Annotated in this window: 49 protein-coding genes and 2 pseudogenes; 25 read left to right on the top strand and 26 right to left on the bottom strand. The window is 68.2% G+C overall.

Annotated elements, in window-relative coordinates; translation table 11 throughout:
- Positions 1-144 precede the first annotated feature (144 nt).
- A complete protein-coding gene (locus ACFXAZ_RS20080; protein ID WP_384592683.1) occupies positions 145-1902 on the bottom strand; it encodes a (2,3-dihydroxybenzoyl)adenylate synthase in 1758 nt (585 codons plus the stop codon).
- 177 nt (positions 1903-2079) lie between these two features.
- On the bottom strand, positions 2080-2883 hold the full coding sequence (locus ACFXAZ_RS20075) for an SDR family oxidoreductase (protein WP_384592681.1): 804 nt from the start codon (positions 2881-2883) through the stop codon (positions 2080-2082).
- Positions 2884-2991: 108 nt separating this feature from the next.
- Between ACFXAZ_RS20075 and ACFXAZ_RS20070 the strand changes: the two genes are divergently transcribed.
- From ACFXAZ_RS20070 to ACFXAZ_RS20055, 4 genes are read left to right on the top strand one after another with little or no spacing between them, the layout of a single operon-like run.
- Positions 2992-3774, top strand: a complete 783-nt coding sequence (locus tag ACFXAZ_RS20070; protein ID WP_384592678.1) for an Asp/Glu racemase — start codon at positions 2992-2994, stop codon at positions 3772-3774.
- 43 nt (positions 3775-3817) lie between these two features.
- Positions 3818-4618: a VOC family protein gene (locus ACFXAZ_RS20065; RefSeq protein ID WP_384592675.1), complete on the top strand. Its 801-nt coding sequence runs from the start codon at positions 3818-3820 to the stop codon at positions 4616-4618.
- Complete coding sequence (locus ACFXAZ_RS20060; RefSeq protein WP_384592672.1) at positions 4615-4860, top strand: hypothetical protein; 246 nt, start codon at positions 4615-4617, stop codon at positions 4858-4860. Before ACFXAZ_RS20065 ends, ACFXAZ_RS20060 begins: the two co-directional genes overlap by 4 nt.
- Positions 4857-6119, top strand: coding sequence for a hypothetical protein (locus ACFXAZ_RS20055; protein ID WP_384592669.1), 1263 nt, complete (start codon positions 4857-4859; stop codon positions 6117-6119). The genes ACFXAZ_RS20060 and ACFXAZ_RS20055 overlap by 4 nt, the downstream gene beginning before the upstream one ends.
- A 142-nt stretch (positions 6120-6261) precedes the next feature.
- On the opposite strand, the gene ACFXAZ_RS20050 is transcribed toward ACFXAZ_RS20055, so the two are convergent.
- Positions 6262-7251: a helix-turn-helix transcriptional regulator gene (locus ACFXAZ_RS20050; protein ID WP_384592666.1), complete on the bottom strand. Its 990-nt coding sequence runs from the start codon at positions 7249-7251 to the stop codon at positions 6262-6264.
- A gap of 254 nt (positions 7252-7505) precedes the next feature.
- Here ACFXAZ_RS20050 and ACFXAZ_RS20045 point away from each other — a divergent pair, with 254 nt between their 5' ends.
- Complete coding sequence (locus ACFXAZ_RS20045; protein ID WP_384592663.1) at positions 7506-9137, top strand: GMC family oxidoreductase; 1632 nt, start codon at positions 7506-7508, stop codon at positions 9135-9137.
- A 111-nt stretch (positions 9138-9248) separates the two neighbouring features.
- Here ACFXAZ_RS20045 and ACFXAZ_RS20040 read toward each other — a convergent pair whose 3' ends face one another.
- On the bottom strand, positions 9249-9371 hold the full coding sequence (locus tag ACFXAZ_RS20040; protein ID WP_384592721.1) for a hypothetical protein: 123 nt from the start codon (positions 9369-9371) through the stop codon (positions 9249-9251).
- Positions 9363-10046 (bottom strand): annotated as a pseudogene (locus ACFXAZ_RS20035) (IS5 family transposase); the annotation flags it as partial. The pseudogene ACFXAZ_RS20035 and the gene ACFXAZ_RS20040, both read right to left, overlap by 9 nt.
- Positions 10047-10504: 458 nt before the next feature.
- On the opposite strand from ACFXAZ_RS20035, the gene ACFXAZ_RS20030 reads away from it, so the two are divergent.
- The 4 genes from ACFXAZ_RS20030 (at position 10505) to ACFXAZ_RS20015 (ending at position 13340) form a co-directional block, all read left to right on the top strand.
- The gene (locus ACFXAZ_RS20030; protein ID WP_384592661.1) at positions 10505-10873 is read left to right on the top strand and encodes a Scr1 family TA system antitoxin-like transcriptional regulator; all 369 of its coding nucleotides are present in this window, start codon (positions 10505-10507) and stop codon (positions 10871-10873) included.
- Between the two features lie 88 nt (positions 10874-10961).
- Entirely contained in the window at positions 10962-11123 is a 162-nt protein-coding gene (locus ACFXAZ_RS20025) for a DUF397 domain-containing protein (RefSeq protein WP_384592658.1), read from the top strand.
- Between the two features lie 504 nt (positions 11124-11627).
- Positions 11628-12410 (top strand): aminotransferase class IV family protein, encoded by a 783-nt coding sequence (locus ACFXAZ_RS20020; RefSeq protein WP_384592655.1) that lies wholly within the window; start codon positions 11628-11630, stop codon positions 12408-12410.
- A gap of 9 nt (positions 12411-12419) precedes the next feature.
- Positions 12420-13340, top strand: a complete 921-nt coding sequence (locus tag ACFXAZ_RS20015; RefSeq protein ID WP_384592652.1) for a formylglycine-generating enzyme family protein — start codon at positions 12420-12422, stop codon at positions 13338-13340.
- Positions 13341-14810: 1470 nt separating this feature from the next.
- Here the strand turns inward: ACFXAZ_RS20015 and ACFXAZ_RS20010 are convergent.
- The 6 genes and pseudogenes from ACFXAZ_RS20010 to ACFXAZ_RS19985 all read right to left on the bottom strand — a co-directional run bounded on the left by ACFXAZ_RS20010 (position 14811) and on the right by ACFXAZ_RS19985 (position 22414).
- Positions 14811-16190 (bottom strand): DHA2 family efflux MFS transporter permease subunit, encoded by a 1380-nt coding sequence (locus ACFXAZ_RS20010; protein WP_384592649.1) that lies wholly within the window; start codon positions 16188-16190, stop codon positions 14811-14813.
- A gap of 275 nt (positions 16191-16465) precedes the next feature.
- Positions 16466-17644 carry a 3-deoxy-7-phosphoheptulonate synthase gene (locus ACFXAZ_RS20005; RefSeq protein WP_384592715.1) on the bottom strand — a complete coding sequence of 393 codons (1179 nt, stop codon included), beginning with the start codon at positions 17642-17644 and terminating at the stop codon, positions 16466-16468.
- A pseudogene (locus tag ACFXAZ_RS20000) lies at positions 17529-18338 on the bottom strand (aminotransferase class IV); the annotation flags it as partial. The pseudogene ACFXAZ_RS20000 and the gene ACFXAZ_RS20005, both read right to left, overlap by 116 nt.
- 12 nt (positions 18339-18350) lie before the next feature.
- Entirely contained in the window at positions 18351-18524 is a 174-nt protein-coding gene (locus ACFXAZ_RS19995) for a hypothetical protein (protein WP_384592646.1), read from the bottom strand.
- A gap of 252 nt (positions 18525-18776) precedes the next feature.
- Complete coding sequence (gene pabB / locus ACFXAZ_RS19990) at positions 18777-20822, bottom strand: aminodeoxychorismate synthase component I (RefSeq protein ID WP_384592643.1); 2046 nt, start codon at positions 20820-20822, stop codon at positions 18777-18779.
- A gap of 65 nt (positions 20823-20887) precedes the next feature.
- Positions 20888-22414: a carboxylesterase/lipase family protein gene (locus tag ACFXAZ_RS19985; RefSeq protein WP_384592640.1), complete on the bottom strand. Its 1527-nt coding sequence runs from the start codon at positions 22412-22414 to the stop codon at positions 20888-20890.
- 435 nt (positions 22415-22849) lie between these two features.
- Here ACFXAZ_RS19985 and ACFXAZ_RS19980 point away from each other — a divergent pair, with 435 nt between their 5' ends.
- Genes ACFXAZ_RS19980 through ACFXAZ_RS19960 form a run of 5 tightly spaced genes read left to right on the top strand, consistent with a single transcriptional unit; the run spans position 22850 to position 27980 of the window.
- Positions 22850-23266, top strand: coding sequence for a holo-ACP synthase (locus tag ACFXAZ_RS19980; RefSeq protein WP_384592637.1), 417 nt, complete (start codon positions 22850-22852; stop codon positions 23264-23266).
- Complete coding sequence (locus ACFXAZ_RS19975; RefSeq protein WP_384592634.1) at positions 23263-23538, top strand: hypothetical protein; 276 nt, start codon at positions 23263-23265, stop codon at positions 23536-23538. Before ACFXAZ_RS19980 ends, ACFXAZ_RS19975 begins: the two co-directional genes overlap by 4 nt.
- Before the next feature lie 40 nt (positions 23539-23578).
- On the top strand, positions 23579-25162 hold the full coding sequence (locus tag ACFXAZ_RS19970) for a class I adenylate-forming enzyme family protein (RefSeq protein ID WP_384592631.1): 1584 nt from the start codon (positions 23579-23581) through the stop codon (positions 25160-25162).
- 47 nt (positions 25163-25209) lie between these two features.
- Entirely contained in the window at positions 25210-26457 is a 1248-nt protein-coding gene (hemA, locus tag ACFXAZ_RS19965) for a 5-aminolevulinate synthase (RefSeq protein WP_384592628.1), read from the top strand.
- The gene (locus tag ACFXAZ_RS19960; protein WP_384592625.1) at positions 26454-27980 is read left to right on the top strand and encodes a long-chain fatty acid--CoA ligase; all 1527 of its coding nucleotides are present in this window, start codon (positions 26454-26456) and stop codon (positions 27978-27980) included. The genes hemA and ACFXAZ_RS19960 overlap by 4 nt, the downstream gene beginning before the upstream one ends.
- A gap of 114 nt (positions 27981-28094) precedes the next feature.
- Here the strand turns inward: ACFXAZ_RS19960 and ACFXAZ_RS19955 are convergent, their stop codons facing one another.
- Positions 28095-28424, bottom strand: a complete 330-nt coding sequence (locus ACFXAZ_RS19955; protein WP_384592623.1) for an ArsR/SmtB family transcription factor — start codon at positions 28422-28424, stop codon at positions 28095-28097.
- Between the two features lie 352 nt (positions 28425-28776).
- Positions 28777-29385 carry a pyridoxamine 5'-phosphate oxidase family protein gene (locus tag ACFXAZ_RS19950; protein WP_384592620.1) on the bottom strand — a complete coding sequence of 203 codons (609 nt, stop codon included), beginning with the start codon at positions 29383-29385 and terminating at the stop codon, positions 28777-28779.
- A 392-nt stretch (positions 29386-29777) separates the two neighbouring features.
- Between ACFXAZ_RS19950 and ACFXAZ_RS19945 the strand changes: the two genes are divergently transcribed.
- The 4 genes from ACFXAZ_RS19945 to ACFXAZ_RS19930 are packed head-to-tail and all read left to right on the top strand — an operon-like array spanning position 29778 to position 32672.
- Positions 29778-30668 (top strand): diiron oxygenase, encoded by an 891-nt coding sequence (locus tag ACFXAZ_RS19945; RefSeq protein WP_384592617.1) that lies wholly within the window; start codon positions 29778-29780, stop codon positions 30666-30668.
- A complete protein-coding gene (locus ACFXAZ_RS19940) occupies positions 30665-31522 on the top strand; it encodes a hypothetical protein (RefSeq protein WP_384592614.1) in 858 nt (285 codons plus the stop codon). Before ACFXAZ_RS19945 ends, ACFXAZ_RS19940 begins: the two co-directional genes overlap by 4 nt.
- Positions 31523-31569: 47 nt before the next feature.
- The gene (locus ACFXAZ_RS19935; protein WP_384592612.1) at positions 31570-31803 is read left to right on the top strand and encodes an acyl carrier protein; all 234 of its coding nucleotides are present in this window, start codon (positions 31570-31572) and stop codon (positions 31801-31803) included.
- 41 nt (positions 31804-31844) lie between these two features.
- Positions 31845-32672, top strand: a complete 828-nt coding sequence (locus tag ACFXAZ_RS19930; protein WP_384592609.1) for a class I SAM-dependent methyltransferase — start codon at positions 31845-31847, stop codon at positions 32670-32672.
- A 51-nt stretch (positions 32673-32723) separates the two neighbouring features.
- Here the strand turns inward: ACFXAZ_RS19930 and ACFXAZ_RS19925 are convergent, their stop codons facing one another.
- The 6 genes from ACFXAZ_RS19925 to ACFXAZ_RS19900 form a co-directional block, all read right to left on the bottom strand.
- The gene (locus ACFXAZ_RS19925) at positions 32724-33050 is read right to left on the bottom strand and encodes an ArsR/SmtB family transcription factor (protein WP_384592606.1); all 327 of its coding nucleotides are present in this window, start codon (positions 33048-33050) and stop codon (positions 32724-32726) included.
- A 185-nt stretch (positions 33051-33235) separates the two neighbouring features.
- Positions 33236-34258, bottom strand: a complete 1023-nt coding sequence (locus ACFXAZ_RS19920; protein ID WP_384592603.1) for a LuxR C-terminal-related transcriptional regulator — start codon at positions 34256-34258, stop codon at positions 33236-33238.
- A 121-nt stretch (positions 34259-34379) separates the two neighbouring features.
- Entirely contained in the window at positions 34380-35402 is a 1023-nt protein-coding gene (locus ACFXAZ_RS19915) for an aldo/keto reductase (RefSeq protein WP_384592600.1), read from the bottom strand.
- Positions 35403-35500: 98 nt separating this feature from the next.
- Positions 35501-36241, bottom strand: coding sequence for an HAD family hydrolase (locus tag ACFXAZ_RS19910; protein WP_384592597.1), 741 nt, complete (start codon positions 36239-36241; stop codon positions 35501-35503).
- Positions 36238-37299 (bottom strand): oxidoreductase, encoded by a 1062-nt coding sequence (locus ACFXAZ_RS19905; protein WP_384592594.1) that lies wholly within the window; start codon positions 37297-37299, stop codon positions 36238-36240. The genes ACFXAZ_RS19910 and ACFXAZ_RS19905 overlap by 4 nt, the downstream gene beginning before the upstream one ends.
- A 71-nt stretch (positions 37300-37370) precedes the next feature.
- Positions 37371-38405: a ScbA/BarX family gamma-butyrolactone biosynthesis protein gene (locus ACFXAZ_RS19900; protein WP_384592591.1), complete on the bottom strand. Its 1035-nt coding sequence runs from the start codon at positions 38403-38405 to the stop codon at positions 37371-37373.
- On the opposite strand from ACFXAZ_RS19900, the gene ACFXAZ_RS19895 reads away from it, so the two are divergent.
- The 4 genes from ACFXAZ_RS19895 to ACFXAZ_RS19880 all read left to right on the top strand — a co-directional run bounded on the left by ACFXAZ_RS19895 (position 38404) and on the right by ACFXAZ_RS19880 (position 43732).
- Positions 38404-39219: a ScbR family autoregulator-binding transcription factor gene (locus ACFXAZ_RS19895; RefSeq protein ID WP_384592588.1), complete on the top strand. Its 816-nt coding sequence runs from the start codon at positions 38404-38406 to the stop codon at positions 39217-39219. The two genes, ACFXAZ_RS19900 and ACFXAZ_RS19895, sit on opposite strands and share 2 nt — an antisense overlap.
- Before the next feature lie 760 nt (positions 39220-39979).
- A complete protein-coding gene (locus ACFXAZ_RS19890; RefSeq protein WP_384592585.1) occupies positions 39980-40504 on the top strand; it encodes a transposase domain-containing protein in 525 nt (174 codons plus the stop codon).
- 85 nt (positions 40505-40589) lie between these two features.
- The gene (locus tag ACFXAZ_RS19885) at positions 40590-41126 is read left to right on the top strand and encodes a hypothetical protein (protein WP_384592582.1); all 537 of its coding nucleotides are present in this window, start codon (positions 40590-40592) and stop codon (positions 41124-41126) included.
- 389 nt (positions 41127-41515) lie between these two features.
- Positions 41516-43732, top strand: coding sequence for a sigma-70 family RNA polymerase sigma factor (locus tag ACFXAZ_RS19880; RefSeq protein WP_384592579.1), 2217 nt, complete (start codon positions 41516-41518; stop codon positions 43730-43732).
- 534 nt (positions 43733-44266) lie between these two features.
- On the opposite strand, the gene ACFXAZ_RS19875 is transcribed toward ACFXAZ_RS19880, so the two are convergent.
- From ACFXAZ_RS19875 to ACFXAZ_RS19855, 5 genes are all read right to left on the bottom strand, one after another.
- Positions 44267-44398 (bottom strand): hypothetical protein, encoded by a 132-nt coding sequence (locus tag ACFXAZ_RS19875; RefSeq protein ID WP_384592576.1) that lies wholly within the window; start codon positions 44396-44398, stop codon positions 44267-44269.
- Positions 44399-44516: 118 nt separating this feature from the next.
- The gene (locus tag ACFXAZ_RS19870) at positions 44517-45755 is read right to left on the bottom strand and encodes a cytochrome P450 (protein WP_384592573.1); all 1239 of its coding nucleotides are present in this window, start codon (positions 45753-45755) and stop codon (positions 44517-44519) included.
- A gap of 433 nt (positions 45756-46188) precedes the next feature.
- Entirely contained in the window at positions 46189-47049 is an 861-nt protein-coding gene (locus ACFXAZ_RS19865) for a chitinase C-terminal domain-containing protein (protein WP_384592570.1), read from the bottom strand.
- Positions 47050-47076: 27 nt separating this feature from the next.
- On the bottom strand, positions 47077-47445 hold the full coding sequence (locus ACFXAZ_RS19860) for a glycosyl hydrolase family 18 protein (RefSeq protein WP_384592567.1): 369 nt from the start codon (positions 47443-47445) through the stop codon (positions 47077-47079).
- Positions 47384-48166 carry a glycosyl hydrolase family 18 protein gene (locus ACFXAZ_RS19855; protein ID WP_384592565.1) on the bottom strand — a complete coding sequence of 261 codons (783 nt, stop codon included), beginning with the start codon at positions 48164-48166 and terminating at the stop codon, positions 47384-47386. The genes ACFXAZ_RS19860 and ACFXAZ_RS19855 overlap by 62 nt, the downstream gene beginning before the upstream one ends.
- 106 nt (positions 48167-48272) lie before the next feature.
- On the opposite strand from ACFXAZ_RS19855, the gene ACFXAZ_RS19850 reads away from it, so the two are divergent.
- On the top strand, positions 48273-48500 hold the full coding sequence (locus ACFXAZ_RS19850) for a hypothetical protein (RefSeq protein WP_384592562.1): 228 nt from the start codon (positions 48273-48275) through the stop codon (positions 48498-48500).
- Positions 48501-48523: 23 nt separating this feature from the next.
- On the opposite strand, the gene ACFXAZ_RS19845 is transcribed toward ACFXAZ_RS19850, so the two are convergent.
- On the bottom strand, positions 48524-48781 hold the full coding sequence (locus tag ACFXAZ_RS19845) for a hypothetical protein (protein ID WP_384592559.1): 258 nt from the start codon (positions 48779-48781) through the stop codon (positions 48524-48526).
- A 337-nt stretch (positions 48782-49118) separates the two neighbouring features.
- Between ACFXAZ_RS19845 and ACFXAZ_RS19840 the strand changes: the two genes are divergently transcribed.
- Positions 49119-49262 carry a hypothetical protein gene (locus tag ACFXAZ_RS19840; RefSeq protein ID WP_384592556.1) on the top strand — a complete coding sequence of 48 codons (144 nt, stop codon included), beginning with the start codon at positions 49119-49121 and terminating at the stop codon, positions 49260-49262.
- A gap of 265 nt (positions 49263-49527) precedes the next feature.
- Here the strand turns inward: ACFXAZ_RS19840 and ACFXAZ_RS19835 are convergent, their stop codons facing one another.
- Positions 49528-49989 carry a hypothetical protein gene (locus ACFXAZ_RS19835; RefSeq protein ID WP_384592553.1) on the bottom strand — a complete coding sequence of 154 codons (462 nt, stop codon included), beginning with the start codon at positions 49987-49989 and terminating at the stop codon, positions 49528-49530.
- A gap of 33 nt (positions 49990-50022) precedes the next feature.
- Between ACFXAZ_RS19835 and ACFXAZ_RS19830 the strand changes: the two genes are divergently transcribed.
- Positions 50023-50436, top strand: a complete 414-nt coding sequence (locus tag ACFXAZ_RS19830; RefSeq protein ID WP_384592550.1) for a hypothetical protein — start codon at positions 50023-50025, stop codon at positions 50434-50436.
- The last annotated feature ends 131 nt before the right edge of the window (positions 50437-50567 follow it).

Here is a 50567-nt window from a genome sequence, read left to right as displayed (position 1 = left end):
TCTCGCCCCCCCCTCGCCCCCACCCGCGCCCGCCCCGCCGGCCGCGGGCGCGCCTCCCACACCCCCCCCCCCCGGTTCCGGACTCGGAAGCCAGGGGGCCGCGAAGTCCAGGAAGGCTGTGAAGTCTGTGGAGCCCGGTCCGCGTCAAACCGTCTCCGCCGCCAGCTTGGTCTCGATGTCCTGGCGCAGTTCCTTCTTGGAGACCTTGCCGACATTCGACAGGGGCAGCGCGTCGACGCTCTCCACCCGCTCCGGCAGCTTGTACCTGGCCAGCCCCTCGCCCAGCAGGAACGCGCCGAGCGTGGCCACGGTCAGGGGCGCCCGCCCCGGCTCCATGACGAGATAGGCGCAGGCCCGCTCGCCCAGCACCGGATCGGGCATGGCGACCAGCGCCACATGTGCGACGTCCGGATGGCGCATCACCAGGTCCTCGACCTCGTCGGCGTGGATCTTCTCCACACCCCGGTTGATGACGTCCTTGATCCGTCCGTCGATGGAGTAGCAGGGGGCGCCGCCGAGCCGATGGCGGCGGGCCAGATCCCCGGTGCGGTAGAAGCCGTCCAGGGTGAACGCCGACGCGTTGTGGCGCTCGGCGCGGTAGTAACCACGGATGGTGTACGGCCCTCTGACGCACAGTTCGCCGATCTCTCCGTCCGGCACCTCGTCCTCGGTACCGGGCCGCAGGATCCGGATCTCGTCCAGCGGGGACAGCGGGGTGCCGACGGTGTGGTGCCTGATCCACTCGCCGGCGCCGGACGGGGTGAGCAGGAACATGCCCTCGGCCATCCCGAACTTCTGCCGCACGGCGATCCCCAGCTCGTCCCGGAGCCGCTCGGCGACCTCCAGGGGGAGCTTCTGCCCGCCCACGATGAAGTCCGTCAGGCAGGAGAGGTCCGTGCGGTGGCTGCGGGGTTCCTCCAGGAGCCGGATGGCCAGCGCGGGCGGCACCAGCGGCAGCACCTGCGGCCGGGTCCGCTCGATCAGATCGAGCAGGGTGCCGATGTCGGCCGAGGGCGCGAGCACCAGGGCCGCCCCGCTCAGCAGCGCGGGCTGAAGGGCCAGGGAGACCCCGGCGTTGTGCATGATCGGCAGCGGATACAGCACGACCGTGCCTTCGCCCCAGCCCAGGGTGCGGCCCCACAGGGCGCCGTTGTAGGCGTACTCCTCGTGCTGGCGGGGGGCGATCTTGGGCAGCCCGGTGGTGCCGCCGGAGAGCTGGAAGACGGCCACGCCCTCCGGGGGCCGTGAGTGGTAGGGGAGCGTGCCGGGGTCGTTGCCAGTACCGGCCCGCAGCAGTTCGCCGTAGCCGACCGCTTTCCCGAAGACCTCGCCCCGGACGACGACGGCCTCTTCGATGACCCCCTCCGCGAGGAGGGCGCGGGCCTGCTCCGGCAGCTGTCCGCGCCCGAAGTCGGCCTGGAGCACCAGCCCCCGGGCGCCGAGGTGCCGGGCCAGTACCGCGACCTCCCGAGTTCCGTGCTGCGGAAGGGTGCAGACGGGCCGTATCCCCGCCAGCAGACAGCCCAGATACGTCACCACCGTCTCGGCGACATTGCCCATCTGGAACATCACCGCGTCCCCGGGCCGCAGCCGGGTGCGGGCCAGCAGCCCGGCGGCGAACCGCTCGGCGGTGGCGGACAGTTCGGCGTAGCTCCAGCGGACCTCGGGGGTGATCAGGGCGGTGCGGTCGCCATGGGCGCGGGCCGCGGCCATCAGCTCCGCGGGCAGCGAATGCCCGCGCCACAGCCCGGCGGCGCGATAGCGGGCCGCGACCTCCGCCGGGTACGGGACCAGCCCGGTCGAGTCCGGTTCCGGGTTCGGTCCTGGGGGCGGAGCCGGTTGCGGAGCCGGGTTCCGACCCGGGGGCGCGGTCCGGGCGGTGCCGCCTCGGGGGGAACTCATCGTCGACTTCTCCCTCTGGTCATCCCTGTGCTGCTCCTCTGGTCATCCCGGTGGCGCTCGTCGTTCTCGGCGCCTTTCGGGGTGCTCATCGTGCGTGTGGTGCGCGGGGCGTTCGGGGCGCTCGTCGTACTGGTTGCACTGGTCGCACTGGTCGTCGAGCCGCGTCGGTGGGTCGGTCTACCAGGTGGCGTCGCCGCGGAGGACGACGTCCGCGCCGCCGTCGAGGAAGATGGTCTGTCCGGTCATATGACCATTCTTCTCGCTGCTGAGCCAGGCCAGCAGCTCCGCCACGTCCTCGGGCTCGTAGGGGCCGCCGAGCGGCATCGGGCTGCCGGCCTGGATGCGGCGCTCGGTCTCCGGGTCCTCGAAGAGCCGCTTGAGCAGCTCGGTCCGTACGAGTCCGGGGGCGACGGCGTTGAGCGGGATGCCGGCGCCCGCCCACTCCTCGGCGACGGCCCGGCGGCGGATCCAGCGGGACAGGGCTCGCTTGGTGGTCGCGTAGACCTGGGGCGCCTCGGCCGCTCTGGCGAGGGCGTCCTCCTCCTTGCCGTCCAGCAGCAGATCGAGCAGCTCCTGGTCGAACGGGTGGACCGAGGTGATCGACGAGACGGCCACCACGCGGGGCGTGGGTGACCCCTTCAGCAGGGGGCGCAGCCCGTCCATGGTGGCGAGGGCCCCGTAGTAGTTGATCGAGGCGGTCGGCGGGCCGGCGATGTCCACCCCGGCGACGGCGAGGATCGCGTCGATCCGTCCGCCGCTCAGCTCGGTGACCCGCTCGATCAGGGTGCGCCGTCCGTCCTGGGTGGCGAGGTCGGCGATGACCTCGGCGTCCCGGAGGTCGGCGCCGATCACGCGGTGGCCCCCGGCCTCCAGGCGGGCCCTGGTCGCGAGCCCGATACCGGAGGCGGAGCCGGTGACTACGTAGGTCCGCAGCGCACCAGTGGCGGCGCTGCCCTCGTTGCCGCTCTCACCTGTCGTCATAGCTGTAAAAGTATCGACGTGGATGTCGAAGGTCAAGGGCTCCAGTGGTTGACATGTGTACTTGAGTGTCGAAAAATAGTCATGAGAGTCAACAGTGAGGAGCGGACCATGACGTCGACCCCCTTCCGGATCGGGCTGGTCGTCCCCAGTTCGAACATCACGGTCGAGACCGAGATGCCGCGCATCCTGGGTCGCCACCCCGGCGCCGCGTTCTCGTTCCACGCCAGCCGGATGCGGATGCACACGGTGTCCCCGGAACAGCTCAGAGCGATGAACGCGCAGCGTGAGCGCTGTGTGCTGGAGCTGGGCGACGCCGGTGTCGACGCTCTGCTGTACGCGTGTCTGGTCGCCGTGATGGTCGGCGGCCCCGGTGAGCACGACCGGGTGGAGGCAGCCATCAGAGAACAGCTCTCGACCGGTGGTGCCGACGCCGCGGTCATCTCCAGCGCGGGCGCCCTGAGCGAGGGACTGCGCGCCCTGGACGCCCACCGAATCGCCCTGGTCACCCCGTACAGACGTCCGCTGGCCGAGCAGGTGGTGGCCTATCTGCGCGCCGAGGGCTTCGACGTCGCCGACTGGCGCGCCCTGGAGGTCGAGGACAACGGCGAGGTGGGGCGTATCCCCGGCGAGCGGGTCATGGCCGCGGCCCGCGAACTGGAGCTGACCGGGGTGGACGCCCTGGTGCTGTCGGCCTGTGTGCAGATGCCGTCGCTCGATCTGATCCAGGGCGCCGAGGACGAGTTCGGGGTGCCGGTGCTCAGCGCGGCCACCGCGGGGGCCTACGCCCTGCTGCGCAGATTCCGGCTGCCCGTCGACCTCCCCGGCGCGGGACGCCTGCTGCGAGCGGACGTCCCGGTCGCCCGACACACCGGCCCGCCCCCGGGACCGTGACCACCACACCCCAACAGCCCCCGAAATTGCAGGAGACCGAGTCATGACCCTGCCTGTTCACCGGGTGCGTGGCGTCGACCATGCCGCGTTCCCGACCTTCGACCCCGTCGCCACCGTGCGTTTCTACCGGGATGTCCTGCGCTTCCCGGTGGTGCACTCCATCTGCGCGGCGGGCTGGGGCCCGCAGAAGCACCCCGACTTCATCCACTTCTTCTTCGACATCGGCTCCGGCGACCGGATCGCGTTCTTCTACTACTTCGGCTTCGCACCCCCGACGAGCGACCTCACCGCGGGCGACGCCTACGCCCGTTTCGCCGACGACGTGCCCGAGTTCTTCGTCAACTCCCGGCATCTGGCCATCCATGTCGACAGCGAGCGGGACCTGCTGGAGTACCGGCGCCGCCTCGACGCCTCCGCATGGCCCGTGGAGATGCAGGTGATGCACGAGACGATCGAGTCCATCTACACCCACGACCCCAACGGCTACATGCTGGAGATCACCCGTGCCCTGCGCCCGGTGACCCCGCAGGAGGACCTGGACGCCGCCCTCACCGTCGACGCCCTGGTGGAGGTCGCCTCGGGCCCCGACCCGTCCATGGACAAACTCCTCACCCGCAAGGCCGAACTGATCCTCCAGCGCGCCCAGAGCTGGCAGGACACCCACGACGCCGGTACGGACGACACCCCCGACCGGGCACCCGCCGATGCGGGGAGGGCGGGGGAAGCGGACCGGGCACCTGCCGAGTCGGGGAAGGCCGGGGAAGCGGACCGCGTGCCCGCCGAGGTCGGGAGGACGGCGGAAACGGACCGCGTACCCGCCGAGGCCGGGAGGGCCGGCGCATGAGCACCTTCTTCGTCCTCGACGTCCCGGAGAACATCACCCTGCCCGAGGTCGCCGCACAGGACCCGCGGGTGTGGATCGAGCGGATCGGCCCCTACTTCCGGATCAGTTCACCCGGCGCGATCGTGGTCGACCGCCGGGCCACCGGATGCCGCCACGCCGTCTGGTACAGCGCGGTGGCCGGTCTGCTCGACTCCCGGATCACCCAGCACGACAAGAACGCCCTGCGCGTGGAGTCCCGATGACCCGCCGGGGAGGGCCGGAGCAGCCGCCCGCGCGGCTGGGCGCCGGCCGGCACATCACCGCACGGGAGATTCCCGACCGCACCGTCTCCACCCTCCATGAGCTGACCACCTCGGACGGCGCCAAGGTCGCCGGAGTGCTGCGGGTCGTCCCGGGAGCCCGGACCGTGGTCGTCCTGATGCACCCCCGGCAGGACTTCACCCACCATGTGATGGTCCCGGAACTGCTCGCGCGGGGCGCCGCCGTGTGGACCCAGGGATCCCGCTCCGTCAACAACGATCTGAATCTGCTGCACGAACAGACCGTGCTCGACCTGGGCGCCGGCCTGGTGTTCCTGCGGGACGCCGGATTCGACCAGGTGGTCACCCTCGGCCACTCCGGCGGCGGCACCCTCACCGCGCTCTACCACCAGCAGGCCGGACTGCCCCCCGCCGAACGCATCTCCCGCACGCCGGGCGGCCGTCCCGTCGATCTCGGCGGCGCCCCGCTGCCCCTGCCCGACGCGGCCGTGTTCCTGGCGCCGCACCCCGGCCAAGGGGCGCTGCTGGCCCGGCTGATCGACCCCTCGGTCACCGACGAGTCCGATCCCCTGTCCATCGACCCGGACCTCGACCCGTACGCCCCGGCCAACGGCTTCGCCGAGCCACCCGCGCCCTCGTCCTACGCCCCAGGTTTCGTCACCCGCTACCGGGCCGCCCAGCGGGAGCGGCTGGCCCGTATCGACGCCAGGGCCCGGGAACTGGTGGCGGAGGCGGACGCGGCCCGCCGCAGTCACCGGCGCTCGGGCAGCGCGGCCGACCGCAGGCGGTCCCTGGCCCCCAGGATCATCACCGTCCACCGCACGGACGCCGACCTGCGCGGCGTCGACCCGACGCTGGATCCCAACGAGCGGCCCTACGGTTCACTCTTCGGCTCGCGGCCCGATCTCATCAACTACGGCCTGGTCGGCTTCGGCCGCCTTTCCACCCCGCAGGCCTGGCTGTCCACCTGGTCGGGCATCTCCACCCACGCCGACCTCCTGCGCTGCGCCCCCGGGGTCACCGCGCCGACCCTGCTCGTCGAACTCACCGGTGACCAGGCGTCGTTCCCCGCCGAGGCCCGCGCGATGACGGACGCCCTGGGCGCCACGGACCGCACCCACAGACGGGTACGGGGCCTGCACTTCGGCGGCCCCATCGGCGCGGGTGAACCCACGGGCAGCGGCCTCGCCGCCGAGGTCATCGGGGCGTGGCTGAAGGAGAGATTTCCGCTGGCGGACTGACGGGAGGTGGGGTGCTCTGGGTGACCGAAGCCTCGTGACGGACCTCTGGGCAGACCTCTGGGCAGACCTCTGGGTGGCACCGTCCGGGCCCCGGACACCGGGCTCGGACGGCCGTCGCCCCGGCCCGCCGCTCCGGACGCCCTCAGGCCCCCGTTGCCTTCCTTGCGTTCCTCGCCTCCCCTTCCGCCCGGGACTCCCTTGCCTCCGGCGTCGTGGAGTCCGCCCACGCCACCCGACGCCCGGTCGCCGGGGAGCCGGACCCCCCGCTCGCCGTCCAGCTCGCCAGCAGGCCCAGGGCCTCGGCCGACGGGGAGCCCTCGGCGGCGGTGTACACCACGATCTTCTGGTCCTGGCCGCCATGGATGTCGAGGGCCTCGTAGTCCAGGTCGATCCGGCCCACGTCCTCGTGCCGCAGCCGCATATGGCCGCTGAGACAGGCCGAGACCTTGTGGGCGGACCAGATGGTGCGGAAGGCGTCGCTCTGGACGGCCAGTTCGCCGATCAGTTCGTTGAGCGCGGGGTCCTCGGGGTGGGCGCCGGTGTCGGCGCGCAGCACGGCCGCGTAGTCGAGCGCGTGCTGCTCCCAGTCGAGATGCAGTTCCCTCGCCCGGGGGTCGAGGTAGAGCCACTTCGCCAGATTGCGGTCCTTGACCGGGACCTGGACCGGGTCGAAGAAGAGGGAGCGGGCGAGCTGGTTGGCGGCCAGGACGGTCAGTCCCCGGCCCAGGACCTGGGCGGGGGAGCCGAACTGCGCCAGCATCCGGTGGATCACCGGCCGCACCCGCTGGGCCGGGGGCCGCTCGGTGTGACGGGCGGCGCTTCTGGTCTGCCGGGCGACCAGGGAGAAGAAGTACTCCCGCTCGGTCGGGTTCATCCGCAGGGTGTCGGCGACGGCCGTCAGGATCGCCTCCGACACCTGTCGGGTGCGGCCCTGTTCGAGCCGGGCGTAGTAGTCGACGCTCACCCCGGCGAGCTGGGCCACCTCCTCCCGGCGCAGTCCGGGCACCCGTCGGGAGCGGGCGGCCTCGGAGTACCGGGGCGGGGCGAGGCCCACGTCCTGCGGTCGCAGCCGGGCTCGGCTCGCCCGCAGGAATTCGCGCAGCTCCGCAGGGGAGTCCATGGGGGAGTCCATGCCCCTATGGTCCCCGACGCGGCGGCGAAGGCGGCGGGTGAAGGGGGCACTGGCAGACCTAGGCAGAGCTGTGCGTGCCAGCGGACCCCACACGGAGGTAGTTCAGCGTTCAATCAAGTGGAAGGCGAGGCCAGCAGGCCCAGTAACTCAAGCAGGGCCCGCAAGGTCAGCGACCCCGAGCAACCCGATCAAGCAACCCGATCAAGCAATCCAAGCAACCCGAGAAACCCCGAGTAACAGAGAGTGTGAGAGACATGACCAGCGCCGAGCACACCACCAAGGGCACCACGAGCAGCAGCACAGGCCGCACAGGCAAGGGCCGCACAGGCACCGCGGACGCCGACGGCCCGACCGGCGACCCGGCCGGCGGGGCGGCCGACCGCTTCGACGTCGTCATCGTCGGCGGCGGATCCGCCGGGGCGGTGCTCGCCAACCGGCTCAGCGCAGACCCGGACCGCCGCGTCCTCCTCCTCGAAGCCGGACAGGCCTACGCCCCCACCGACTACCCGGAGGTGCTGACCGACCCGGCGCGGGTCGCGGGCGACGCCGACCACGACTGGGGCTACACCGCCCGCACCGGGCTGACCGACCAGGACCAGCCCGCCCCGCGCGGCAAGGCCCTCGGCGGCAGCTCCGCCGTCAACGCGGCCGTCGCCCTGCGCGCCCCGGCCGACGACTTCGCCCGCTGGACCGAGCGCCACGGCCTGACCGGCTGGACCTACCCGGAGGTCCTGGAGTCGTACAAGCGGCTGGAGAACACCCCCACCGGCAGCGACGCGTACCACGGCCGCACCGGTCCCTTCCCCATCCGGCAACGCACGTACGACGAGCTGACCCCCTCGCTGAAGGCGTTCATCGACGCCGCAGCGGCGCTCGGTCACGCCCGGGTCGACGACCTCAACGGGGCCGAGCAGAAGGGCGTCGCGGGCTACCCGGTGAACGTGGTGTCGGGGGTCCGGATCAACTCGGCCCTCGCCTATCTGACCCCCGAGGTGCGTGAGCGCCCGAACCTGGTGATCGCCGGGGACACCGAGGTCGACCAGATCCTCTTCGACGGCACCACCGCCACGGGCGTGGTGACGGTCGACGGCACCACGTACGGGGCAGGCGAGGTCGTGCTCTCGGCCGGCTCCTACGGCAGCCCGGCGATCCTGCTGCGCTCCGGTGTCGGGCCCGCCGACGATCTTCGGGAGCTGGGGATCCCGGTGGTGGCGGACCTGCCGGTCGGCCGCCGCCTCCAGGACCAGCCGTTCTACTACAACGTGTACGCCCTCACCGAGGAGGCCGGGGCGATGACCCCGGTCTCCGGGGCGCTGCTGTGGACCGCCTCCAGCGAGGCCCGCGGCGATGAACTGGACGTCCATGTCTCGGCGACCCATCTCTTCGACCCGGCCGCCAGCCCCACGGGCGGCGCGATCGTGCTGGCGGTCTCGGTGGTCCGCCCCGACTCCGTCGGCACCTTCCGGCTGCGCAGTCGCAACCCCAAGGACGCCCCGCTGATCGACTACAACTTCCTGGCCGAGGCCCGGGACGAGCGCCGGATGGTGGAGGCGGTCCGCCGTACCAGGGAACTGGCCCGGCACACCCCCTTCGCCGAACTCGTCCACTCGGAGCTGGCACCCGGCGACGCAGTGCAGGACGACACGCAGCTCACCGCCGCCGTCAAGGAGCAGCTCGCGGCGTATCTCCACCCCACCTCGACCGTGCCGATGGGCGGGGACGACGACCGCTGGGCGGTGGTGGACAGCCTGGGCGCGGTGCGCGGCGTGACCGGGCTGCGGGTGGTGGACGCCTCGATCTTCCCGGACGTGCCGGGCACGGCCACCAACGTCACCACGATCATGGCGGCCGAGCACATCGCCGCGAAGGTCTACCGGGGTGAGTGACCCCGGGTGCGCGGGGCCGCCTTCCCGGCCGGGAGGACGGCCCCGCCTCGGACCTGATGTCGTACGGACCCCCGCGCCCCGCCCCTGACCCCTGCCTCGCCCCCATCCTCGCTAGACGGTGTGCTGGTCCAGGAAGTCCTGGATGTGCCCCATCGTCTCCTCGGTCGACCAGGGTTTGGCGGCATCTGCGGTGGGCGAGGCGTCCGGGGCGGCGTCGGAGATCGCCTCCGCCACCCAGGGGTGGCGGCCCAGGCGCTGGGAGGACTCGACGCCCTTGCGGGCGATGCGGTGGCGGATGCCTCTGCCGCGGAGCCATCGGCGCAGATGGGCGTAGTTGTAACCCTTGTCGCCGTGGAGCTAGGCCGGACGGCGCGGACGCGGTCCGCGTCGGGAGCGGATGGGCGGGATGCCGCGCACGAGGGGCTGAAGGCCGAGGCTGTCGTGCATGTTGGCGCCGGAGATCCCGAGCGACAGCGGCAGCCCGTCCCGGTCGGTGATCAGGTGGATCTTCGATCCGCTTTTTCCGCGGTCGGTCGGATTCGGTCCGGTCAGCGGCCCCCTTATGCTGCCCTCACGCTCACGGAGCCGATCGCGCACCGCGACCAGTCCAGCTCTCCCCGGACGCCGAGTTCGTCCAGGATCACGCGGTGGAACCGGGCCCGGACACGGTCCCGGCTCCACTGGGCGAAGCGGCGGTACACCGGCTGCCGGCACGGACCGAACACCGGCGGGAGCTGCCGCCAGGTGCAGCCGGAGGTGGCCACGAACACGATCGCGGCCAGGGCCTCCCGATCACCCGCCCGCCGCTTGCCCCCCACCCCGCGGACGCCTGTTCTCCGTCGGCGGCACCACCCGCCGAAACAACACCCACAACTCATCCGGCACCAACCACCCAACCAGATCCGTCATGCACCGCTCAACGAACGATCAACCCACAGAAGCGATGTCTAAGGAAAGGGAGACCGTGAGGTGGGGTGCACCGTTGGGCTCGGGCCGGTCGGAGTCCGAGCCGTCGGTAGATGGCCGTCGGTAGGGGCGCCGAGGGTCCACTTCTCCAGCGCACGCCTACGAGGCGCTTGGGTGCGGGGGAATTTGTTGCTCCGCGGCGGCTTGTGTCTCACGTTCCCCCTTTCTCTTCTGCAGAATTGAAAGTGCTGTCCCGTTACGGTCTTGACTCCGTCCGAGATGTTCGAGTGGTGGAGCATCACCTGGAGTGCCTTGCGATTGGTGAACCGAGGTAAGGGTTCCAGATCCGCCGTTTCGCGCGTGTTCGGTGTTGGCGTCTCGAAGCTCGTTCTGATAGGCAGTTAGGGGCCTTTTCGACAGATCAGGATCCTGGATCCTGCCTGAGTGGCGATTTTCTCTGAATGCTGCGCGCCAGTTCGCCGCCCGCCCCTGCGACGGAGATCGACCGGCCGACCGAATTCCATCTGGCACGGCAGAACCAGAACCTGCTGCAACCGGACACCCCGGTCGAGTTGATCGCCGTCATGGACGAGGCGAGCCTGCGGCGGGAGGTCGGCAGCCACAACGTGCTGCGAGCCCAGCTGGAACGCTTGCTGCTGCACTCGGAATCACCCAGCGTTACGGTGCAGATCCTGCCCTTCGACAAGGGCGCGCACGGAGCACTCAACGGCTCGTTTACGATCTTGGAATTCCCCGATCCGTCCGATCCGTCGTGGCCTACGTCGACAGCCCCGCCGGAAACCTCTACCTGCAGAAGTCGGAGGACATGAGGCGCTTCGAGAGGGTGCACGCGGCTCCGCCCTCGACGGCCCGGAATCCCAGCGATGGCTGCACAACACCCTCAAAGAGATGTGAGCTATGCCAGCCCCCGATCTGAGCACCGCCCTGTGGTGCAAGTCCAACGCCTCGGAGACCGCCCCGGGCTGCGGCGAAGTCGCCAGCCTGGATGGCGGCTTCGTGGCCGTGCGTGACAGCAAGGACACGGCCAGGACCCCGTCCGTCTACCCGGCCGCCGACTGACAGCACCTCATCGCCCACCTGCGGGGTAACGCCCCGCGGCAGGCCGCATCGTGGTGTCGGAGGCCCCCAGCGGGGTCACGCTCAGCGACAGCCGGGACCCGGCCGTCCGCCCGCACGAGTACACGCATCACGAATGGAACTGCTTCCTCGACCGTGTCCGCAACCGCGGGCCGCAGCTGATCGCAGCCTGAACCCGTGTCAGGAAGGGAGTCGGCGGGGCCACGCCGGCTCCCTTCCCGCGCCACCGGCCGCTCCCGCGGCGCTGCGGGATCCGGCGCCAACCGCGCCGGCGGAAGCGTCCGGGCCGCCATCGCCACGCCGGAAACCCCAGCCGGGCGCAGCGCTCCTCGTCGCGACGACCGCGCAGATCACCGTTCGTGTGTGCACAGTGACAGGGGAACACCGTACGGCCACGGCCTGGGAATGACCTCCAGATGACGTTGACCCGTCAGTAACCAGGAATCCAGTGCCACCGGGCCCGCGGCTGCTGCCATGCTGGCGGGCATGGCAACTCTCGATGGAAAGCCTGCCTCCGCGGACGACGTGCTCGTCCTGGCCCTCACCAACGTCGGGCACTTCACGTCCATGCGCGTCTCCGGCGACGGCACCATCCGCGGCCTGTCCCTGCACATGAACCGTCTCGCCCGCGACTGCAGGACGGTGTGGAACGCCCACCTGGACACCGGTCGTGTCCGCGAGCACGTCCGACAAGCACTGAACGGGCGGCAGAAGCCGTGCGTTGTCCGCGTCACGGTCTACGACCCCAGCGCGACCTTGAGCCGGCCGGCCGGCGCCGGCGAGCCGCACACCCTGGTCACGGTACGCGAGGCCGGCGCTCTGCCCGAGCCGCCGCTGCGCGCGAAGAGCATTACCTACGAACGCGACCTGCCCGAGGTGAAACACACCGGCCTGTTCGGTGCCCTGCAAGCCCGCGCAACCGTCCAGCGCCAGGGCTTCGACGACGCCCTGCTGGTCGGCCGGGACGGACTCGTGTCCGAAGGCGTCAGCTGGAACGTCGCGTTCGTCGACCAGCAGGGCACGGTCGTATGGCCGCAGGCGCCCGTGCTGCCGGGCGTCACCATGGCCCTCCTCCAGCAGCACACCGACCACAAGGCCGCCACCGTCACACTCGACCAGGCCCGTGGCATGGCCGCAGCCTTCGCCACGAACACCTCGATCGGCGTCCGCCCCCTCGCCGCGATCGACGACACCGAACTCCCCGTGGAACACCCTGTGCTCAGACACCTCCAGGACGCCTATCTGTCCGTGCCGGGCGAGACCCTCTAGGACACAGCCATGACCGGGGTGAGCAGATGGACCGGCCGGGAAGCCGAACTCCTGCGCTTGGCCATGCGCCGGACGGCCAGGGACTTCGCCGCTCTGATCGGCGTCAACCCCCGCCAGATCCCCCGGTGGAGAGGCCGGGGCGAAACCATCACCCTCGAACTCGGCAACCAGGCGGCCCTCGACACGCTCCTCGCCCAGGCCGGAGCCGAGATCCAGCACCGGTTCGCCGCACTGCTGACCGAACGGGCCGCCGCAGGAGCCGACCAACGCGCCGAGGAACTGCTGCGCACCGTCCCGCGCGCCCTCCGCCATCCTGGCGACGCGAAGCTGATGACCCTGGTCGAGGAAGGCATCTACCTCTCCGGCCCCGGCAACCGCTCGGTATGGCTCGACTCGTTCCTCATCGACGTGCACCCGACGACCAACGACGACTACGCGCGCTTCGTGCGCGAGATCGGACACCCGCCTCCGAATCACTGGCCGAACGGCCGTTGCCCCGCGGCGCTGGCCGGCCATCCGGTGGTCTGGGTGACATGGCACGACGCAACGGCGTACGCACGCTGGGCCGGCAAGACCCTGCCCACCGAACAGCAGTGGGAGAAGGCCGCCCGCGGCCCGAGCGGCCGCATCTACCCCTGGGGCAACGAACCGACAGCCGCCAAGGCCAACACGGCCGAAGCCGGCATCGGCACCACCACACCCGTCACCCGCTACCAGTCCGGCGTGAGCCCCTACGGCACCTTCGACATGTGCGGCAACGTATGGGAATGGTGCAGCACCCGGGAAGAAGCATCCAGCGCCCGACACCACCTGAAAGGATCGGCTTTCACTTCCCCGTTCGAACGCGCCGCACCCTCCCTGCACAACACCGCGAACGCGACCATGCAGGACAACGACACGGGATTCCGCTGCGCCGCCGCTGCCCCATAGCCGGGCTTCGAAGAGGAGTGCCTGAGCGGAGCCTCGGCCTGCTGTCGCGACGACGGCGGCCGATCACCGACCCGCGCCCGCACGTCCGCCACCGAAACCGGCGGACGGCCGAACCTGCGAAGGGGAACCGTGGCCGACGCCGCCGAGACCCACCCCATCGCGCCACCGTCGTCGGCGGCCATACCCAGGTCGGCGACGACTACCAGGGGGTGTCGAGTCCGTCATCCGCCTGCGCACCACCTACTGAGGGCCCCCGAGACCTCCGGACAGGGCTCTGGCTATCCATCGCACGCGACGATTCGCAACTTCTCGTACTCGGCATGGGCTTCGCGCGGAGGCCGATAACCCACCGCCGAGTGGGAGCGATTGTGATCGCACTGTCCAACTCGGGGCCGGCGGCGTAGCCCCAGCGCAGCAGCTGGGGCGCGCACACGCCGATGCCCGAAGGTGCCGTCGGACATCTCGAACGCTCTCTTGATGAGCAGCCGCAGTTCCCCGCGCCGCTGGCCGGTTGCGGAATCGGGCCTGCTTCTCCAGTCGTAGCAGCGGGACTTGGACACACCGAGTTTCTGCACATGAACTCGACGGAGTGCACGCACTCCGCGCGACCGGCTTGCTGGATTTCAACGCCAGTTGGACCGCTACTTCTCGGAACTCCGGCGAGTACGGACTTGGACGTGCCACTTGCTGTTTCCCTTGATTCTGTACTTCTACGGTCTCCCAGCCCAGGACAACCCGCATGTGGAAGACGTGGCCGTCTCGGCTCTCCTCCAGTTCGGTCACGGCTTCCCAGAGGCGCCGAATGGAGGGGTCCTTCTCTATGTCCGCGATCAGTTGCTCCAGTTCAGCATCGGATCCGGCTGCTCCCAGGTGGTCTGGGCGAAAATCTTGATCTTCACGTACGCCGCGACATGCATGTCCCAGTCTTCGAACTGGTCGCGGGCGGCGTGATCACAGAGTGCCAGCGGAGCAGGTTCGCCCAGGATCCATAACCCACGGCCACCACTCGGCCATGGCCTCGTTGTAACTCGCGATGTCCAGTTGCGATCCGCCAGATAGGACGTACCCGGCAACTGTCGGTCGATGAGGAGCTGCAGAGCTTCCAGGTGCGCTCGCTCATGCCGAGCGCCTTTGCCTCCACAGGCTGCGTGACTCCTGCGTTCTTGCGCCACAGGCGCAGCAGATGACCGAAGCTCATGTAGCGACCGCAAGTTGCCCCGAGGGAAACTCCGCGCCGGGGCCTGAGGCACCGTTAGCCGTCGTAGCCACTGACATCGATTCAGGCCTCGAAAAGGAGTTCTTTGAATTCCTTTTCGCGATAGGCACCTGTTGACGCCGGGTCCCCGAGGCCGGTTGGACGCGGCGACGGCAGAGACGGCGACCTTCGGGTCGGAAGGTCCGCCGCGACTGCCGTTCCACCGGGCGACCGGATCGAGGGGGTGAGCGTCCGGTCGGCGGTCCGTCTGCCGATCAGTCGACCGTCTGCACCTGTCGACGTGGCTCCGGTCCGACGCTCTCCGCCGGCTTGGCCTTCACCAGCCACAGGCCGGTGAAGACGGCGGTGACCAAGGAGGCTGCGCCGGCGACCATGAAGACGGTGTTGAGGCTGGCCCCGAAGGACGCGCCGCCGGCTTCCCGGGTGGTGACGATGGCGCCGAGGACCGCGACGCCCAGCACCGCGCCGATCTGCCGCGTGGTGCTGCTGATACCCGACGCGAGCCCACTCTCCTGAGGGCTGACGGATTGGATGGCCGCGCCGGTCAGCGGTGACATGGTCAGCGCGAAACCGACACCGGTGACCGCCAGCCGCCACCACACGTTCGCGTAGCCGGTGTCCGAGTGCACGAAGCCGAACGCCAGCAACCCGAGCCCGGCCACCGCCAGACCGACGGTGACCACGATCCGGAAGCCGTAGCGCGCGGCCAGTCGGCCCGCGTACGGGCTGGCGATCGCCATGGCGAGCGAGATGGGCAGCGTCTCCAGGCCCGAGTTGAGGATGGAGGCGCCCTGCACGTGGACGAAGAACTGCGAGAGGAAGAAGACCGACCCCATGAGCGAGAAACCGACCATGACCATGGCCGTGTTGGACACCGTGAACAACGCGCTCCGGAACAGTCTCAGCGGCATCATCGGCGTCGCCGAACGTGCCTCCACGGTGACGAAGACGGCGATGAACACCACAGCCAGGATGAAGCTGCCCAGGATGACCGGTGAGGTCCAGCCGCGGGCGCCACCCTCGATCAGTCCGTAGGTCAGCGTGCCGACAGCCAGGATGGACAGGATCGTTCCCGGGATGTCGATGGCTGGCGCGTTCGGGTTGCGGGACTCGCGCAGGATGGGCAGAGCGGCCAGCAGCAGGATCACGCCGATGGGTACGTTGACGAAGAAGATGGCGCGCCAGTCGAAGGCCTCCACCAAGATGCCACCGGCCAGCGGCCCGGCGGCCAGACCGATACCGCTGAAGCCGGCCCATAGTCCGATCGCCTTGACGCGTTCCTGCGGGACGGGGTAGGCGGCGGCCAGCAGCGCCAGCGAGCCGGGGCTCATCGCCGCGGCGCCGATGCCCTGAAGCACGCGTCCGGTGATCAGCCAGTTGAGCGAGGGGGCCAAGGCGCACACCACGGACGCGAGGGTGAACACCACCGCGCCGGAGAGGAAGACGCGCTTACGGCCGAAGCGGTCGGCGAAGACACCACCGGTCAGCAACAGCATGGCGACCAGCAGGACGTACGCGTTGACTATCCACTGGAGGCCGGTCATCTCGGTGTGCAGCCGTGCCTGCATATCAGGGAGCGCGGCGCCGACGATGGTGCTGTCGAGCAGCACCATGAACTGCCCCAGACAGGCCATGGCGAGCACTGTCGTTCGGTTTGATCGGACTTTTGTGGACACAAAGGACCCCTTTAGCTACTACCGATCTCGATGCGTCCCGCAACGAGCGGTGATGTGCCTTTCGGCGCTAGTGCCGCGACCGGCTGGGTTTGCCCGTCGAGGAGCGGCGTTCGGTGCGTGTGATCGCAAGGCGGCCGGAAGTTCTGGTGGCGGAGCTACCTGGGCTATGGGCCAACGCCGCGAGCGCGTGTGCTGGGGTGGTCGCGACGGGGCGAACGTTGCCGGGAGGGGCACTAGCGGTTTGACATTGCCAGTACCGTCTGCGAGCTGATGTCCCGGTGCGCAGCCAGCAATTCACCCGCAACCTGCGCGAGATACGAAGCCTGAATCGGGTTCAGCCGGGGATCGCAGGCCGTGCGGTAATTCCTCGAAAGATATGTGTCGCTGATCTGCGTCGTGACACATTCACTGACATCGTCACCGGACAGTTCCAGGTGAACTCCCCCTGGAGTGACGCCCAGGTCACTGCAGGCGCCGAAGAATGCGCGCAGTTCCGCCTCGATCTCATGGACGACACGTGTCTTCACCCCTGCCGGGCTGGCGACCGTGTTGCCGTGCATCGGGTCGCACACAACCCGGTCCACCCAGCCCTCCGCCACGACTCGGCTCAACATGGCGTAGACGAGGTCGTACGCCCGCTCGTACCCCATCCGGAAGATGAAGGCCAGTCGGCCCGGAATGTTGTCCGGATTGAGCACGACGTGCAGCGCCACCAGGTCTGCCGGGGTGGCGCTCGGCCCGATCTTCACCGCGATCGGATTGGCGATCTCGGCGGCGAAGGCGATGTGGGGCCCGGGCACCGAGCGCGTACGCTCGCCGATCCAGAGCAGATGGGCCGACTGGTCGTACAGTCGTCCGTCGATGGCGCTGCGACGGGTCTGCGGCCGCTCGTAGTCGAGCAGCAACGCTTCGTGGGACGTGAACACGCCCGATCTCTCCAGGTAGGAGAGAGTCTTTCGGGACTCTTCGTAGGCGCGAACCAGGTTGCGGGGGTCCGGCGTTCGCTTCTCGTCGGAGAATTCCACCTCGTTGACCGCGTCACCCAAGTAGGACGGCAGGGTGAGCCCCGCGTGGCGCTCCGTCGGTGCCGAGCGCGGCTTCGCGTACTGGCCGGCGATCCGGCCGACAGTCACGACCGAGTGACCACTCTGTAATTCGACAGCGGCGGACATGTCCCGCAGGAGCGATACCCGGTTCGCCACTGACGGCCGCGTGTTGTCGCGGAAGGTCTCGGCGCAGTCGCCCGCGTGCAGCAGAAACGCGGGCTGTGCCAGCCTGGCCGTCAGCCGCCGGATGTCAGAGGCGGGTACCAAGGGTGTCGCCCGGCTTAATTCGGCACGGGCACGGCTCACTTCTGATTCCACTGGCCAATCCGGCTGATGGTCGCGCTGGGACGTGATCGTTGATTCGATGCAATCCATGAGGCACCTCGTGAAGCCCTGGAGAAGGGATGCGGCCCCGGCCTTGCCGGCACAGCGCCACCCTTAAGGTGTTGCGCTGTGTGGGTAATTGCGATCTCTCAGGTGCTGGATCGCATCGTGCAGGGCCGGAAATCGATCGTTCGGATTTGCCGTGCGCAGCCAAGTCAGCGTCGTTTTCGGCACGTTCAACCCCTCGATCACACAGGGCGTCCCGGGCTCGGGAAGCAATCGCATGACCGCGACGGTACCATATAGTTCGAGAATCCGGGACTGTCGGATTGTCCGTCCCGGGAGCTACGTCGCCGCACTGCGACCGGCTCGTCAGGTGATCGACTCCAGGCGCCGGCCGGATGCCGACGCGAGCAGCCGCACCTGCCAGGCCCGCGCGCGGGGCCGGTCCGGCCACCGTCGGGGACCCGAGCCCTTCGTGTACCGGCCGGATGCCGTGCAGCGCGTTGACCGCCCAAGTCTCCAGGCATGCCAGGTCCGACGGGCGGGGGCACTCGTAGGAGACGCGGGTCCCGTGGACGGCCGCCATGCGCAGGAGGGCCATCCAGGTGACGCTCGGCAGCAGCTTCGGGCGGTCCGCGTCGGGCGCGTCAAAGGTGGCCCCGCGCCACCAGATCCGGCTGGTCGTCGTCCTTTCGACCAGCCTGTCGTCCTTGGAGAGAATGACCACCTCATCGGCGCCCCGGCGCTAGGCCTCGGCACGCACACCGGAGAGCCACTCCAGATCGGGGCCCTTCACCAATGGATGCCGCCGCTGGTCCTCGACACCGTCGTACACCCAGGCGCGGACGCTCTCGCCGCGGGGCGGCGCGGGCCGTACCCACAGGTGGAATCTCGGCTCGCCGTCGAGGACTTTGACCACCCACCCCGCGGGAACCGGCGGCCTGAGGAGGGGATGCGCCGGGCCGCGGCGCGCACAAAACTGGCCGTGCGCCCCCACGGCTGAGAACACTGCGCGGCACACGCGGCGGCGAAGCGCTCGGTGTGCACCTTGAGGACATCCTCTTACCATTTGCGACGAGCCAGGAGCCGATGACGTCCACGCGTCCGCCCGGCGGCACCGCTATGAGTGTGCGGTCGGACTCGCACCAGCGCCAGCGTCGGCTCGCGACGGTCACAGGCCGGCACGCGACGGCAGCGCCCTCAGGGGCGCCTTGGCCTTGAGCAGCATCTCGTCGAGTTCGTCCTCAGGGCCGGAGTCGAGGACGATGGCGCCGCCGGCGCCGATGGTCAGCTCGTCACGGTGACGGACGGCCGTGCGGATCACGATGTTGAGATCGGCCGTGCCGGTCAGCCCGAGGTACCCGAGCGCTCCCGAATAGATCCCACGGGCCTCTGTCTCAAGCCCGTCGATGATCTCCATCGTGCGCAACTTCGGCGCACCGGTCATCGATCCGCCGGGGAAGCAGTGACGTACGCAGTCCACCACGCTCACTTCCCGGCGCAGAACTCCCCTGACCGTGGAGACCAGTTGATGGACCGTGGCGTAGGACTCCACCGCCATGAAGCTCGGGACCACGACGCTTCCGATGTCACAGACGCGGCCCAGGTCGTTGCGGAGCAGATCGACGATCATGAGGTTCTCGGCCCGTGTCTTGTTGCTCCCCGCGAGCTCCGCCGCCAGTGCCGCGTCACGGTGCGGATCGGTGCTGCGGGGCGCCGTCCCCTTGATGGGCTTCGTCTCCACCACGCGATCGGCGCCGATCTTGAGGAACCGCTCGGGGGACGAGCTGAAGACCGTGACCTCACCGAGCCGCAGCAGTGCCGCGTAGGGTGCCGGGTTGGACGCGCGCAGCCTGCGGTAGTACTCCAGATCGTCGCCGTCGAACGGGATCCTGACCTTGTTCGTCAGGCATATCTCGTAGCTCTCACCGGCGATGAGCTCGCGCTGGCTCGCTTCGATGTCATCGACGTAGCCCTCCGCGTCCCGCACCAGCAACGGGCGCGGGTCGGCGGTGTCGTCGGCCACGACGCCACCGTCGTCACTGCGCTGCGCGGCGCCGGGCGGCTCGGGGAGCGCGGCGACCAGGGTGGCGGTGGTGGCATCGATCCACTCCTGCGCGGACTTGTTGCTCTCCGGGTCGCCGCGGTGCAGCGCGACCACGTAGGTGAGGTCCTGTTCGTGGTCGACGGCAATCAGCCGGTCGGCGAAGATCCATGCCGCATCGGGTGTTTCGGCCTTGTGCCGGTTGTCGGAGCCAAGGTCGCCCTTCAACTCGTAGCCGAAATAGCCGACATAGCCGGTCGTGAAGTCGAATGGCAGCCCGGGGTCGGGCAAGCGACGCTCGGAAAGACGACGGCCCAGGACGTCGAAGACGGTGCCACTCTCCGTGTGCACTCCCGTCGCGTCTCGCACCCGCACGGCCTGATCGGCGAGTTGATAGGTCAGCACCTCGCTCAGCGGTCCCGCCGCGTCACCGAGGAAGGAGAACCGGGACAGCCCCGGTTCGACCCGGCTGCTGTCGAGCCAGAAGGCGTACGCCGAGTGGCCGAACAACTCCGTGTACGCCGCCTCGGTGTCCACGGCGCTCGGGATGGTGGCTTCAAGGAGCTGATAGACGTCGCCGCCCGTCCGCCCGGTGCTGTCGGCGGTGAGTTTCCTGAAGTTGGCGAAGATCTCACGGCCGTATTCCGATGCGATGGACTCGGGATGGAACTGCACTCCCCACTGGGGGCGGGTGCGGTGCCGGATGGCCATGACGACACCGTCCTCGGCCCATGCCGTGGCCTCAAGTACTTCGGGCAGCGGCTCGTCGACGCACAGCGAGTGATAGCGAACGGCCGTGAAGTCCTGCGGGATGCCGCGGAACAGGTCGTCGCCCGAGTGCCGGACCTGGGTGAGGTGACCATGCCGCGGCTGGGGAGCGGGGCCGACCGCCACTCCGGCGGCATGGGCGATCGCCTGATGTCCGAGGCAGACGCCGAGCACAGGGACTTCCGCCCTGGCGAGGACGACCTGGACGTATCCCATATCGCGCGAGGTCCCCGGATTCCCCGGCCCGGGCGAGATCACGATGTTGTCGAATCCTGCCAGGTCGATCGTCGTCAGCGCCGGATCGTCGTTCTTCAGGACGGTCGGATCACACCCGTTCACCTCGGCGATCAGCTGAAAGAGGTTGAAGGTGTACGAGTCGTAGTTGTCGATGATGAGGCTATGCATCGGCATACCTCCAGAGGTGATGTCGGAATTCGGTGTCGGCTTGACGCCCATGGAGGGAGGCGCTTCTACGATGCGGTGCCCGCGAATTGGGCGTCCCAGGCGGCACGGTGGAGCTCTCGGGGATCTGACTCGACTCGGCAGGAGGAGTCGAACAGCATGACCGAACGGCTCTCCTCGTCGTAGCCGGCCCAGCCCGGGTCGCCTGTCTTGGCGAATTGGATCCAGCTGCTCCGCATAGCGGCGCCCAGCTCGGCAGGTGCGTCGGGGCCGACCTGGGGTGCGAAGGCGGGGTCGTCGAGCTGGTCGAAGAGGAAGGGGACCTCAAGGAAATGAGCCGCGCCGTATCGACCGGCAAAAGCGGGGGACTTGTCCCACGTGAATTCATATGCGTAGGAGTTTCCGCCGGCCTTGGTGTGCAGCCTGGTGAGTTCGACGGCGGGACCACGCCAGATCCAGTTGGTGACCGTTTCGGCGAGCTGCTCCCCGGGCGGCAGGTGTCCGTACAGGGACTTGGCGGCGATACGGCACTCGTCGGGCACACCGTAGGCGTTCTGAGCGTCGACGAGGTCCTTCTCCTGTGCGGAGTGGAACTTTCCGTCGCGCATCAAGAAGTAGTGGGACTCCTGGCGGTTGGTACCGATGAGCAGGTCGACGGAGGGCGGAAAGAGGTTGCCCAGTGCGGGATCGGTGAACAGGGTGTCGTCCACGACCGGAATGTAGGGGCTGTACCAATACGTGTACGGGTTCCAGAGATCGGCGTCGCGGAAGCGGACATCGAGGCCGCGCTGACGGCGGCCCAGCAGCTCCTTGAGCGGGACGTCGCGGACGTCGGACCCCACCTTCAGATCGGCCAGAACGTGTTCGGCGAGGGCGCGCCCCTCCTCGGCCGTTGCGACCAGCGTCGGGCAGGGGCTCTGCAGCACGGCCCGACGCATGAGTCCTTCATCGGTGACCGTGCGGGCGATCGCCGCGATGATGCTGCTGCCTGAGGAGTTGCCGAAGGCGGTGACGGCCTCCGGATCTCCGCCGAAGGCCTCGATGTTGTCACGAACCCAGCGCAGAGCGGCGGCGACATCGTGCATCCCCGCATTCGGGGTGCCTCCCGGCACGGACAGGAATCCATCCACGCCGAGTCGGTAGTTCATCGCGACCACGACGACACCCTCGCGCGCGAAGATCGAACCGTCCGCACGGGGGGTGGCGGCGCTGCCGGAGATGTAACCGCCGGCGTGGACCCAGACCATGACCGGCAGTCGGGCGGCCTTGCCGAGATCCGGGGTGTAGACGTTGAGACTCAGGCAGTCGGTGTCCCACGGGTACAGGGGCGTGGCGTCCACGAGCGAGTAGCTCGGGGGCTGCGGTGCGGCCCCGCCGAACTCGAACGCCTCCCGTACCCCGTCCCATGGCTGCGGGGGCTGTGGCAGCTTGAATCGGTTCTCGCCGTAAGGCGACGCCGCGAACGGAATCCCTTTGAACGATATGACGCCATCACTGGCATTCCCTGCGACAACCCCCGCAGTCGTGGTCGCCAGAACCGGATTCGTCGCATTCTTGCCTGGGGTCACTACTGGATCCTCTCCGGATACGGTCACTTGGCGCCGGCTCGTCCATCAGAAGGTAAAGAGGGCACGTTGGCCATCGCAATTGCCAGAAGCGGCTGGCCTCATGCGGCCACCACACGTATACGGCCACATCCGCTCCACCAGCGCCCTGGCTGGCACCAGCTGAGGAGGGGCACCTCGCGCCCGTCCTGGCGAACCGGACGGTGACCACAACCGGCCACCCTCTTCCGGTTATTGCGGAATGCTGCTCCATTGTCTAGCGTTTTCGGGGTCAGAATGTAAGACACCTATCCGAGACGAGGATTCGGTGATACAGGAAAGGGTGCAGGCGCTAGTATTCGGCGGCAGACACGAAGGCGGCACGGCCGTAGGAACTGAGAAATCCGACAAACATGTGAATTGCCCGCGGCCCGGCCTGTCGCACGCCACCTCTTTCGGCGCGGTGGACGCCACCGAGCGGCTCCGGTGACCGTGGCCGGACGGGTCGGCATCGATATGGTCCCCTTCGACCGCGTGCGGGACCTTGTGCGCGACGAACCGCTGCTGGCCAAGCTGCTCTCCGACGAAGAGATCCGGCTCTCGCACGGCGACAACGGACCGGATATCACGGGCATAGCGGGCCGATTGGCCGCCAAAGAAGCGGTGTTCAAGCTGTTCCACGCGCCCGGCCAGACCGTGCCGTGGCGGGGCATCGAGATCCTCACCGCCGACGGTGGCTGGCCGGTGGTCCGGCTGGCCGGCCGGGCCCGCGAACTGGCCAGGACCGCCCGCATCGAGCACATAGCGGTGAGCATCACCCACGACACCCCTTTCGCCATGGCGGTGGCCTTCACGGCCTGTGTCCAGGACGAGAGGAGTGCACACGGCAACCCGCAGCATTGACGACGTCCGCGACTGGATCCTGCGGCGGCATCCGGGTCGGCACCATCGATGCCAAGGAGAACCCGATCCGGACCCGGCCGGTCGACTCGCCGACAGGCGGGGAACTGGTCCACGCGATCGGGAGCACCGCCGATGTGGAGATCGATTGCGACCCGATCGGCATCCAGGACTTCCGGATCCCGGCCGCCATCGAGAAGGCGTCCTTCGCCCCGGTCCGGCCCGCGCCGGGAGGCGTGCGGGAGCAAGGCACTGAGGCCACGAGGCAGCCATGAGTCCGCCCACGAGAGATCACGGTCAGAGGGAGAGAACAGCATGGCGAACGACAGCGGGGAATGGTGGGCAGCGGCAGGCGGCTACGTCGCCGAACTGCTGTCCACCCTCGCGAAGGAACCGGACAAGCCGGTGCTGCACTTTCGCGGTTCCCGGATCACCGGGGGCGCCCATCTGCGCTCGGTGACCGGGATCCACCGAACCCTGCTCGACTGCGAAGTGGGGCACGGCACGGTGGTCGGCGTACTGGCCGCGCCGAACAGCCCGGAGATCCTCGCGGTACGGCACGCGGCCCATCTGCTGAGGGCGGCGGTCGGACATCTGCGGTCGACGAACCCGGGATCGAGTGCCGCGATGCTGTCCGTCGACGACCAGTTGGACATCCTGCGCAGCACCGGGGCAGCGGTGCTGTACGCCGACGTGGAAACCACCGACCGCGCGGTCGAGCTCGCACGACGGGCCCGCATCCCGCTGATCGGCCCGGGCATGCACGGTGCGCGGAAGGTCGTGCCCGGAGGCGCCCCGGGGCCCGCCGTGCCCGTGCCGTGGTCACCGCGGGATCTGGCGGCCATCGCGTTCACCAGCGGCAGTACCGGACGGCCCAAAGGGATCAGGAAGTCACGCCGGTCCTGGGACAGCGTGGTGTACGGCACGATCGCGCAGGGCCGGGAGGCCGAGCGGATCACGGCGCTGGTCGGGACCCCGCTGAGCCAGACGGTCGCGCAACTCGCCGACGCCGCTCTGATCGACGGGGGCAGCCTCGTGCTCCTGGAGGAGTTCGGTCCGGACGCCTGGATCCAGGCGGTGAACGAGCATGCGGTGACCCGGTCGTTCATGGCCACGAGTCACCTGTACCTGCTGCTCGACCGGTTGGAGGAACGGGGGTTGCGCGATGCGGAGGCGGCCGGGCTGACCAGCCTGTGTCGCCTCGACTACGCCGGCAGCCCGGCCGCGCCCGCCCGAATCGCCGAGGCCGTGCAGATGTTCGGGCCGATCCTCTTCCAGCAGTACGGCACCTCCGAGACCGCCAGGATCAGTTTCCTCGCCCCGAAGGATCACACGGACGACGCGTCGGTGGCGACGGTGGGTCGCCCGTATCCCGGGGTCGAGATCGGCATCTGTGACCTTGAGTCCGGCTCCGCACTCGGCGACGGGGAGGTCGGAGAGGTGCGGGTCCGGTCCCCGCACGTCATGGACGGCTACCTCGATGAAGTGCTCACGTCGCGGGTACTGCGCGACGGCTGGTACCACACCGGCGACATCGGATATCGCGATGAACGCGGCTATCTGCATCTCCTCGACCGGATGGCCGACATGGTCAAGATCGACGGGGTCAAGGTGTACCCCACGGTGGTCGAACGCGCGATGCTGACGCTTCCGGGCATCACCCAGGCGGTCGTGTACGGCCTTCTGGGCAAGGACGGACTGGAACACCTGCACGCGTCGATCACCCTGCGCCCCGGCGCCTCCGTGAGCATCGACGAGGTGCGCGGACACCTCGGCGACATCCTCACGCCGACGCACGTCCCGGATCAGGTGCTCATCCTCGACGAGGTACCCCTGAACGCCGCTGGAAAGCCCGACAAACCACGTCTGCGGCTTCAGCACACGCCGCACGGTTCCTGACAAGAACCAGAACCCGCACTCGATAGCCACCCGCGAATTGGAGAGCCATGCCCACACACCTGGACTACTTCACGACCGAATCGGCATCGGCACAGCCGCCCGCTCGCGAGTTCCTTGAGATCGGCAGGCGGGCGGGACACTTCCCGAGTGCCATAGCGCGTGTCCCCGGCGGCGACACCGAGGTGAGCGTGTGGTGCAGCAACGACTACCTCGGCATGGGCCAGCACCCGCTCGTGCTGGCGGCCGTGCACGACGCGGTGGCCAAGTTCGGCGCGGGGGCGGGAGGTTCACGCAACATCGGTGGCACGAACCACCGGCACGTCGAGTTGGAGAGTGAGTTGGCGGACTGGCACGGCAAGGACCTGGCACTGTTGTTCGCCTCCGGATACACCGCCAACGACGGTGCCCTGACGGTGCTCGCGGGAACCCCGGCCGACACCGTCGTGTTCTCCGACGAACTGAACCACGCCTCGATCATCGACGGGCTGCGGCACAGCGGTGCCGCCAAGCGAATATTCCGGCACAACGACGTTGAGCACCTGGCGCGGCTGCTCGCCGAGACCGACCCCGACCTGCCGAAACTGATCGTCCTCGAATCGCTCTACTCGATGTCGGGCGATGTCGCCCCGCTCGCCGAGATCGCCGACCTGGCGGAGCGCTTCGGTGCGACCACGTTCCTCGACGAGGTACACGCGATCGGCATGTACGGGCCCCAGGGCGCGGGCATCGCGGCACGCGAGGGCATCGCCGACCGGTTCGACATCATCATGGGCACGCTCGCCAAGGGACTTGGCACGGTGGGCGGTTACGTCGCCGGTCCGCGCGATGTCATCAACCACATCAGGAGCGTCTCCCGGGCATTCGTCTTCACCACTTCGCTGCCGCCGGCCACCACGGCGGGTGCTCTCTCCGCGGTGCGCCACCTGCGGGTGTCCGAGGTGGAACGGCAACGGCTCGCCGAGAACGCCCAGTTGCTGCACCGACTTCTCGACGAGGCCGACATTCCGTTCAAGTCCTCCGATTCCCATATCATCTCGGCGCTGGTCGGCGACGATGCCCTGTGCAAGCAGGCCTCGGCGCAACTGCTCGACCAGCACCGCATCTACGTGCAGGCCATCAACGCCCCCAGCGTGCGTACCGGTGAGGAACTGCTGCGGGTCGCACCGTCGGCGACCCACACCACGGCGGATGTGGAGAAGTTCGCGCAGGCCCTCGCGGGGATCTGGCTCACTCTGGGCATTCCGACGGCCTCCGAGCGGAAAGAGGCGTCCTCGACCGTCAAGAGGACGGTATGACCCGGCCGCTGGCCGCCGTTCTCGCCGACACGGCGGCACGGCGGCCGGACGAGGTGGCGGTGGTCTTCGAATCCACTTCCATCACCTACCGGTCGCTGTGGGAGCGGGCCCGGTCCTGCGCCGCCGAGCTACGTCGGCACGGGATTCGGCCGGGCGACCGGGTGGCACTGCTGCTGCCCAACACTCCGGACTTTCCCGTCATTTATTACGGCACGCTCGCGCTGGGGGCCACCGTGGTCCCGTTGAACACGCAACTGCGCGCCGGAGAGGTCGAGTTCGTCCTTCGCGACAGTTGCGCGCGCGCTCTGATCTGCGCCGGGCCGACCACGGACGAGGGAGCGAAGGCGGCGGCCGCAGCCGGGGTCGGACTGTTCACCGTCGGGGGTGAGCATCCTGACGGGGTACGGCTGGATCCACCCGAGCCGGCCGCTCCTGTCGAGGGATGCTTCCCCGGATCCCCCGACGACATCGCCGCGATCCTGTACACCTCGGGCACCACCGGCCGCCCCAAGGGGGCCTTGCTCACCCACCACAACATCGTCACCAACATCGAGGTGACGGCCGTTTCGCCCTTCGACGTGCGGCCTGATGACGTGCTGCTGTGCAGCCTCCCGCTGTCCCACACCTTCGGCCAGACCTGCGTCATGGGAGTGGCCTTCCACGCGGGTGCGACCGTGGTGCTGATGCCCAGGTTCGACGCGGCCGCTGCGCTCGATCTGATGCGCCGGTACGGCCGCACGGTGTTCATGGGCGTACCGACGATGTACCACGCCCTGCTGGAGGAGGTGGCGAACGGTGCGCCGGTACCGCGGCTGCGCCGGGCGTACAGCGGCGGTTCAGCGCTGGCGGTGCCGGTCCTGCGACAGATCGAGGAGACCTTCGGCTGCGAGGTGTACGAAGGGTACGGGCTGACCGAGACCTCTCCCTGTGTCGCCTACAACCGGCCGGGGGCCGTCACCCGCCCCGGCACGGTCGGGACGCCGATCGCCGGGGTCGAGGTCGGCATCGCCCGTGCCTGTCTGGAGGGCCGCGTCGAGCTGCTCCCCCCGGGCTCCGTAGGCGAGATCGTGATCCGGGGGCACAACGTGATGGCCGGATATCTCGGCCTACCCGGCGAGACGGCTGCCGTCCTCGTGGACGGCTGGTTCCGCTCGGGCGATCTGGGTGTGCTTGAGGCGGACGGATGGCTGCGGCTGGTGGACCGGAAGAAGGACGTCGTTCTGCGCGGTGGTTACAACGTCTATCCCCGCGAGGTCGAGGAGACGCTGCTACGGCATCCCGCCGTCGCGCAGACCGCCGTGATCGGAATCCCGGACGGCCGTCTGGGCGAGGAGATCTGCGCGGTCGTCGTCACGCGGCAGGAGGTCGAGAATGACCCGGCGCTGGCCACCGACATCATCGCGTGGAGCCGAGAGCGGCTGGCCGGTTACAAGTACCCGCGCCGTGTCGAATTCGCGGAGTCTCTGCCAATCGGACCCGGCGGCAAGGTGCTCAAGCGCTCCCTGATACAGCTCTATTCATGACACCGCGGCGCGCTCATGCGCCGCCCACCGGCCCCTGTCGGCCTGTGAAGGGGGACAGGGGCCGACCGGCCCTCCCGGGGGATGCAGAGGCCCGGCCGGAGTCGGTTGAATGGTTCACGGCATCGCGCTGTACGACCGCTCGTGATCACTCAACTGCAGGACCGCGTCGAGCAGGCCCGGGAACCGGCCGTTCAAATCGTCCTCACGCAGCCAGGTCCGCCGGTATCTGCCGTCCGCCGCCATCCTGACGACCCCAGCCTCACGCAGGATGCGCCAGTGATTGGTCAGCGTCGATTTCGGTACGTTCAGTCCCTCGACCGCGCAGGGCGCCCCGGGCTCGGAGCTGGCTCGTCGCACCAGTTCCAAACGCACCGGATCCCCGAATGCGTAGAGCACCGACGCGAGCGTCAGCGCCTCGGGTGTCGGCTCGGGAAGCAGTCGCATATCGATGAGGCTACCATACAGTTCGAGATTCCGGAACTATCGGACCGTTCGCTCCGTCTGGTCGGCGGACTCCTCGGGCGCGAAGGCTCGGCCGGGCCCGCGTCGCCCAGCGGGGCGTCTCGTCGCGGGCACAGCCGGGCATGAGCCCCTGGTCGCGGCGCCCTGTTCCCCGGGGTGTGACGCTCCCGGAGATGTCGGTGTCGGCGGACTCGGGAGAGGAGCGGCGGCGAGTCCCGCCCTTCGGGCGCGTGGCGCGGGCTTCCTCGCCGCGGTGTCGAAGCCGGGGACCATCAAGGTGTCGTCGCGAACGCGGGTGCGCACGCCGGCGACGAACGACGGCGCCCGGCGCCGCTCAGCTCTCGCGAGCCAGTTGGCTGCGCAATCGCCGGTTCTCTTCCTCCAGTTCGGCCAAGCGAACATGGGTGGCACTGAGGTACTGGCTGATCTCGGCCTCGGTGAAGCGGGGCGTGATGTGCTGGTGGCAGTTCCAGTTGAAGCCTTCGACCTGGACGGTGATCACTCGCTCCACGACTCCCTCCGTGCGCGGGCCGTCACCGTCGGCTTCGATCGGGTCGCCGACCGTTGCCCGGCCGAAGAGTTTCAGGCGGCTGCGGCTCGCGTAGTCCATGAAGAACAGCGACACCCGGTCGTTGCGCATGAGGTTGCCAACGCTGATGTACTGCCTGTTGCCCCGTACGTCGGCGAAGGACAGCGTGCCTCCGTCCTGTGCCCGCACGAATCCGGGCGGGCCGCCCCTGTACTGGATGTACGGCCAGCCGCTGTCGCTCGCGCTCGCCAGGTAGAAGCCGTCACTGGACGTGATGAACTCCACCTCGCGGGGCCCAAGTTGATCCCGCTCGGGTACGTCGTCCAGCATCCGTGCCGTGGCTCGCGCGCTTCCCTGCTCCTTCTGGACGCGGCGTACCGATTCTGTGAACGCGATCTCCGCGTACCGGCTCATCGCTGAATCCCCCTGAGGCGAAGCACGGTCATCACCACTCCTAGCCGCTACGACAGTCATCGACTGTTCCGAAGTGTATCCACTATTTCGATGGCCATCGTAACAGCGCAGGGTCTTGAGGGAAGGCTCACCGGCGCCCTGGCCCACTCCCGCGCCTAGGTCGCGGAATCCACACACGGGGCACGATGCTCCCGAGGAATCCCGCCCACAAAGCTCCAGGCCCAAGAATGGCGCGACATTCATCGCTCTGTCACTACAAGCTAGGACCATCGAGTCGCCGAGAGGTATGGCGACTTCCTGTCCACTACCGGACAGGCCACTGGCGGGCATTGAACGAATCCGGTCCTGTCCATAGCGTGGTGCTGCCATCAAGCTGGGGAGGAACATTTCACATGGTGAGCCAACTCATCGACACTAACGAGCGATTCGTTGGAATCCTCGAAAGGCTCTCGGCGAAGGCGATCGACGACTACTACAACCCGTACCAGATGTTCGAGTGGCCGGACGAGCTGCCCGAAGACATGTGGTGGATGAGCCCGGAACTCACCACCACGCACGGGACGGAGATAGCCGAGCGACTGACCGAGCAGCAGTTGCATACACTATCCAAGTACGAAAGCGTCAACTTCTACAGCCTGAACGTCCACGGAATCCGTGAACTCCTCATCGAGGTGGTAAAGCGAATCCACACGTCCGGGTTCCGCACGCCGTCCGAGTTCTTCCACCACTTCGTGGGTGAGGAGAACGAACACATGTGGTTCTTCGCCGAGTTCTGCAATCGCTATGGGAAGAAGATCTACAAGCAGATGCCCGGCGGAGCGGCCTCCCTCGCCAACAGTCAGGCGGAGAGCCTCGTCGTCTTCCTGCGGATCCTGATCTTCGAGGAGCTGGTGGACCACTTCAACTCCCTGATGGGGGCCGACGCGCGTCTGCACGAGACGATCCGCTCCATCAACCGGATCCATCACCAGGACGAGTCGCGGCACATCGCCTTCGGTCGTGAACTGGTGGGTGTCCTCTACGAGGATCTCAAGCGTACGGCGACCCCCACGGAGCTGAGCGACCTGGACGCCTACGTGCGGCGTTACATGACGTACAGCTTCGAGACGCTCTACAACCCCCAGGTCTACCGGGATGCCGGGATCGAGAACCCGCAGCGCGTGCGCAGCGAGCTGCTGGCCGGCGCGGCACGCGCCGACCTGGAGCACCAGGTGTTCCGCAAGACGCGCAAGTTCCTGGAGAAGAGCGGGATCATCTCGCAGGTCGAGGGGGCCGGACGGTGACCGCGCCCGCCACGACGTCGACGACTGCTCCCGCGTCCTTGGGCGGCGTGGCCATCCTGGGACCGGAACAAACCGCCCTGCTCAAGGAGTTGGACGGCGTCTTCTCCGGTTGGGCGGTGTCGGACGGCGCGCGGGAGGTCATCGCCCCGCCGTTGTACCCGGTGTCCGACCTGGAGAAATTCGACGTCTACAAGAACTTCCCGCACCTGGCGCTCACCGCGAGCCCCATCGACGTGGCGCACCTGGGCGACGGGCCGGTCGCGAGCCGGTTCGCGTCGGGGCAGCTCCAGGGGGCGCGGTACGGTCTGCCGCACGCCGCCTGCTACGGCGCGTATCTCTTTCACGAGGGCAGCCGGCTCGACGCGGATGTGCTGGTGACACTCGTCAACCGGTGCTTCCGCAACGAGACGCACTACGACGGACTGCGCCGGCTGATGAGCTTCCAGATGCGCGAAGCCGTCGCCATCGGGGCCTTCGACCACACCCAGCAGACGCTGGAACGCTTCGCGGAGCGGATCGCCGCCTTCTCGGACGCCCTCGGCCTCGGTCTCGAAAAGGTCCCGGCCACCGACCCGTTCTTCGAGAACACCGGGGCGCGTGCTCTGTTGGCGAAGCTCTCCCCGGTCAAGTACGAGTTCCAGTACGGAGACCTCGCCATCGCGTCGGTCAACACGCACCGTAACTTCTTCGGCGAGCGCTGCCGGATCACCCTTCCCGGAAGCGATGAAACGGCCTTCACCAGTTGCGCGGCCTTCGGCCTCGAACGCTGGGTCGCGGTCCTGGACGAGCAGTACGGCGGTGATCTGGGCAAGGCCCTCGACGCCGTACGCGGCACGGCACGGCAGATCGGCTGACAGCGGCCCTGCAAGATCGTCAACACGAACCAATAAGGAGAAGACCCATGGCATCGCGGGGTATCGAGGAAATACGCGACTGGGTTCTGGCACGCAATAAACACCGGGATGCGCTCGGACCGGACGAGGAGCTGATCGCAAGCCGTCTCGTGGACTCATTGTCATTCGTGGAGCTGGTGTACACGATCGAGGCGGCCGCGGACGTCGAGATCGATTTCGAAACCATCGATATCCGGGACTTCCAGACCATTTCGGCGATCGAGAAGGCCTTCTTCGCGTAGTCGGCGCACCTCAGACCGCACACCCAGCAGGGAGATGACAGATGGAAGCTGTGTCGTACACCGCGCAATGGACCGCGGCGGCGCGAGCGGTCGAATCCGAGCGGACGGAAGGAGCGATGTTCACCGACGACCTCGCCCGCCCGCTCGCTGCTCCGCGCGGTTTCGAGCTGCTGGACAAGTACGGCGGCGGCGGCCTGCTGCCGTACATCGCCATCCGGACCAAGTACCTCGACGACAGCATCGAGGCCGTCCTTGCCGAGGGCGACATCCGCCAGGTCGTGTTCGTGGCGGCCGGTATGGACACCCGCGCCCACCGGCTGACCTGGCCTGAGGGCACGTTCGTCTACGAGGTGGACCACGCCGGGCTGATCGAGGAGAAGGCCGCGCGGCTGAACACGCTGGGGGCGCAGGCGCGCGTCGAGCGCAGGCCGGTCCCCGCCGACCTGGCCGGTGACTGGCTGCCCCTGCTGGCGCAAGCGGGGCACGCCAGTGACGCGCCTACCCTGTGGGTTGTGGAGGGATTGTTCTTCTTCCTCACCGAGGAGCAGGCGAAGCACGTCCTGCACACCCTGGGCCGGGTCTCCGCGCCGGGCAGCCGGCTGGCCACCGACATGGTGAACAAGCAGATGCTGCGCAGCCCGTTCAACCAGACCTTTCTCAGGGCCCTGCGTGAGGACGGCACCCCGTGGGTGTTCGGCACCGACGAACCCGAGGAGTTCCTCTCGGCCGGGGGCTGGCAGAGTCTGGAGGTCAAGCAGCCCGGCGATCCGGGCGCCGGTGAGCATCGCTGGCCGTACGCGGTGCAGCCCAGGGACCGGCGCGGAGTCCCCCGCAGCTGGCTCATTCGAGCCGAGCGGGTCAACAGCTGACCCGTCCGGAGCCGGATCGGCCCGCGGCTGCGCCCGCCTCGTACGGCGATGTCACACGCCGACGGGCGCAGCCTCCAGCACGGCCTTGAGCAGACCGGGGAAGCGTTGTTCCAGGTCATCGTGGCGCAGTCGGCTGTAGCGGGCGTTTCCGTCGACCCGCGTGGCGACGACACCGCTCTCCCGCAGGATCCGCAGATGGTGGGAGACGGTAGAGCGCTTCACCGGCAGGTCGAGCGTGGTGCACGAGCCCTCGCCACCGGCATCCAGCAGCCGGACGATCTGCAACCGGACCGGGTCGGCCAATGCCTGCAGCACCACACCGATCTCGACTCCGGTGAGATCGGGCTTGGGCATCCAGGTGAATTCTTCGCCGGCCACAGCAACCTCCGATGGTGATCGGACGTGAGCATACTCGCCATACCTGCCCACGCATTCGAGCACTATCGACTCTTTGGGTGGTCCTCGGAACCCTGCCGCAGTCGCGAGCAGGCCGCTTGCCGATGCACGATCGGGGTGGCGCGCCGCAGGGCGCCCCACCCGGGTACGGCACTTGTGGCACGTCGTCAATCCACCGACACGAGGCCCGTGCGAGCGGCGGAGACACCGGCCTGGAAGCGGCTCTGTACGCCGAGCCGGTCCATGATCGCCGCGACATGCCTGCGGAACGTCCGCTCGGACATACCGAGGCGGCGGGCGATGACCTCGTCCTTGAGACCCGTGGCCAGAAGCCCGAGAATGGCGTTCTGCACGGCGCCGAACGCCTCGCCGTACCCTGCCGAGCCGCTGTCGAAGTCGATGCCGGAATCCCAGGTGTGGGCGTACAGCCGACTCAGGATGTCCACGGCCGCGGCGTCGAAGACGACGGTCATCTCTTGGGTGGCCGAGGTCTGCGCGTCCATGGGAGACCGCGGCGAGTCGATCCCTCCAGGTGAGAAGGCGAACGCCGTGCTCCCGTCGAAGATCAGCAGGCTGTCCGGTGGATCCTCCGACGTCCGGACGTGAGCCCCGGCCGCCGCGATTCCGCTGAGCAGCGTGCGCACCTGTGCGTGGGCGCGTGCGGTGTGCGGCGCGATGAGGCGTACGTCGATTCCTCGTCGCAGCAGGGAGGTGAGAAAGGGCTCCGCCACGCGCAACAGGCACTCGTCGCCGACCTCGCCTGACTGCATGAGGAAGGCCTCGGTCGAGCAGTGGGCCGCGGCGTCGGCCAGCCGCCACTGAATCTGGGCCGGGTCCATGGTGGTGATGGACGTCTCGCTGTGCAGTCCGGAACGCAGTACTGAGTCAAAGACATCAGCGAAACGTTTCAGCCTTCCTCGGATCCCGGTCAATGTGTAGTGCTTGTCGGATATCTCCTGTTCGATCGGGGCGACCAGCTCCATGTGCGCCTTGCTCGTGCTGATGCCGAAAAATCGGCTCCGGTCTTCCTCAAGGAACGTGACGAGCTTGAGGTCGGCCAGAAAACGCAGCGCGTCTTCGACGCCGAGGGGCGAGGCGCCGAACGCCTCCTGGATTTCCTCCGCGGAGGTCGAGGGCCGCTGCAACACCCAGGCGTAGACGTCGGCGAAGAACTTCTCGTCAGCGATCATGAAGCACTCACTTCGGGTGTTGGGATGACGGACTGAGACATCAGAGAACTGACGCGTGCGCCAGAACCTCGGCAAATGGCGCCGCGATACTCTGTGAACTATTGCTGGAACCGTTCGTGAGTCATTCGCGCCCGGCCGACGTGGTGCTCATGTCCGGATAGCGGACACCCGCCACCTGACCGGCGATGGGCTCCAGCAAGGCGCACTCTTCGGGCGTCAAGCGTATGCGTGTGGCAGAGAGGTTCTCCTCAAGACGGTTGCGTCTGCGGGTGCCCGGGATCGGCACGACGGCCAGGCCGTGGGCCTCGGCGCGCAGGTGGACCCAGGCCAAGGCCACCTGAGCGAGCGTGATTCCACGCGCGCGGGCGACGGTGCGCAGAGGATCGAGAAGAGCGGCGTTGCTGGTCGCGTTGCCGCCGTTGAAGCGAGGCAGGATGCGACGCATGTCGTCCTTGGCGAGTTCCTTGGACGCGTCGGTGAAGCCGCCGGCCAGGAAGCCGCGCCCGAGCGGGGAGTAGGGCACGAAGGAGACGCCCAGTTCACTGGCGGCCGGGACGACCCCGGCCTCCACATCGCGGCTGAAGAGGGACCACTCGGACTGCACGGCGGCGATGGGATGCACGGCGTGGGCGGCCCGCAATTCCGCACCGGTGACCTCGCTGAGGCCCAAGTGGGACACCATGCCTTCGTCGACGAGTTCGGCCATCGCGGCGACGGTCTCTTCGATCGGGGCGGCAGGATCCTTGCGGTGCATGTAGTAGAGGTCGATGTGGTCGAGGCCGAGGCGACGCAGGCTGCCCTCGACGCAGGAACGCAGGTAGGCGCGGTCGTTGCGAATCGTGCGCCTGGTGGGATCAGCGGGGTCGGCGCTGATGCCGAATTTGGTCGCCAGCACGATGTCGTCCCGATGAGCGCGCAGGAACGGAGCAAGGAAGCGTTCGTTGTCGCCGGAACCGTACATGTCGGCGGTGTCGAACAGGGTGACGCCCCGGGCCAGAGCATGCTCCAGGACCAGCCGGGCCTCACCCAGGTCGGTGGACCCGTAGGCGAAGCTGATTCCCATACAGCCGAGCCCTTGCAGACCGACGATCGGTCCAGCGGCGCCCAGTTGTACCTCTGTGATCTTCTCTGGCTGGAAAGGCACCAGTCACCTTCTGATGGAGTGCGGATTTCACGCTCGCCCTGCTCCAGGCGAAGAAGGGCGGCCGGTCAGTTGATGAACTGCGATCAGAAAAACGGAAGTTACTCCGTACAGGGCGCCAATGATGCTTCACGGGGCAGTCGATGCCAGACGAACTCCTGCGCCGCCGCAGCGAGTTCGGGATCGTCGCCGACGACATAGGCAACCCTGGCGCTGCGCAACAGGGGTAGATCGGTGGCGTGATCCCCGTACGCCGTGGCGTTCCGCCAGGTCAGCCCCAAGGACCGCAACAAGGCGTGGGCGGCGTCGGACTTGGCCTGACCGATCATGGGCGTGACGATCTCGCCGGTCAGGATGCCCTGCGGGGACACGTGCTGCGCGGTGCAGAGCACGAGGTGGGCGCCGAGTTCGCGGGCCATCGGGTCGAGGCAGGCGTGCAGCGAACCTGAGAGCAGCACTACTCCTTCGCCTGCGCCCCGGTGGCGCTCCAGGGCCGCGGCCGTGCGGGCGATCAGGTAGTCGGTACGGCGCAGAGCCCGGTACCAGGACTCGCCGGCCGCCGTGAGTTCGGACAGGGGTACGCCGGCGAAGCGCCGGTAGTAGGCCCGGTTCTGCTCCTCACGTCCCGCTCCGTCAGCACGCAGCCGCGCGATCAGGTCGGGCAGGGGGGTGCCGGGGCGGTGATGAGGGGCGGTGCGGGACCAGTGGCCGTCGAAGTCGATCATGCTCTTGGCGTGGATCAGGGTCTCGTCGACGTCGAAGAACGCGACGCGGGCGACACCTCGCAAGGCAGCGGGGAGCGTCCCGGGCCGGTCGGACTCGGCGGTGGCGGTTCGGGTCATCGCGCGCCTTCCGGGCCGAGTACGGCCGCGGCATAGGCGGCCGCCGCAGCGGCCGGGTCTAGGGTGACGTGACTGGCCGCGGCGGTGACGTCGCGCCAGATCGCCTGGAGCGGGTCGTCGTTCGCCATGGCACGTGAACCGCTGGCTCTGAAAAGCTGGTCGACCGCTCTCGCGCAGGAGTGAGCCGCGTAGGCCAGGTGCTGCTGGTTGCGGGCGATGTGGAGAGGCGAGGTCACACAGGCGTCAGCTCTCCGGGCTGCCTCGCGCAGCAGCAGGCTCGCGGCGCTGACGGCCGCCGACGCCTCGGACACCGTCTGCTGCACCGCGGACGGCAATGCCACCGCGGCGCCGTCCGGGCTCCCGCGGTGCGACCAGAACCGGAGGAAGGTCATCTCCGCCGCCTGTGCCGCTCCGACGATCGGGGCGGCGAACTGCAGGCCTGCCACCAGCGCCACGGGCACTCGATAGCAAGCTGCCGCTGTGGCGGGGGCCCTGTGCAGGTCCGCCATCGTGCAGGTGAGCTCATCGGCGACGAACAGGGCGTCGGCCTCCACGGAGTTGCTACCGGTGCCACGCATTCCCAGGGTGTCCCAGGTGTGGTGGACGGTCAGCTGGGAGCGCGGGACGGCAAGGACGTGGGGCTCGCGTTCCGGCCCGATGGGGGCAGCGAGCAGGACCCAGTGGGCGTGGTCGACGCCACTCGCGTAGGACCACGTCCCCGTGAGCTCCCAGCCGCCGGGGACACGTACCGCTCTGCCCCGTGGAGGCATGACGGCCGCCGCGATGCGAACGTCCGGGCCCTCCCCCCAAATCTGCCGCTGCCCTTGTTCCGGCATGAAGGCCGCGAGCCGGGAATGTGCCGCGTACAGGGCCGCGCACCAGGCTGTCGAGGCGCATGCGTGTGCCATGTCCATGACAGTCTCGGTGAGTTCCGTGAATCCCGCCTCCCGTCCGCCCCATCGTGCGGGCACGAAGTGGCGTGCGACTCCGGCCGCACTCAACGCATCGGCGACGCGGGCGGTCAACCGGCGTCCCTCGCGCATGGAGTCAGCGTCCATGCGCGCCAATTCCGCCGCACTCCCGGTCATGACCTCCTGCGATGAGGCCGGCTTGAGTGACTGGAGAGGCATCACGCCGCCTCGCACGGTGTCAGTACGGACTCGACGCCCTCTTCCGTGACCTGCACCGCGGCGGACGCGACGAACCGCTCTCCTTGACGGGCCGTCACACGCAGCCGTCTGGGCGCATCCTGAAGGGGGCTGACCTCCAGGGACACAGCTTGGTCGAGCTCGGCGAAGGAACCGAACTCGACGTCCATACTCCGCGGCACCAAGCACTCGAAGACTCCGCCGTGTGCCTGTACCGCCTGGCGCATGGCCTCCAGCAACGCCATGCCGGGTATGTGGTCGATCGGGTGGTCGAAGTAGAACGGGTGCTCCCGGTCCAGGAGCAACTCCCATTCATTGCCCGCACCACCTTGAGGGTTGCCCAGCAGCACGTCACGCGACGCATGGCGCCCGACGCGTGAAGGGGGCAGTCGACTGCGCGATGTACCCGCGACCGCGGCGGGTGCGGGGGAGCTTCGTTGGCGCAAACGGTCGAAGGTCGCGCGACTCATGGTCGTGAAGCCGACAGTGGCACTGCCCCAGCGTCGACCTGCTTGGATCAGGTCGGTTCGATACGTCTTGGCGAAGCGCCGCCGGTTGGTGCCGGCATCCCGGAAGGAGCAGCGCAGCTCCACCTCCACCGCCCCGTCGCTCCGCGCGGGGCAGGGAAGTCCCTCGGTGCACATCTCAAGATTCATACTGTCGAGTATGAACACTCGATCCAGTGGAACGTCGTAGAACAGGTGCGAGACGCTGCTGCCCGCCTGGCGTACGGCCTCCGCGAAGAACAGCAGGTCACCGGTACCTGACGTCGCGGAGGCGAAGAGTGAGTTGCCGGATGCCAGGCGAGCCGTCAAGTGAAACCGGTCCTCGCCGACCCTCGACGCCTTGGATAAGAGCACCTCGCTCGCAACCGCTTTGTGCACTAATTCCCTGGACAGGTAGGCGTCGTGGCTCTTGCTCAGGGCCCCCTGTCCGTATGGCCTGTACCGCTCCGGCCTTTGGTGCTCTGCTGAACTGCTCAGTTCACGGTGCACATTCGCCCCTTTCCGAGGCATGCAGAGTCATCGCGAGTCACAGACGGAGAGCCAGGAGAGCTACAGGCATCCCACGCCCAGCCGAGTAGAGATCATACCTTCGGGAAGGTATTATTCAAAGAGGCCATCAAGCAACCTTGGAGACAAGACCGTGATAACTCCCGCCGATGCCGCCGCCGCCTTCGCACTGCCAGGTCCACCCCTTGAGACTGGCCCCGTACCGCGGCAGCCCCGTGCGCTGCGAACCAAGGCGCACGTCCTGTATTCCGCGGCAGCTGTGTTCTCGGCACACGGCTTCAACGGCACATCCATTCAGGACGTCGCCGACCACTCCGGCCTCACGAAGGGTGCCGTCTACCACCACTTCGGGTCGAAGGAGACACTTGCGCGGGCGATCGTCGAGGAGCAGTACCGCCGCTGGGGCATGCTCGTCACCGAGGTCGGCGCAGAGAACGGCCGCCTGATCGAACGCGTCCGCGAGGTGCTCGACCGCGCGGCCCGTGCGCTCCGCGACGACCTGATCATCCAGGCAGGCGTCCGACTCCAGACCGAGCATTCCCTGGCCAAGGGGACACTGCCCACACCGTTCGTGGGATGGATGAAGATCCTCACCGAGTATCTGACAGAGGCGGTCGAAGCCGGCGAACTGCGGGAGAGGATCGACCCGTCCCTCGCCGCCTACACACTGGTTTCGGCCTTCTTCGGCCTGCAGCACGTCTCGGCGAGCCTGAACGACAGAGACGATCTGCTGGAGCGATGGGCCACGTCCAGCGACATCCTCTTCTTCGGCCTGATTCGATGTCCCGAGCACCAGCAGGATCAGAACCCCGGGTGACGGAACTTCGCGCGAGGACGTGCCGCCGGAGGGCGTTGGCCTCGCCGTTTCGGTTGAGGTGTTGAGGTTTCGGTTGACGTGTTGAGGTGATGCGGCGTCGCTGAAGGGCCACCGCCGGGTGGCTGGCCCGACCTTGGTGCCCGGACCTGGCGGAGTCCCGGCGCGGTGGTCGGGTTCTCTACGGTTCTCCAGTCGTGGTGGGTCAGGGTTCGCCGGTCAGCCGGCGGGACGGGGCAACGCGGCGAGGTGATGGAAGGCCGTGGTCGGTTAGTGTCCCCAGGGCCAAGTCGCCGACATTCGCAAGCGCGGTCCGCGGCCGCGGGGGAGGCGTGCGGCGACATGCGGTAACCGGTGGCGGAGCTTCTTCTGCTCGGTGGCGGCCAGTTCGACGTCCAGCGGCGGGACGCGGGCCCAGGCCGGCAGGTAGGTCGCCGTGAGGCTGAGTTCGAGGCAGCCGCCGCTCCAACATCTTCCGCTGCCATTCCCGCCTCGGACAACGCAGTCCGATCACCTACGAGGCGGCATTCGGAACGACATCAACCACCCTGACACCAGCCGCATAGCCCGTGTCCAGGATCCGGCGTAGCTTCCCAGGGGCTTTGACGCAAGGCCGGGTAGTTGGCGTATTCGCGGGTCACGCAGGCCAGTTGAAGGATTTCCGACGCAGAACAACGGAGCTTCTTGGTACAGGCAGTCGTCCATGACAGCTTGCACTTGAGAAGCTTCGTTGCCGTTTCATCATGTCCTGCCGGCCCCGACGATGGCCATCACCCCTACGGTCACAGTGGCTTCAAGCTGGTTCGCGCCCGGGCAACTGGGCGAGCTGACAGCCGTCGTGCCGTTCGAGCCGGTCGGCGCGGTCCTGGCGGAGACCCGCTCGTTGCAAAGACGACTGCGTGCTCTTCCTTCGCAGGTCGGGATCTACTTCCTGCTCGCGATGTGTCCTTTCCCTCAAGTCGGCTACCGGTTGGTGGGGGACAAGCTGACGGCCGGGCTGGCCGAAGTGCCGGTGGCCTCCCTGACGCCGAAGGGTCTGTGTGATCTGCGCCGACGACTGGGAAGTGCGCCGGTACGGGCGCTATTCGAAAGCGAGACCAGCTATGCCTCGTGCCTGCTGCATCTGCTGCGGCCAGACGTGCTCGTCCTGTGGGACAAGGGCTTCGGCGGCAACGACTTCCTCGCCTCCGTCACCGCGATCCGCGCCCAGTTCCTGTGGTCGACTTCGCAGCGACCGGGCGTACCCCTGTTTTCACACGTCTCGCCGACGGCTCATACCTGTCGGTGATCGCCGCCGAGAAGGTACGTGTGCTCGACGCCAACATCACGGTGACCTGCGGCGGACGGCACCGTCTTCTCTCCGCCACACGACTATGAACGGGCATGTCCTGCGCTCGGGGCGACCCGGCGGCATCGAACAGGAGAGGTGGGCCCTGCTCACCCTCTACCAGGCCCTACGCACCATGATGGTCGAGGCCGCCCAGTCGCTACCCGGCACCGATCCGGACCGCTGCTGTTTCACCATCGCCCTCCAGACCGCCCGCGACCAGGTCGTCCGGGCCGCCGCCGTCATCACCGACCCCGCCGATGTCGGTCGCGTCGGGCTGATCGAGCACTGGATCCTGCCCCGCCTCCTGCCGCCCCGACGGCAGTGCGTCAGCACCCGCGAGGTCAAGTCGCCGATGTCCCGTTACAGCACCCGCCATGACGACGGCAGGCCTGACACCAGCCGTACCATCACCGGTCTCGACATCAGCGTCATCGAACCTCCGCAGTCCCGCCCCCAGCTCCCCGCCATCTCCCGCGACGACCGGAACGCCGCCCTCGCCGACTGCTGCCGTCACCGGATCCTTGGCCTGCTCGAAGAAGACCCCACCCGCCTCTGGCGCCCCACGCGACATCGCTGCTGACTTCGGAGACATCACCATGGAGACCAGGTATCGGCAGCTCTCCAGACGGGCCGAGACCGGCCTCATCCATAAACTCGGCCCCGGCCTCTATGCCGCCACCGCATGGACCCCAACACCCGCTGGCGTGACCTGCGAAAACGCAAACTACTCGGCCTTGGGTCAGTGCCCCGTCACCTGCGAACGTCACTTGCCCGAGGTGAAATACACCGGCCTGTTCGGTGCCCTGCGCGCCCGCGCAACCGCCCAGCACCTGGGCTGCGACGATGCCCTATTCGTCGGCCGGGACGGGGCCCTGCCGACGGCAACCTTGGCCCTTCTACCTTCAACCCCGTAGTCTTCCCCTCGCATTTTCTGTTATCCCGACGGTACTCACTGACCCTCCTCCTTACATGAGTGACTTCTCTTCCTCCGGAAGCCATCGGCCGGGGCCGTTCGGGGTCCCGTCACGGGAGTCCGCCGTCGTGCGGGCCGCGCAGGCCGACGACCAGCGGGCGCTCGACGCGCTGGTCTCGGCGTATCTGCCCCTGATCTACAACATCGTGGGCCGTGCCCTGAACGCGCCCTCGGACACCGACGATGTCGTGCAGGACGTCATGCTGGAGATGGTCCGAGACGTAGGGCAGTTGCGGGATCCGGAGGCGTTCCGCTCCTGGCTGGTCGCCATCGCGATGCGGCAGGTCCGCCGGTACTGGCGGCTGCGGCGCGCCGAGCCCGAGGACGGCGGGGATGCCTGGCTCCGGGAGCGGGCCCGACTCGCCGACCCCGGCTCGGACTTTGCCGACCTCACCGTGACCGTGCTCCAGCTCTCCGACCAGCGGCGCGAGACCGCGGAGGCGACGCGCTGGCTGGACGCGGGCGACCGTGAGCTGCTCGCTGTCTGGTGGATGGAGGTGGCCGGCCAGCTGAGCCGGGCCGAACTGGCCGCCGCTCTGGAGATTCCTAGGGCGCAGGCGGGCGTGCGCGTGCAGCGCATGAAGGCGCAACTCGAAGTCGCGCGGGCGGTGATCCGCGCGCTGGAGACCGTGCCCCGCTGTCCCGGTCTGGACCGGGTGGTGGCCGGCTGGGACGGCCGCCCCGCCGAGCTCTGGCGCAAGCGCATCGCCCGACACATCCGTGAGTGTGCCGTGTGCGAGGGCGTGTTCGCCGGGGTCGTGCCCGCCGAGCGGCTGCTGGCCGACCTGGCTCTGATGCCCGTACCGCCCGTGCTGCTCGCGCTGACGGCGGGCGGGCTGCTGGCCGCCGCGGGCGCGAGCGGCGGTGACGCGACGGCCCTCGCGGCGGACTCCGTCGGCCCGTTCGACGAGACCACCCGTCTCGGCCTGTCCGACGCGTACGCCACCAATACCCCCGACGCCGCCCACGGCTCACCCGGCACCCATCACACCGTGGACCTCTCCGGCGCCTACGACCCCTCCACCCCCTTTCGAGACACGGTGACGCAGCTCTCCCGCACCCCGCGCGGCGGCTCAGCCCCCGCCGCCCACGCCGCCAAGGCCTCCATCGGCAAGATCGCCGGGCTCACCTCGCTGGCCGCCGCCTGTGTCGCCGGTGTCGTGATCGCGGCGGTCTCCGTCGTCGGACCGGACAACCCGGTGGCGACGGCCGCCGCACCCGGCGCCTCGTCCGCGCTGTCCGCGCCCGCCACCGCCTCGGCGTCCCCGTCCTCCTCCACGTCACCCTCCATATCGGCTTCGGCGTCGCCTTCGACGACCTCCTCGCCGTCCGGGTCCGCCGCCGAGGAGACGAGGGGCGCCGCCGCCCCGCAGACCGATGCCGCCCCCGCGGCGGTGACCGGCCCCGACACCGAACTGCCCGTGCGTGCCGCCTTCTACTACCCGTGGTACACCGAGGACCCCGGCGCCGACGGCGGCAGCCAGTACAACACCACGGAGGCGGACTACAACCAGGACGAACCCGCCACCATCGAACGCCAGATCAAGGACATGCAGTACGCCGGGCTCCAGGCCGGCATCGCCTCGTGGTGGGGTGAGGGTCGCCGCGAGGACGTGCGTATGCCGATGCTGATGTCCGAGGGCGCCGAGTTGGACTTCAGCTGGACCGTGTACTACGAGAGCGAGGCTTACGCCAACCCGACCGCCGGAGAGATCCTCAGCGACCTCGAATACCTGCGCACGTACTCCGACCAGCCGACGTGGATGCACATCGACGGCAAGCCGGTGATCTTCGTGTACTCCACGACCGGCGACGCCTGCGACATGGTCGACCGCTGGACCGAGGCGAACAGGACGGCGGGCTACTACGTCGTCCTGAAGGTCTTCGGCGGCTACCGGGACTGCGCCAACCAGCCGGAGGGCTGGCACCAGTACGCATCGTCCCTGGACATTCAGAAGGGCTACTCGGCGGTCTTCTCGCCCGGCTTCTACAAGAACGACGCCGCCGCGCCGGTCGATCCCCGCGACCTCGACCGGTTCCGCAGCGACGTCATCGAGGCCGCCACGTCCGGCGCCCCCTTCCAGCTGCTGGTCAGCTACAACGAATGGGGCGAGGGAACGAACGCGGAGTCCGCCACGGACTGGCCCAGCGACAGCGGGCACGGCGACTACATGGACGTACTGCACGAGGTGTTCAGCCAGTATCCGCGCTAGCGTCTGCGGTCTGCGGTCTGCGGTCTGCGGTCTGTCCGGTGTCGGGCGCCCGTTGTCCGGTGGATCCCGCTTCGGGGATCTGCCGGGCAGGGCGTCCCGCCCGCGTCGCTCGCGTTGGCACACCGTATCTGTCTGGCCACGGGCGTCACGACGGGTCGCCTTCGTGCGAGGAGTCCAGAACGGCAGGCCGACTTCCTGCTCTCCCGACCCTGTCGGCCGATCTCCTGACGCAGCCTCGGCCTCCCCAGTTCGTCGGTTGCCGTCGTCCCGAATTGGCTCAGCCCTACTGGAAAGTGCCGCTCCTGCCCATTGCCCGAAGCAGCCGACGCCCATGACGCCAAGTCGCGCAGCCGCGCGCAACCGGAAGCCCTGCGACACGCAAGCACCGGGCGATGAGGGTCTGGGCCGGGTCCCGGGCTTGCTTGGGCGATGACCCGGTGCCGGATCCGGGGGCGGGTACCGGGGTACGGGTTGCTGGTCGCCGTCGGTGTCGAAGCAGCGGGCGTTGTCGACCGAGGGCCACCAGGTCTGGGTTCACCAGTTGTCGTCGTCGAGGAGCCGGCCGACGCGGACATTGGTGATGGTGGTGAGGCTCATGGCGTTGGGTTCGAGGCGGTGGATGTGCCGTTCGAGGGCGTCCAGGACGTGGGGCGGTAGGGGGGACATGGCGTCGGTTCTTGGAGCTCTTGGGGCACTTCTTCAGGATGCTCTGGGCTAGGTCGAGGGCGAACCGCTTCGGTGGGTTGCTGGCGATGGCGGGCTGGTCGACGTTGGTACGGTCGGCTCACCTCGCCGGACGGCCCGGCGGGCGCAGCAGAACGGGCAGGGCGAGGACGTCGTTGCCGATGAACGACGGCTGGGGGTTCGGAGCGTTCCCCTCGTCCGCAAGCACGATGTCCGGGAACCGGTCGAAGAGGGCGGGCAGCGCGATGGCGGCCTCCAGCCGGGCGAGCGGGGCGCCGAGGCAGTAGTGGATGCCGTACCCGAAGGCCAGATGGTCCCTGTCGACGCGGTCGATCTTGAAGCCGTGTGCGGCGTCATGGAACGAGGGGTCCCGGCCGTGCGCACCGAACCCTATGAGGATGGCCTCCCCGGCCGCTATGGTGACGCCCTCGCCGAGATCGATGTCACGGATCGCGAACCGCAGCGGAAGGTGGACGACCGGCGGATGGAGCCGCAGGGTCTCCTCGATGGCATCGGCCCAGCGGGCGGGCTCGGCCAGGGTCGCGCTCAGCTGCTGACGGTGGGTGAGAAGCGCCCGGACGGCGTTACCGATCAGCGCGATCGTGGTCTGGCTCCCGGCGCCGATCATCAGGAGCAGAGTGGAGATCAGCTCCGTCTCGGTGAGCCGGTCCCCCTCATGGGCGGTGAGCAGCAGACTGGTCATGTCATCGCCGGGCTCCCGCCGCTTCGCCTCCACGAGACGGTGCATGACGGTGATCAGTCCGCTCGCGGTCCGCTCCGACTCCTCCTGGGGGACATCGGTGGCCAGGATCGCGTCGGCGACGGAGAGCATGGCCGGGCGCTGGTCTTCGGGGACGCCGAAGAGATCGCAGATCACACGGGTCGGCACACCGTGCGCGAAGTGCGCCCGCAGATCCACTGCCGTGCCGTCCTCCTGGGCCTCCAGGTCGTCCAGGAGGTCGGTGACGATGGACTCGATCGAGGGCCGCAGCGACTCCATGCGTCGCGGCGCGAAAGCGGGGCCGATCAGCCTCCGTAACCGGGTGTGCTCGGCCCCCTCGGAGGTGGCCATGGAGTGGACGTCGAGCCAGGGGGAGAGCCAGTGGACGGCGCCCGGCTGGTAGCCGGGCCAGGCGCCACGGGCGTTCCTGGTGACATCGGGATGGGTGACCAGCCGCCTGACGACATCGCCGCGCGTGACGGACCAAGCGATGACGTTCTGGGGCAGCCGGACCCGCACGGCGGGCCCGGTCGCGCGGAGTTCCTCGATCTGCTCGTACAGCCGGTCACCTCCGTCGCTGTCGAGGACCGGGATGGAAACCTCGCGGCTGGTGGTCAAGAGACACCTCCGGTCACGCGGGGGCGGCCCGTCGGCGGGAGCGGCCACGATGGTGCGGTCTCGCTCCCGGGCGCCGGGTCGCGCCGGTGCGTGGATCGATGGACTTCGCGACGATGATGGGGAACCGGTACCGGGAATTTTGCTGCGCCCACCAAGGACCGCATAGAGGGAAGTCAGCCTCTTGCCTGATTTCTGAGCCAATGCGGGATTGCCCGAATGTTTACACGTCCGCCGATGGGCGCGGTTCACGGGGACGGTGTGCCGGGAACCGCCTTGAGGGATCACGGTGCGCGCGGTGTTCGATCTCATGTCTCCGGGGCCGGATTCGAAGGCCGCGACACTTATGCTCGGGGGTGCGTACGGGATGTGTGTACGCCACTGTCGGCCCATGCGCACCGGGCAGTAGGTGGTGTCTTCAAATGTCACGTCGACATCAGCAGGGCTGCGAGGGTGACGGCCGCTTGGTAGGACTCGGCGGTCTTGTCGTAGCGGGTGGCGATGCCGCGCATTGCTTTCGAGGCGGCTGAAGGCGATCCGCCGGGCCGTCGCCGATCTCATGCCCGACCACGACGCTGCTGGCGCCGACGCGGACAGCCCGGCAGCGGAACTGCCGGTCACCCTCGACATGCCCAGCAGGGTCGCCGGCTTCCTTCGCGGCGGCGGAGTTGACGGTGACGTTCGCGGGACCGGTGGTGGGCAGGTAGTACTTGATGGGGATGTCCATGCTGCGCCCGGGCGGGATCTCCTGGCATGCGTCCAGGACTTGGCTGGGCAGTTTGGTCTTTCCGGCACGGGTCGCGCCGTAGGGCCCGGCATCGTGCGGGGCATCGTCGAGTTGCTTGGTCAGGGTGTAGCCGGGCACGCACTGCCCCGACTTGTCGTCCGGGCACTCGTAGTCCCCGGCCGGCTCCCAGATCATCGCGCCGCACGCGCCTTTGTTCTTGATGTAGTCGGCCTTGGCGGCAGTGTCCTGGGTGTCCTGCGTGGAGAGGAACACCTTCTTGCCCTCGTGCCACAGCCAGGACGCCTTAGGCGTGTCGTTCCAGTGACGGGTGTAGCCGTCGGTCCGGTGCTCGGTGTCCTTCGGGTCCAGACCGAAGCGGGGCAGGTAGCTGGTCAGGGCGCCCCGCTCCAGGTTCTTGGCGTGCCACATCGGGTTGGATCCGGAGGCCAGCTCGTCGCCCGCGGAGGTCTGGTCGTGCCACAGGTTGTCGATGCCGGAAGCACCGGAGCCGCACGCCGTCGTGCCCCCGTTGGGGCCGGTCCCGTCGGGGCACCGGGACTGGTCCTGCAACGGGGAGATGTCCCAGAGCCCGTTGCCTCACCCCCCTGGACGTCCTTCCAGCCGCGCGTGTAGTACGGGCACGCCCAGGTTGGCCTTGTCGTAGATCCCGGTGGCGGCCAGCTCGACGTCCTTGCCGTCGTCGTAGAGCGGCGCCTGCGGGCCGACGTAGTTGTTCCACGAGCCGTGGTAGTCGTAGGACATGGTGTTGACGAAGTCCAGGTATTGCAGCGCCCGGAAGTCCTCCTGGCCGCACAGTAGATAGCCGGATGCGGAAGCCGCCGCGGTGAGCTGGTAGTAGGTGTTGTCCGCGGCGGCGCGGTGTCGAGCCTCTCGCGCAGGGTCTTCATAAGCGCGGTGTTGCCCGCGTCCAAGAGGAGGTCGGGTACTCGTAGTCAATGTCGGCACCGTTGAAACCGTACGTGTGCAGGAACGTGACGACGGAGGCGGCGAAGGTGTTGATGGCGGGCTGATCGACGCTGCCGTCCTCCTTGGTGGTGAGGCGGTACAGGCAACCAGTCCTCTCTCTGCTGCCGTCGGGCTTCAGGGTGCCGCCGGTCTCCGCCCAACCTCCCACGGAGATCTGGGTTCGGACCCGGGGGCTGAAGTTCTCCTTGTACGGCAGGCTGGTGTCCATCTCGGCGTCGGGGACGTGGGGCCAGGTGATGCCGGTGGCCGGGTTGTGCGGGTCGTTCACATCGCCGACGGAGATGTGGTTGTTGCCGTCGACGTGCGCAAAGGCGTAGTTGACGTGGCTCACCTGTCCCCAGGGGATACTTCGCGGCAGATACATGGGCTGCCCGTTCTTGCCGGTGCGCCAGCCGGTGAAGTACCCCACCACCCGTCGCGGATGCCGTTCGCCCATCACCTCGCGGCACTGGTCGTCGTAGATCAGGCAGTATGGCGTGCTGACGTTCTTCGTCGCCTTCATACCGTCCGGGCGGCACTTGGACTGGTCACCGAGGGCGGCGGCGGAGATGGGCCGTTGCGCATCGGCCGAAATCACCGGCTCGGGGTCGGGTGGGGGAGTGGGGCCGTACCGCAGGGCCTGTATGAGCAGGTCGTGCTTGGTTCTGCCCCAGTCGAAGACGGAGCCCCGCAGCCCCGGCCACATGTCGGTGAGTTCCATGGGGTTGCTCAGGAAGGTACTTCTCGACAGATCAATCAGGTTTAGGTTCATCCGTACGACCTGGGTACCGGAGATCAGGTTGGCCTGGACTTTCCCGTGGTACGGGATGCGTAAGCAGGGCGGCATCGACGCGATGTTCCTGATCGTTACGGAAGACCAGCGCGTAGGGGTCTTCTTCGCCATTGCCGACGGGCGCGTCGACCCCGTGCTCGAACACCGTTCGCCAGAACAGGGGGAAGAGGTCGCGGATCGGCCCCGGACCCTGGACGCGCTTGTCGTCCTTGGTGTTCTCCTTGATCGCGACACGTGTGTACCGGGCGCCGCGGAAGGGTGAGAGCTGCCGCGAGCCGTCTTTCGTTAGCTCGAAAGCCGATTCGACTCCGCCGGTGAAGTCGGTGTCGCGAAGACTGGACCAGTCGTCACCGATGTCTCCGGTGTCACGGAGGTGACCGGGACTGTCAGCGCGCCACCGATCGAGCCGTCCAGCTCCGCATCCGGATTGAAGAGCCCGTATGTGTCCCCCTGGAAGAGGAAGTGATCGGCGAAGCGCTGATTGTTGCTGTCGTGGCCGTCCGAGGTCCACGCCGCATCGTCGATCGGTGAACTGGAGAACATCGGCTCATCGGGTGAGCCGCGGGACCGCCGACACACCGGAAGGACCGCACGTCCGCCTCTTGGAGCACCTTGTCCATGCGGACCAGGCAGGCGCTGAGGGCCTGCTGGCCGTGGGCGTTCGGGGTGGACGGCCTCCACCCACTGTCCGCCGCCGGTCAGACCGCTGAAGTACCGTACCCACTCCGCGTCCTCGGCGGCGATCGGCTTCTCCAGGGAGTTTCTGAACGTCGCCTGCTGCGCCGACTTCGCGCACAGTTCGTGCCCGCAGCGGCGCCGGATAGCCCTGCACCACCAGGATGTAGGTGCTCTGGTCCTGCCCGGACCTGCCCACCGTGTCGTGGATCGCGTCCAGCGTCCGGGCCACGTTCTCGCGGACGGTGCTCAGGCGTTTCTTGAGGTCTTCGTCCGCTTTCTTGCGGCAGGATTTCTGGTTGCTGATGAAGCTGATCGCGCAGTTTTTGAAAATTTCGGAGAACTGTAGGTCATTTCTCCCGATAGAGATCACGACCGTACCGATCGCATGGTCCGCGGAAATTTCCGCGAGTTGTTGAATCTACGGCTTCTCGCCCTTGAAGCTCTCGCTGAGGATGTGTTGCGTCTCGGCGCCGGAACAAGCGGGGTTGATCCGCCGTGCCCTCGGTACGTCGCCGATGTCGGCACCCTTGATCTCCGCCGTATCGGAGCGGTGGCAGGTGTCGCTTCCGGCGGCGTTCTTCTCGTAGACCTGCGTGCCGTCGGCCGCCCGGTCAGTGCCCCAGGAGTCGCCGTTGGGGTCGTTGTTGTCTTCGATGCCCGTCTGGGCGTTGACGTTGCCTTGCCAACGGCCGGGGCTCTGGCGCGCAAACGCTGTCGTCGACGGACCGTGCCGCCCGCGACGCCCCCTCTCCGTCGTCGGCTGTGCCGGTGTTCGGTTCGTCCGCGTCCGCTTCGAAAAGGACCGGGTAGTGGTCGGAGCCGAGTGAGATCTTGAGCCGCTTGGCTTTGAAGCCTTTGGCCGCGCCCCCGTCGACCAGGTAGTCCAGCTCCGCGTCCTCGTTGTGCGTGGCCGCACCCGAGAAGACGACGCGCTCGTTTTCGTCCAGCTCCATCACGCTGGTGAGAGCACCCTGGTCATCCGGGAAGTTCCGCTTCTTGCCCCCCTTCAGGTAGTTGCGCTGAGTGTTGAAGGCCTGCGATTTGTCGTCGGGGAACCGGTTGAAGTCCCCCATGATGGCCCAGCCGGCCTTGAAGCCATCCTGTTTGTGCAGCTCCGAGATGTCCTCGACGATCCCGTCGGCGTTGTTGTTCGACCGGTTCGCCTGGGTGGAGGCGTGGATGGAGTAGTACCAATTCCCGTCGAGCTTGATCCCGAAGGCAGGGAAGAACTATCCGGCGACGTCGCCCTTCACCTGAATTGCGTGCAGATCATCGTGAGACGCGGCGCGCTTTCGGGTGGCGATGGCGATACTGCGGCGGTTCGAGTCAGAGCGAATGCGGTAGACGGTGATGTCGTTGTCCCTGTGGAACTCCTCAACGTGCCATTCCCCTACGCGAGTTCCTCTCGGGCTGCGGCTGGCGATGTCGAAGGCGGCTGCGGGCTCGTGGTCCAGCAGCTTCCCATCAGCTACTTCCTGCCCGGCTGCGGGCGTGGCGGGCAGAAGGACGACGTGGAGTAGCCCCGTGAGGAGGGCGAGTCCCGCAGTGGTGGGGGGGGGGGGGGGGGCCCCGGGGCCCCCCCGCGGGGGCGACGGCGCCACTAAAAAATGACAGAGAAAAATGTATTTGACAATATGTATAAGTGTAAAAC

It is taken from the genome of Streptomyces sp. NPDC059477, from assembly GCF_042749375.1.
Taxonomy (GTDB): Bacteria; Actinomycetota; Actinomycetes; order Streptomycetales; family Streptomycetaceae; genus Streptomyces.
This window is presented reverse-complemented; position numbering and strand designations above follow the sequence as displayed.

What these genes read in the sequence shown, in the direction of transcription:
- ACFXAZ_RS19920 (WP_384592603.1), bottom strand. Translation starts at nt 34,258, where the DNA reads ATGATCGCTGACGAGAAGTTCTTCGCCGACGTCTACGCCTGGGTGTTG.
- ACFXAZ_RS19955 (WP_384592623.1), bottom strand. Translation starts at nt 28,424, where the DNA reads ATGCGACTGCTTCCCGAGCCGACACCCGAGGCGCTGACGCTCGCGTCG.
- ACFXAZ_RS20080 (WP_384592683.1), bottom strand. Translation starts at nt 1,902, where the DNA reads ATGAGTTCCCCCCGAGGCGGCACCGCCCGGACCGCGCCCCCGGGTCGG.
- pabB (WP_384592643.1), bottom strand. Translation starts at nt 20,822, where the DNA reads ATGCATAGCCTCATCATCGACAACTACGACTCGTACACCTTCAACCTC.
- ACFXAZ_RS19895 (WP_384592588.1), top strand. Translation starts at nt 38,404, where the DNA reads ATGCAGAGTCATCGCGAGTCACAGACGGAGAGCCAGGAGAGCTACAGG.
- ACFXAZ_RS19930 (WP_384592609.1), top strand. Translation starts at nt 31,845, where the DNA reads ATGGAAGCTGTGTCGTACACCGCGCAATGGACCGCGGCGGCGCGAGCG.
- ACFXAZ_RS19970 (WP_384592631.1), top strand. Translation starts at nt 23,579, where the DNA reads ATGGCGAACGACAGCGGGGAATGGTGGGCAGCGGCAGGCGGCTACGTC.
- ACFXAZ_RS20075 (WP_384592681.1), bottom strand. Translation starts at nt 2,883, where the DNA reads ATGACGACAGGTGAGAGCGGCAACGAGGGCAGCGCCGCCACTGGTGCG.
- ACFXAZ_RS19950 (WP_384592620.1), bottom strand. Translation starts at nt 29,385, where the DNA reads ATGAGCCGGTACGCGGAGATCGCGTTCACAGAATCGGTACGCCGCGTC.
- ACFXAZ_RS19850 (WP_384592562.1), top strand. Translation starts at nt 48,273, where the DNA reads ATGCGTAAGCAGGGCGGCATCGACGCGATGTTCCTGATCGTTACGGAA.
- ACFXAZ_RS20070 (WP_384592678.1), top strand. Translation starts at nt 2,992, where the DNA reads ATGACGTCGACCCCCTTCCGGATCGGGCTGGTCGTCCCCAGTTCGAAC.
- ACFXAZ_RS19875 (WP_384592576.1), bottom strand. Translation starts at nt 44,398, where the DNA reads ATGTCCCCCCTACCGCCCCACGTCCTGGACGCCCTCGAACGGCACATC.
- ACFXAZ_RS20020 (WP_384592655.1), top strand. Translation starts at nt 11,628, where the DNA reads ATGGCAACTCTCGATGGAAAGCCTGCCTCCGCGGACGACGTGCTCGTC.
- hemA (WP_384592628.1), top strand. Translation starts at nt 25,210, where the DNA reads ATGCCCACACACCTGGACTACTTCACGACCGAATCGGCATCGGCACAG.
- ACFXAZ_RS19945 (WP_384592617.1), top strand. Translation starts at nt 29,778, where the DNA reads ATGGTGAGCCAACTCATCGACACTAACGAGCGATTCGTTGGAATCCTC.
- ACFXAZ_RS19935 (WP_384592612.1), top strand. Translation starts at nt 31,570, where the DNA reads ATGGCATCGCGGGGTATCGAGGAAATACGCGACTGGGTTCTGGCACGC.
- ACFXAZ_RS19890 (WP_384592585.1), top strand. Translation starts at nt 39,980, where the DNA reads ATGGCCATCACCCCTACGGTCACAGTGGCTTCAAGCTGGTTCGCGCCC.
- ACFXAZ_RS20060 (WP_384592672.1), top strand. Translation starts at nt 4,615, where the DNA reads ATGAGCACCTTCTTCGTCCTCGACGTCCCGGAGAACATCACCCTGCCC.
- ACFXAZ_RS20065 (WP_384592675.1), top strand. Translation starts at nt 3,818, where the DNA reads ATGACCCTGCCTGTTCACCGGGTGCGTGGCGTCGACCATGCCGCGTTC.
- ACFXAZ_RS19960 (WP_384592625.1), top strand. Translation starts at nt 26,454, where the DNA reads ATGACCCGGCCGCTGGCCGCCGTTCTCGCCGACACGGCGGCACGGCGG.
- ACFXAZ_RS19905 (WP_384592594.1), bottom strand. Translation starts at nt 37,299, where the DNA reads ATGGACGCTGACTCCATGCGCGAGGGACGCCGGTTGACCGCCCGCGTC.
- ACFXAZ_RS19885 (WP_384592582.1), top strand. Translation starts at nt 40,590, where the DNA reads ATGAACGGGCATGTCCTGCGCTCGGGGCGACCCGGCGGCATCGAACAG.
- ACFXAZ_RS20050 (WP_384592666.1), bottom strand. Translation starts at nt 7,251, where the DNA reads ATGGACTCCCCCATGGACTCCCCTGCGGAGCTGCGCGAATTCCTGCGG.
- ACFXAZ_RS20025 (WP_384592658.1), top strand. Translation starts at nt 10,962, where the DNA reads ATGCCAGCCCCCGATCTGAGCACCGCCCTGTGGTGCAAGTCCAACGCC.
- ACFXAZ_RS19845 (WP_384592559.1), bottom strand. Translation starts at nt 48,781, where the DNA reads ATGTTCTCCAGTTCACCGATCGACGATGCGGCGTGGACCTCGGACGGC.
- ACFXAZ_RS19910 (WP_384592597.1), bottom strand. Translation starts at nt 36,241, where the DNA reads ATGACCCGAACCGCCACCGCCGAGTCCGACCGGCCCGGGACGCTCCCC.
- ACFXAZ_RS19900 (WP_384592591.1), bottom strand. Translation starts at nt 38,405, where the DNA reads ATGCCTCGGAAAGGGGCGAATGTGCACCGTGAACTGAGCAGTTCAGCA.
- ACFXAZ_RS19835 (WP_384592553.1), bottom strand. Translation starts at nt 49,989, where the DNA reads ATGGGGGACTTCAACCGGTTCCCCGACGACAAATCGCAGGCCTTCAAC.
- ACFXAZ_RS19880 (WP_384592579.1), top strand. Translation starts at nt 41,516, where the DNA reads ATGAGTGACTTCTCTTCCTCCGGAAGCCATCGGCCGGGGCCGTTCGGG.
- ACFXAZ_RS20030 (WP_384592661.1), top strand. Translation starts at nt 10,505, where the DNA reads ATGCTGCGCGCCAGTTCGCCGCCCGCCCCTGCGACGGAGATCGACCGG.
- ACFXAZ_RS20015 (WP_384592652.1), top strand. Translation starts at nt 12,420, where the DNA reads ATGACCGGGGTGAGCAGATGGACCGGCCGGGAAGCCGAACTCCTGCGC.
- ACFXAZ_RS20045 (WP_384592663.1), top strand. Translation starts at nt 7,506, where the DNA reads ATGACCAGCGCCGAGCACACCACCAAGGGCACCACGAGCAGCAGCACA.
- ACFXAZ_RS19855 (WP_384592565.1), bottom strand. Translation starts at nt 48,166, where the DNA reads ATGGAACTCACCGACATGTGGCCGGGGCTGCGGGGCTCCGTCTTCGAC.
- ACFXAZ_RS20055 (WP_384592669.1), top strand. Translation starts at nt 4,857, where the DNA reads ATGACCCGCCGGGGAGGGCCGGAGCAGCCGCCCGCGCGGCTGGGCGCC.
- ACFXAZ_RS20010 (WP_384592649.1), bottom strand. Translation starts at nt 16,190, where the DNA reads ATGGCCTGTCTGGGGCAGTTCATGGTGCTGCTCGACAGCACCATCGTC.